Annotated in this window: 54 protein-coding genes (2 of these 54 cut by a window edge); 17 read left to right on the top strand and 37 right to left on the bottom strand. The window is 52.6% G+C overall.

Features of this window, described 5'->3' with window-relative positions; genetic code table 11:
- The 3 genes from ribH to nrdR all read right to left on the bottom strand — a co-directional run.
- Positions 1-262, bottom strand: the 5' portion of a protein-coding gene (gene ribH, locus EHN13_RS12685; RefSeq protein WP_003021575.1) for a 6,7-dimethyl-8-ribityllumazine synthase. 209 nt of this gene lie to the left of the window's left edge; 262 of the gene's 471 nt are visible here — the first part of the coding sequence; it begins with the start codon at positions 260-262; the stop codon falls past the left edge of the window.
- A gap of 90 nt (positions 263-352) precedes the next feature.
- On the bottom strand, positions 353-1,456 hold the full coding sequence (gene ribD / locus EHN13_RS12680) for a bifunctional diaminohydroxyphosphoribosylaminopyrimidine deaminase/5-amino-6-(5-phosphoribosylamino)uracil reductase RibD (protein ID WP_124021495.1): 1,104 nt from the start codon (positions 1,454-1,456) through the stop codon (positions 353-355).
- Between the two features lie 3 nt (positions 1,457-1,459).
- Entirely contained in the window at positions 1,460-1,909 is a 450-nt protein-coding gene (gene nrdR / locus EHN13_RS12675; RefSeq protein WP_016152032.1) for a transcriptional regulator NrdR, read from the bottom strand.
- A 154-nt stretch (positions 1,910-2,063) separates the two neighbouring features.
- On the opposite strand from nrdR, the gene EHN13_RS12670 reads away from it, so the two are divergent.
- Positions 2,064-2,603, top strand: a complete 540-nt coding sequence (locus EHN13_RS12670; RefSeq protein ID WP_048212439.1) for a SadB/YajI family lipoprotein — start codon at positions 2,064-2,066, stop codon at positions 2,601-2,603.
- Positions 2,604-3,025: 422 nt separating this feature from the next.
- Positions 3,026-3,889, top strand: a complete 864-nt coding sequence (locus tag EHN13_RS12665) for a nucleoside-specific channel-forming protein Tsx (RefSeq protein WP_003021561.1) — start codon at positions 3,026-3,028, stop codon at positions 3,887-3,889.
- A gap of 45 nt (positions 3,890-3,934) precedes the next feature.
- Here EHN13_RS12665 and EHN13_RS12660 read toward each other — a convergent pair whose 3' ends face one another.
- From EHN13_RS12660 to queA, 7 genes are all read right to left on the bottom strand, one after another.
- Positions 3,935-4,627 carry a helix-turn-helix transcriptional regulator gene (locus EHN13_RS12660; protein WP_121584290.1) on the bottom strand — a complete coding sequence of 231 codons (693 nt, stop codon included), beginning with the start codon at positions 4,625-4,627 and terminating at the stop codon, positions 3,935-3,937.
- Between the two features lie 23 nt (positions 4,628-4,650).
- Positions 4,651-5,016: a VOC family protein gene (locus tag EHN13_RS12655; protein ID WP_101741807.1), complete on the bottom strand. Its 366-nt coding sequence runs from the start codon at positions 5,014-5,016 to the stop codon at positions 4,651-4,653.
- 169 nt (positions 5,017-5,185) lie between these two features.
- Positions 5,186-6,157 carry a protein translocase subunit SecF gene (gene secF / locus EHN13_RS12650; RefSeq protein ID WP_003021550.1) on the bottom strand — a complete coding sequence of 324 codons (972 nt, stop codon included), beginning with the start codon at positions 6,155-6,157 and terminating at the stop codon, positions 5,186-5,188.
- A gap of 10 nt (positions 6,158-6,167) precedes the next feature.
- Complete coding sequence (secD, locus tag EHN13_RS12645; protein ID WP_124021494.1) at positions 6,168-8,015, bottom strand: protein translocase subunit SecD; 1,848 nt, start codon at positions 8,013-8,015, stop codon at positions 6,168-6,170.
- A gap of 27 nt (positions 8,016-8,042) precedes the next feature.
- Complete coding sequence (yajC, locus tag EHN13_RS12640; RefSeq protein WP_003021544.1) at positions 8,043-8,375, bottom strand: preprotein translocase subunit YajC; 333 nt, start codon at positions 8,373-8,375, stop codon at positions 8,043-8,045.
- Between the two features lie 22 nt (positions 8,376-8,397).
- On the bottom strand, positions 8,398-9,525 hold the full coding sequence (gene tgt, locus EHN13_RS12635) for a tRNA guanosine(34) transglycosylase Tgt (protein WP_003021535.1): 1,128 nt from the start codon (positions 9,523-9,525) through the stop codon (positions 8,398-8,400).
- A 55-nt stretch (positions 9,526-9,580) separates the two neighbouring features.
- A complete protein-coding gene (gene queA / locus EHN13_RS12630) occupies positions 9,581-10,651 on the bottom strand; it encodes a tRNA preQ1(34) S-adenosylmethionine ribosyltransferase-isomerase QueA (protein ID WP_124021493.1) in 1,071 nt (356 codons plus the stop codon).
- 216 nt (positions 10,652-10,867) lie between these two features.
- Here queA and acpH point away from each other — a divergent pair, with 216 nt between their 5' ends.
- A complete protein-coding gene (gene acpH / locus EHN13_RS12625) occupies positions 10,868-11,449 on the top strand; it encodes an ACP phosphodiesterase (protein ID WP_048212443.1) in 582 nt (193 codons plus the stop codon).
- 168 nt (positions 11,450-11,617) lie between these two features.
- A complete protein-coding gene (locus EHN13_RS12620; protein WP_048212444.1) occupies positions 11,618-12,220 on the top strand; it encodes a peroxiredoxin in 603 nt (200 codons plus the stop codon).
- Between the two features lie 60 nt (positions 12,221-12,280).
- Here EHN13_RS12620 and EHN13_RS12615 read toward each other — a convergent pair whose 3' ends face one another.
- The 3 genes from EHN13_RS12615 to EHN13_RS12605 form a co-directional block, all read right to left on the bottom strand.
- Positions 12,281-14,149, bottom strand: a complete 1,869-nt coding sequence (locus EHN13_RS12615) for an amidohydrolase (RefSeq protein ID WP_124021492.1) — start codon at positions 14,147-14,149, stop codon at positions 12,281-12,283.
- 21 nt (positions 14,150-14,170) lie between these two features.
- On the bottom strand, positions 14,171-14,716 hold the full coding sequence (locus tag EHN13_RS12610) for an antibiotic biosynthesis monooxygenase (RefSeq protein WP_121584286.1): 546 nt from the start codon (positions 14,714-14,716) through the stop codon (positions 14,171-14,173).
- 172 nt (positions 14,717-14,888) lie between these two features.
- Positions 14,889-15,530 (bottom strand): hydrolase, encoded by a 642-nt coding sequence (locus EHN13_RS12605; RefSeq protein WP_048212446.1) that lies wholly within the window; start codon positions 15,528-15,530, stop codon positions 14,889-14,891.
- Positions 15,531-15,803: 273 nt separating this feature from the next.
- Between EHN13_RS12605 and EHN13_RS12600 the strand changes: the two genes are divergently transcribed.
- Positions 15,804-16,706, top strand: a complete 903-nt coding sequence (locus EHN13_RS12600; protein WP_101741810.1) for a LysR family transcriptional regulator — start codon at positions 15,804-15,806, stop codon at positions 16,704-16,706.
- Here EHN13_RS12600 and malZ read toward each other — a convergent pair.
- From malZ to phoB, 5 genes are all read right to left on the bottom strand, one after another.
- On the bottom strand, positions 16,700-18,517 hold the full coding sequence (malZ, locus tag EHN13_RS12595; RefSeq protein ID WP_124021491.1) for a maltodextrin glucosidase: 1,818 nt from the start codon (positions 18,515-18,517) through the stop codon (positions 16,700-16,702). The two genes, EHN13_RS12600 and malZ, sit on opposite strands and share 7 nt — an antisense overlap.
- Before the next feature lie 138 nt (positions 18,518-18,655).
- Positions 18,656-20,029, bottom strand: coding sequence for a proline-specific permease ProY (gene proY, locus EHN13_RS12590; protein WP_003021504.1), 1,374 nt, complete (start codon positions 20,027-20,029; stop codon positions 18,656-18,658).
- Between the two features lie 81 nt (positions 20,030-20,110).
- The gene (gene brnQ, locus EHN13_RS12585; protein WP_040232748.1) at positions 20,111-21,430 is read right to left on the bottom strand and encodes a branched-chain amino acid transporter carrier protein BrnQ; all 1,320 of its coding nucleotides are present in this window, start codon (positions 21,428-21,430) and stop codon (positions 20,111-20,113) included.
- Between the two features lie 407 nt (positions 21,431-21,837).
- Positions 21,838-23,133, bottom strand: coding sequence for a phosphate regulon sensor histidine kinase PhoR (phoR, locus tag EHN13_RS12580; protein WP_121584283.1), 1,296 nt, complete (start codon positions 23,131-23,133; stop codon positions 21,838-21,840).
- A gap of 50 nt (positions 23,134-23,183) precedes the next feature.
- Entirely contained in the window at positions 23,184-23,873 is a 690-nt protein-coding gene (phoB, locus tag EHN13_RS12575; RefSeq protein ID WP_003021496.1) for a phosphate response regulator transcription factor PhoB, read from the bottom strand.
- A 190-nt stretch (positions 23,874-24,063) separates the two neighbouring features.
- Here phoB and sbcD point away from each other — a divergent pair, with 190 nt between their 5' ends.
- The 3 genes from sbcD (at position 24,064) to araJ (ending at position 29,773) form a co-directional block, all read left to right on the top strand.
- On the top strand, positions 24,064-25,266 hold the full coding sequence (gene sbcD / locus EHN13_RS12570; protein ID WP_124021490.1) for an exonuclease subunit SbcD: 1,203 nt from the start codon (positions 24,064-24,066) through the stop codon (positions 25,264-25,266).
- Entirely contained in the window at positions 25,263-28,406 is a 3,144-nt protein-coding gene (gene sbcC / locus EHN13_RS12565; RefSeq protein ID WP_124021489.1) for an exonuclease subunit SbcC, read from the top strand. The genes sbcD and sbcC overlap by 4 nt, the downstream gene beginning before the upstream one ends.
- Before the next feature lie 194 nt (positions 28,407-28,600).
- Positions 28,601-29,773: an MFS transporter AraJ gene (araJ, locus tag EHN13_RS12560; protein ID WP_048212620.1), complete on the top strand. Its 1,173-nt coding sequence runs from the start codon at positions 28,601-28,603 to the stop codon at positions 29,771-29,773.
- 4 nt (positions 29,774-29,777) lie between these two features.
- Here araJ and mak read toward each other — a convergent pair whose 3' ends face one another.
- Entirely contained in the window at positions 29,778-30,686 is a 909-nt protein-coding gene (gene mak, locus EHN13_RS12555; RefSeq protein WP_124021488.1) for a fructokinase, read from the bottom strand.
- 91 nt (positions 30,687-30,777) lie between these two features.
- On the opposite strand from mak, the gene rdgC reads away from it, so the two are divergent.
- Positions 30,778-31,689 carry a recombination-associated protein RdgC gene (gene rdgC, locus EHN13_RS12550; protein ID WP_101741818.1) on the top strand — a complete coding sequence of 304 codons (912 nt, stop codon included), beginning with the start codon at positions 30,778-30,780 and terminating at the stop codon, positions 31,687-31,689.
- A 50-nt stretch (positions 31,690-31,739) separates the two neighbouring features.
- Here rdgC and ppnP read toward each other — a convergent pair whose 3' ends face one another.
- The 4 genes from ppnP to EHN13_RS12530 all read right to left on the bottom strand — a co-directional run bounded on the left by ppnP (position 31,740) and on the right by EHN13_RS12530 (position 34,237).
- Complete coding sequence (gene ppnP / locus EHN13_RS12545; RefSeq protein ID WP_003021477.1) at positions 31,740-32,024, bottom strand: pyrimidine/purine nucleoside phosphorylase; 285 nt, start codon at positions 32,022-32,024, stop codon at positions 31,740-31,742.
- A gap of 71 nt (positions 32,025-32,095) precedes the next feature.
- On the bottom strand, positions 32,096-32,773 hold the full coding sequence (locus tag EHN13_RS12540; protein WP_061067404.1) for an AroM family protein: 678 nt from the start codon (positions 32,771-32,773) through the stop codon (positions 32,096-32,098).
- A 278-nt stretch (positions 32,774-33,051) separates the two neighbouring features.
- The gene (gene aroL / locus EHN13_RS12535) at positions 33,052-33,597 is read right to left on the bottom strand and encodes a shikimate kinase AroL (protein WP_048212458.1); all 546 of its coding nucleotides are present in this window, start codon (positions 33,595-33,597) and stop codon (positions 33,052-33,054) included.
- Positions 33,598-33,781: 184 nt separating this feature from the next.
- Positions 33,782-34,237, bottom strand: a complete 456-nt coding sequence (locus tag EHN13_RS12530) for a YaiI/YqxD family protein (RefSeq protein WP_124021487.1) — start codon at positions 34,235-34,237, stop codon at positions 33,782-33,784.
- A gap of 188 nt (positions 34,238-34,425) precedes the next feature.
- Here EHN13_RS12530 and proC point away from each other — a divergent pair, with 188 nt between their 5' ends.
- Positions 34,426-35,235 (top strand): pyrroline-5-carboxylate reductase, encoded by an 810-nt coding sequence (gene proC / locus EHN13_RS12525; RefSeq protein ID WP_124021486.1) that lies wholly within the window; start codon positions 34,426-34,428, stop codon positions 35,233-35,235.
- Positions 35,236-35,249: 14 nt separating this feature from the next.
- Here the strand turns inward: proC and adrA are convergent, their stop codons facing one another.
- The 5 genes from adrA to EHN13_RS12500 form a co-directional block, all read right to left on the bottom strand.
- Positions 35,250-36,365 carry a diguanylate cyclase AdrA gene (gene adrA / locus EHN13_RS12520; protein WP_101741821.1) on the bottom strand — a complete coding sequence of 372 codons (1,116 nt, stop codon included), beginning with the start codon at positions 36,363-36,365 and terminating at the stop codon, positions 35,250-35,252.
- 91 nt (positions 36,366-36,456) lie between these two features.
- Entirely contained in the window at positions 36,457-36,777 is a 321-nt protein-coding gene (psiF, locus tag EHN13_RS12515; protein WP_048212462.1) for a phosphate starvation-inducible protein PsiF, read from the bottom strand.
- A gap of 147 nt (positions 36,778-36,924) precedes the next feature.
- On the bottom strand, positions 36,925-38,340 hold the full coding sequence (phoA, locus tag EHN13_RS12510; RefSeq protein WP_124021485.1) for an alkaline phosphatase: 1,416 nt from the start codon (positions 38,338-38,340) through the stop codon (positions 36,925-36,927).
- Between the two features lie 104 nt (positions 38,341-38,444).
- Positions 38,445-38,687, bottom strand: a complete 243-nt coding sequence (locus tag EHN13_RS12505; protein WP_124021484.1) for a sigma-S stabilization anti-adapter protein IraP — start codon at positions 38,685-38,687, stop codon at positions 38,445-38,447.
- A 248-nt stretch (positions 38,688-38,935) separates the two neighbouring features.
- On the bottom strand, positions 38,936-40,132 hold the full coding sequence (locus tag EHN13_RS12500; protein WP_048212465.1) for a multidrug efflux MFS transporter: 1,197 nt from the start codon (positions 40,130-40,132) through the stop codon (positions 38,936-38,938).
- Between the two features lie 301 nt (positions 40,133-40,433).
- Between EHN13_RS12500 and ddlA the strand changes: the two genes are divergently transcribed.
- Positions 40,434-41,528: a D-alanine--D-alanine ligase gene (ddlA, locus tag EHN13_RS12495; protein WP_048212466.1), complete on the top strand. Its 1,095-nt coding sequence runs from the start codon at positions 40,434-40,436 to the stop codon at positions 41,526-41,528.
- Positions 41,529-41,550: 22 nt separating this feature from the next.
- Here the strand turns inward: ddlA and EHN13_RS12490 are convergent, their stop codons facing one another.
- Entirely contained in the window at positions 41,551-41,772 is a 222-nt protein-coding gene (locus EHN13_RS12490; protein ID WP_005120949.1) for a DUF2754 domain-containing protein, read from the bottom strand.
- A 263-nt stretch (positions 41,773-42,035) separates the two neighbouring features.
- On the opposite strand from EHN13_RS12490, the gene EHN13_RS12485 reads away from it, so the two are divergent.
- Entirely contained in the window at positions 42,036-42,359 is a 324-nt protein-coding gene (locus EHN13_RS12485; protein WP_124021483.1) for a YaiY family protein, read from the top strand.
- Here the strand turns inward: EHN13_RS12485 and EHN13_RS12480 are convergent.
- Entirely contained in the window at positions 42,344-43,447 is a 1,104-nt protein-coding gene (locus EHN13_RS12480) for a DUF1615 domain-containing protein (RefSeq protein WP_048212468.1), read from the bottom strand. The genes EHN13_RS12485 and EHN13_RS12480 overlap by 16 nt on opposite strands.
- A 14-nt stretch (positions 43,448-43,461) precedes the next feature.
- Positions 43,462-44,682, bottom strand: coding sequence for a peptide antibiotic transporter SbmA (sbmA, locus tag EHN13_RS12475; protein WP_040232769.1), 1,221 nt, complete (start codon positions 44,680-44,682; stop codon positions 43,462-43,464).
- Between the two features lie 381 nt (positions 44,683-45,063).
- Between sbmA and ampH the strand changes: the two genes are divergently transcribed.
- Positions 45,064-46,221 carry a D-alanyl-D-alanine-carboxypeptidase/endopeptidase AmpH gene (gene ampH / locus EHN13_RS12470; RefSeq protein ID WP_101741824.1) on the top strand — a complete coding sequence of 386 codons (1,158 nt, stop codon included), beginning with the start codon at positions 45,064-45,066 and terminating at the stop codon, positions 46,219-46,221.
- A gap of 1 nt (position 46,222) precedes the next feature.
- Here the strand turns inward: ampH and iprA are convergent, their stop codons facing one another.
- A complete protein-coding gene (gene iprA, locus EHN13_RS12465) occupies positions 46,223-46,846 on the bottom strand; it encodes a hydrogen peroxide resistance inhibitor IprA (protein WP_048212470.1) in 624 nt (207 codons plus the stop codon).
- Positions 46,847-46,933: 87 nt separating this feature from the next.
- On the bottom strand, positions 46,934-49,816 hold the full coding sequence (locus EHN13_RS12460; protein WP_101742659.1) for an autotransporter outer membrane beta-barrel domain-containing protein: 2,883 nt from the start codon (positions 49,814-49,816) through the stop codon (positions 46,934-46,936).
- A gap of 489 nt (positions 49,817-50,305) precedes the next feature.
- Between EHN13_RS12460 and hemB the strand changes: the two genes are divergently transcribed.
- A complete protein-coding gene (gene hemB, locus EHN13_RS12455; protein ID WP_101742660.1) occupies positions 50,306-51,280 on the top strand; it encodes a porphobilinogen synthase in 975 nt (324 codons plus the stop codon).
- 112 nt (positions 51,281-51,392) lie between these two features.
- On the top strand, positions 51,393-53,099 hold the full coding sequence (gene olsF / locus EHN13_RS12450; RefSeq protein ID WP_101742661.1) for a bifunctional ornithine lipid synthase OlsF: 1,707 nt from the start codon (positions 51,393-51,395) through the stop codon (positions 53,097-53,099).
- Positions 53,100-53,185: 86 nt separating this feature from the next.
- Here olsF and tauD read toward each other — a convergent pair whose 3' ends face one another.
- From tauD to tauA, 4 genes are read right to left on the bottom strand one after another with little or no spacing between them, the layout of a single operon-like run.
- Positions 53,186-54,037 (bottom strand): taurine dioxygenase, encoded by an 852-nt coding sequence (gene tauD, locus EHN13_RS12445; RefSeq protein ID WP_124021482.1) that lies wholly within the window; start codon positions 54,035-54,037, stop codon positions 53,186-53,188.
- Positions 54,034-54,864, bottom strand: a complete 831-nt coding sequence (tauC, locus tag EHN13_RS12440; RefSeq protein ID WP_101742663.1) for a taurine ABC transporter permease TauC — start codon at positions 54,862-54,864, stop codon at positions 54,034-54,036. Before tauC ends, tauD begins: the two co-directional genes overlap by 4 nt.
- A complete protein-coding gene (tauB, locus tag EHN13_RS12435; protein ID WP_101742672.1) occupies positions 54,861-55,628 on the bottom strand; it encodes a taurine ABC transporter ATP-binding subunit in 768 nt (255 codons plus the stop codon). The genes tauC and tauB overlap by 4 nt, the downstream gene beginning before the upstream one ends.
- Before the next feature lie 12 nt (positions 55,629-55,640).
- On the bottom strand, positions 55,641-56,603 hold the full coding sequence (gene tauA / locus EHN13_RS12430; protein ID WP_101742679.1) for a taurine ABC transporter substrate-binding protein: 963 nt from the start codon (positions 56,601-56,603) through the stop codon (positions 55,641-55,643).
- Positions 56,604-56,932: 329 nt separating this feature from the next.
- On the opposite strand from tauA, the gene EHN13_RS12425 reads away from it, so the two are divergent.
- Together EHN13_RS12425 and EHN13_RS12420 are read left to right on the top strand one after the other, a co-directional pair.
- Complete coding sequence (locus EHN13_RS12425) at positions 56,933-57,562, top strand: response regulator transcription factor (protein ID WP_005125019.1); 630 nt, start codon at positions 56,933-56,935, stop codon at positions 57,560-57,562.
- A protein-coding gene (locus EHN13_RS12420) for an MASE1 domain-containing sensor histidine kinase (protein WP_124021481.1) crosses the window boundary here: on the top strand, positions 57,562-57,671 show its start. It continues 1,432 nt past the right edge of the window; only the first 110 of its 1,542 coding nucleotides appear in the window; its start codon is at positions 57,562-57,564; its stop codon lies beyond the right edge, outside the window. Before EHN13_RS12425 ends, EHN13_RS12420 begins: the two co-directional genes overlap by 1 nt.

Here is a 57,671-nt window from a genome sequence, read left to right as displayed (position 1 = left end):
CGGTACCGCCACGGATCACCGTACCGAGCGCAATCACCGCGTCGTATTTACCGGTTTTCGCCAGAGCGTCAGCCGCCAGCGGCAGCTCATAGGCACCTGGAACCCAAACGACGGTAATGTTTTCATCTTTAACCTGACCAATACGTTTCAGGGCGTCGATCGCACCTTCCAGCAGGCTGTCATTGATAAAGTTGTTGAAACGCGCAATGGTGATGGCGACGCGAGCGTCCGGGGTAGCAACGTTAGCTTCAATAATGTTCATATTCTTCCTTCGGGTTCGATTTATAGCCCCGTAAGGGGGGCGGATTTTATCATAATATTCTGTGCGCTGCTTCCTCTAAATCAGAAAGCCTCACGCAGTCGTTAAATGCAGGCAAACGTCCGGGCCCACCTGGCGTATCTCATTGAATTTGAAATGGGGGGCGTCAACCAGTTTCTCAAGGCCTGGAAGCACACATAATCCTCGCGCATCGCTGCCTAACAGTTTAGGCGCAACATACACGATTAGCTCATCGACCAAACCGGCCTGTAATAATGCCCCCGCGAGCGTTGGGCCTGCTTCTACCCAAATGCTGTTAATTTGCTGTTTGCCCAGTTGCATCATCAGCACCACCAGATCCAGATGCCCGTTATGTTCCGGCACCTTCAGGCTACGAACCGTCTCCGGCCAGCTACGAGGGTCGTCTTTAGTCCGGGCAATCCAGGTTTCTCCTGGCTGTTGCACAATACGATGCTCCGGAGTGACCTGATTCTGGCTATCAAGAACAATGCGGATTGGCTGGCGCAGCTCTTCCTGCGGGTAACTCGCCTGAGTTGATTCCCCAAGCTCCGACCAACGCACGGTAAGCTGAGGGTCGTCGGCTAACACCGTAGCGCTACTGGTTAAAATGGCATGGCTTTGCGCGCGTAAACGTTGCACATCGCGGCGCGCCTGTGGTGAGGTAATCCACTGGCTTTCACCGCTGGCCATCGCCGTACGGCCATCAAGCGAGGCGCCAAGCTTAAGCTGCAGATACGGGAATCCCGTACGCATGCGCTTGAGAAAGCCTTTATTCAGTTGCTCAACTTCGCTCATCATCAGCCCGTGGCTGACGTCGATGCCCGCCTGCTGCAAACGGTAGAGCCCACGTCCTGCGACCTGCGGATTGGGATCCTGCATCGCCGCAACCACACGCGATACACCCGCCGCAATCAACGCATCGCAGCACGGCGGCGTGCGACCATGATGACTACAGGGTTCAAGCGTCACATAGGCCGTTGCCCCTTGCGCTTTTTCTCCAGCCATCCGCAGAGCATGAACTTCGGCATGCGGTTCGCCCGCACGGTGATGATATCCTTCACCGACGATCTCCCCATCTTTCACAATCACGCAGCCCACGTTGGGGTTGGGGTGAGTGGTAAAACGTCCGCGCGCAGCAAGCTTCAGCGCGCGCGCCATGTATAATTCATCCTGCATGGCTTAGTCCTGTAGGCGAGCAATCTCCTCGCCAAATTCTTTGATATCTTCGAAACTCCGGTAAACCGAAGCAAAGCGGATGTAGGCGACTTTATCGAGTTTTTTCAACTGCTCCATCACCAGGTTGCCAATCATCTTGCTCGGCACCTCACGCTCGCCAGTCGCACGCAGTTGTGATTTGATATGGTTCAACGCCATTTCGACGTCATCAGAGCTGACCGGACGTTTCTCAAGCGCTCTGAGCATGCCGCTGCGCAGCTTATCTTCATTAAAGGGTTCACGCACATCGTTGCTTTTCACAACGCGCGGCATAACTAGTTCAGCCACTTCAAAAGTGGTGAAACGTTCGTTACAGACCAGACACTGCCGACGGCGGCGTACTGAGGAGCCCTCGCCGACAAGACGAGAGTCAATTACCTTAGTGTCTACGGCGAAACAGAATGGGCAATGCATACGGCGTCCTGTACCTCAGTGGTTGACCGGAATCTATTTTACCCTGAACTGGCGTGACAACAAAGGCGCAACGCTTTTGAGACAAAGGATCGATGCCTTCGCGCTCAGTGCGCACTACCATTATGCTATCGCGACAATAAAGGAAGTGATCACAATGACAAGACGTTACCTAAGAATTCTCCTGGTGGGAAGTCTCTTTAGCCTAAGCGCCTGCGCACAGCAAAGCGAAGTACGCCAGATGCATCAAAGTGTTAGCACGTTGAATAAAGAGATGACGCAGCTAAATCAGGAAACGGTAAAAATTACTCAACAAAATATGTTGAACGCAAAATCAACCAGCGGCGTCTATCTGCTGCCAGGTTCCAAAACCCCTGCCCGACTGGACAGCCAGATAGGCACGTTACGTATGTCGCTGATAAATATTGCGCCGAACGCCGACGGTACGCGCCTGACGCTGCGGATTCAGGGTGAATCCAACACGCCTTTACCCGCCTTTAGCGCCACCGTCGAATACGGGCAAATTCAGGGCACCACGGACAACTATCAGGAAGTGAACGTTCACAACCAGTTGGTCAACGCCCCGGCAAGTATTCTTGCCCCCAGTGATGTAGACATTCCGTTGCAGTTAAACGGACTGTCTCCAGATCAGTTAGGTTTTGTTCGCATCCACGACATCCAACCTGTTAGTCAATAAACTTTTTGCGGAACGTTTTTGTGCGTTCCGCAACATCACTCCCGCCCATTTTGTTACTCCTCTGACATAAGCGATATTTCCGGTAAAACTTGGCAACATTCACCGGAGCCAGTACAATTCGCCGCCTAAAGTACGCAAACGTGAACGCAATCGATTACGCAAATGATAGAACTGTGAAACAAAACATATTTTTGTGAACAATGATTTTTATAATAGGCACCGAAGAAACACGAAATATTTCTACACAAAATCATGCAAGACGTATCAAGGCGGCAACTGCGTGAATCCCTGGAGCTTACATCAGTAAGTGACAGGGGTGAGCAAAGGCAGCCAACAAAGAGGCGGCTTGAAGGATGAAGTGTATAGAAACGCAAATTGCGCATTTTTCTATCCCGAAAGGGATTTCAAACAGTGGCATACATATGAAAAAAACATTACTTGCAGCCGGTGCAGTGCTGGCGCTCTCCTCGTCTTTTACTGCCAACGCGGCAGAAAATGACAAACCGCAATATCTGTCCGACTGGTGGCACCAGAGCGTCAACGTGGTGGGTAGCTACCACACCCGTTTCTCCCCGAAACTGAACAACGACGTGTATCTGGAATATGAAGCGTTTGCCAAAAAAGACTGGTTTGACTTCTATGGCTACATCGATATTCCTAAAACCTTCGACTGGGGTAACGGCAACGATAAAGGTATCTGGTCTGACGGTTCCCCGCTGTTTATGGAAATCGAACCGCGTTTCTCCATCGACAAGCTGACCGGCGCTGACCTGAGCTTCGGTCCGTTCAAAGAATGGTATTTCGCCAACAACTACATCTACGATATGGGTGATAACAAAGCCAGCCGCCAGAGCACCTGGTATATGGGTCTGGGTACCGATATCGATACCGGTCTGCCGATGGGTCTGTCTCTGAACGTGTATGCTAAATACCAGTGGCAGAACTATGGCGCATCCAACGAAAACGAGTGGGATGGCTACCGTTTCAAAGTGAAATACTTTGTGCCGATCACCCAGGTATGGGGAGGCCAGTTGACCTACATCGGCTTCACCAACTTCGACTGGGGCTCAGATTTGGGTGACGATCCGAACCGCACCAGCAACTCTATCGCTTCCAGCCACGTTCTGGCGCTGAACTACGATCACTGGCACTACTCCGTAGTGGCGCGTTACTTCCACAACGGCGGCCAGTGGAAAGGTGGCGACACTCTGAACTGGGGCGAAGGCGATTTCAGCGCGAAATCTACCGGTTGGGGTGGTTACCTGGTTGTTGGTTACAACTTCTAATCCAGCCAATCTATCGCAGACAAGCCAGCTTAACCGCTGGCTTTTTTATGGCCGGTCTTCACAGCGTACTTTACGTAAAAAGTCACTTAGCGATCGATCCGCTGATTCGCGAAAATACCTGTTAAGCGGCGTGATCTTCAGACAACGATCAACGCGAAAACAGCGATAATCGTCACGTTTTTCACACCAGGCAACGAGCAGCCAGTGCTCGCCCCAGAAAAATAATCCCAGCGGCTGAACGTCGCGCCAGGAGAGATTCCCGGACTCATCGCGATAATGCAGCGCCAGCGCCTGCTGCGCCGAAACCGCGCGATGTATGAGATCGAACGCACTGCGTGAATGCGGCTGATTACCAAAATCTGGCGCGAAAATCCGCGTTTGCTCGGCTCTGCGCCGACTCTCTGGCGGTAATATCGCCAACACTTTTTCCTGTGCTGATTCCAGCGCCTGTGAGAGTGAATCCCCGCCCCATGTTTTCAGCAACCGAATCGCTACCATCAACGCTTCTGATTCGTGCTGGGTTAGCATCAACGGCGGCAGATCAAACCCCGCCATTAAGCGGTATCCACTACCCACTTCGCCTTCAATGGGCACGCCGGATAAAGAGAGATCGCGGATATCGCGATAAATCGTCCGTTCAGACACCTCCAGACGTTCTGCCAGCAGCGCCGCCGTTGTCACTCGCCTGCCACGCAGGATTTGTACAATCTGAAACAAGCGGTCGGCGCGTCTGGTCATATTAATCGTCAGTCCTGAAAAAATTACGCGGGTTGATGTAAACCAACGCGATTGCCTTCGCTGTCAGTAAACAGCGCAATCGTGCCAATGTCTTGCCCCAGTTCAAGCGGGCCAAACACGCACTGGCCGCCAGCGGTGGCGACGCGTTCAAGCGTTGCAGCCAAATCGTCCGTATGCAGGTAAATAATAGCGCCCTGCGCTGAAGGCGTAATACCGTCAAATTTAGCCAGTGCACCGCCAGGAGCGGGATCCTGATGCGGAAATACGGCGAGCTCAGCGCAGTCCATATTCTCCCGACGCAAAGAAACCTGCATCACCGGCTCATAAAATGCAATGGCGCGATCCATTTGTGCCACGGGGATTTCAAACCAGTTAATGACGTTGTTCATACTTCCTCCTGCCTGTGTGGGTGGTGTCAGAAGGACTATAAGACAGTGCTACTGGCAGCATACTGTCAGTAGTGTGGCGACAGGAAAAGATAATTGCCTGTCGCTAATTCACAGGCAAAAAAAATCCCGACCTTGCGATCGGGATTCCAGTATTTCCACTCTTGATGGGTTAAGGCAAAATTGACGGCTGATCCGCCCCTTCTTTCTCGACCTTCTGCTGCAGCATGTGCTCACGCTTCATACCCAGCTTCAGCGCCAGCGCCGATGCCACGTAGATAGAGGATGCGGTACCGATGGACACACCGATCAGCATCGTCAGCGAGAAGCCTTCCAGTACCGGACCACCGAACAGGAACAGCATCAGAATAACCATCAACGTCGTACCGGACGTAATCAACGTACGGTGCAGCGTTTGAGTCAGGGACACGTTAAAGATTTCGTAAGGCGTACCGCGACGAATCTTGCGGAAGTTTTCACGAATACGGTCAGATACAACGATACTGTCGTTCAGCGAGTAACCGATTACCGACATCAGTGATGCGACGATAGTCAGGTCAATCTCAATATGGAACAACGACAGGATCCCAAGTGTGATAATCACGTCGTGCGCCAGAGCGATAACCACCCCCGCCGCCAGTCGCCACTCAAAGCGGAAACCGACGTACACCAGGATGGAGATCAGTGCCGCCATCAGCGCCATCGCACCGGTTTGCGCCAGATCAGCACCCACGCTCGGACCCACGAATTCAATTCGCTTCACCGCGGCGTTTTGGTTGGTGGATTCGTTAATCACACTCAACACTTTGCTGCCCAGCACCTGACCGCCGTCTGCACCTTCAGTTGGCGGCATACGTACCATAATGTCGTGGCTGCTGCCGAAGTTCTGCAGAAGCGGATCAACAAAGCCCGCTTTCTCCAGCGCATCGCGCATCACGTCCATATCGGCCGGTTTTTCCAGCGTGATTTCAATAACCGTACCACCGGTGAAATCGAGACCCCAGTTAAACCCGCGTACGCCCATCACCACGATGGCCGCAATCAGCAGGAAACCTGAAATGCCGAAAGCCCAGTAGTCCCAGCGCATAAAGTCCCAGACTTTACGGCCGTGGTTTAATTGTTCAACAGTATATTCCTGTGCCACTTCGCACTCCTCAGATTGACAGCTTTTTGACGCGCTTGCCGCCATACAACAGGTTTACGATGGCACGTGTACCGACAATCGCGGTAAACATCGACGTCGCCACACCAATACCGGTAGTAATCGCGAACCCTTTAATTGCCCCGGTGCCAACTGCGTACAGGATGATGACCTTGATCAGCGTCGTAATGTTCGCATCAAAGATGGAGCTAAATGCGCCCGCATAACCTTCGTTGATGGCCTGCTGCACCGAACGCCCGTTACTCAACTCTTCTTTGATACGTTCGTTGATCAGTACGTTCGCATCGACCGCGACGGCAAGGGTTAAGACGATCCCCGCAATCCCCGGCATACTCAGCGTAGCGCCCGGCAGCAGCGACATAATACCGACAATCAGCACCAGGTTAGCAATCAGCGCACTGGTCGCAATCAGACCGAACTTCTTATAGAAGAAGATCATGAACAGGATAGACACCACCAGACCGGCCAGACACGCTTCCAGACCCTGTTTAATGTTCTGCATACCCAGGGTTGGGCCGATGGTACGTTCTTCCACAATCTGAATCGGCGCAATCAACGCACCGGCACGTAACAGCAGAGAAAGCTGACGCGCTTCGTTCGGGTTGTTGATACCTGTGATACGGAAGCTGTTACCCAGGCGAGACTGGATGTTGGCAATGTTAATCACCTCTTCCTGTTTCACCAATACTGCACGACCGTTAGCATCTTTCTTACCGCTGTCTTTGTACTCCACGAACAGGGTCGCCATCGGCTTACCGATGTTGTCCTTGGTGAAGTTGGACATAATGTTACCACCCGCGCTATCCAGCGAGATGTTAACCTGCGGCTGATTGTATTCGTCCTGGCTGGAAGTAGAATCGGTGATATGGTCACCGGTCAGGATCACGCGCTTGTACAGCACAACAGGCTGGCCTTCACGAGACTGTTTCACTTCCGAATCACCCGGTACACGCCCGGATGCCGCAGCGGACTGGTCAACGTTGGTGTTTACCAGACGGAACTCCAGCGTCGCGGTTGCGCCCAGAATTTCTTTCGCCCGCGCGGTATCCTGAATACCCGGCAGTTCGACCACGATGCGGTCAGCACCCTGACGTTGTACCACCGGCTCAGCAACACCCAGTTGGTTAACACGGTTACGCAGAATGTTGATGTTCTGCTGTACCGCGTATTCACGGGCTTCGCTCAGACGCGCATCGGTCATTACCGCACGCAGTGCATTGCTGCCCAGGCTGGAAATAACCAGATCCTGGTGACGCTTGCTCAGGTAAGAGATAGCTTCATCACGGGCGCTGCTATCACGGAAGGTGATGCTCAGACCGTAGTTATCTTCTTTGCGAACGGTAGTATAAGGAATGCCTTTTTCACGCAGATCGCTGCGCAGGCTATCAATATTTTGTTCCTGCAACTTACTCAACGCGGTGTCCATATCCACTTCCATCAGGAAGTGAACGCCACCACGCAGGTCAAGACCGAGTTTCATCGGTTCTGCGTGAATGGCTGCCAGCCAACGCGGGGTTGCCGGAGCAAGGTTAAGCGCCACGACGTACTGATCGCCCAGTACGCCCATTAATACTTCACGTGCGCGCAGTTGGGTATCAGTGGAGTCGAAGCGCGCGAGAATAGCACCCTCTTCCAGAGCCACAGACTTAGGTGTGATTTTATCTTCTTGTAACGTTTTCTGGACCTGGATCAGCGTTTGCTCACTGGCGGCGGCACCGCGCACGCCAGTGATTTGAACAGCCGGATCCTCACCATACAGGTTGGGAAGCGCATAGAGCAGACCGACGACAATAACGACGATCAGCATGACATACTTCCACAAAGGATAACGGTTTAACACGGCAGTTCCCTTTGGGAAAACAATAAATTACAGCGCCTTCATGGTGCCTTTCGGCAGAACGGCAGCTACGAAATCACGTTTAATAACCACTTCAGTGGTGTCGTTCAGCGCGATAGCGATGTAGCCAGATTCTGCTACTTTGGTCACGCGACCCACCAGACCACCGTTGGTCAGCACTTCATCGCCTTTCGCAATGGAGTTCATCAGGTTTTTGTGTTCTTTGGTACGCTTTTGCTGTGGGCGCAGGATCATGAAGTAGAAAATCAGACCAAACACCACCAGCATCAGAATCAGAGACATCGGGCTGCCCTGCGCCGGAGCACCTGTTGCCGCTACCGCATCAGAAATAAAAAAACTCATTCAAATTCCCTCATTATTAAAATTAATCAACGTTCACAGGTGGAACTGGTCTACCCTGACGTTGGTAAAAATCGGTCACGAAGCTCTCTAATTTACCCTCTTCAATAGCCTTGCGTAAACCCGCCATCAAACGCTGGTAGTAGCGAAGGTTATGAATCGTGTTGAGTCGCGCGCCCAATATTTCGTTGCAACGGTCAAGATGATGCAAGTATGCGCGCGAATAATTGCGACAGGTGTAGCAATCACACTCAGCATCGAGCGGACTGGTGTCGCTTTTATGTTTCGCGTTACGAATTTTTACCACGCCGTCAGTCACAAACAAATGACCATTACGGGCATTTCGCGTTGGCATCACACAGTCAAACATATCGATACCGCGACGCACACCTTCAACCAGATCTTCTGGTTTACCGACGCCCATCAGGTAACGCGGTTTATCAGCCGGAATCTGCGGGCAAACATGCTCCAGAATGCGGTGCATATCTTCCTTCGGTTCACCAACAGCCAAACCGCCGACAGCGTAGCCATCAAAGCCGATATCTACCAGACCTTTGACGGAGATATCACGTAAATCTTCGTAAACACTGCCCTGAATGATGCCAAAAAGCGCATTTTTGTTGCCGAGGCTATCAAAACGGTCGCGACTACGCTTCGCCCAACGCAAAGACATCTCCATCGAGCGTTTAGCATAGTCCCAGTCGGCAGGATACGGCGTACATTCGTCGAAGATCATCACGATATCGGAACCGAGATCGTATTGAATCTCCATCGACTTCTCAGGATCGAGGAAAATTGGATCGCCGTTGATCGGGTTACGGAAATGCACGCCTTGCTCAGTTATCTTACGGATGTCGCCCAGACTGAATACCTGGAAGCCACCAGAATCGGTGAGGATTGGGCCTTTCCACTGCATAAAATCGTGCAGATCGCCGTGCAGCTTCATGATTTCCTGACCCGGGCGCAGCCACAGGTGGAAAGTGTTGCCGAGGATGATCTGTGCGCCGGTCGCTTCAACTTCTTCCGGCGTCATACCTTTTACTGTGCCGTAAGTACCGACCGGCATAAAAGCAGGCGTTTCCACTACGCCACGATCAAAAACCAGGCGGCCGCGGCGAGCGCGACCGTCTGTGGTGTCCAGTTCAAATTTCATCTTCACTCCTGCGTCAGAAAAACAGTCCGACGTTTTAAACACTCATGCCGGAAACTTATTCCCCGACACGCTCAGAAATAGCCTGCGGATTGTACGTGATAAACATTGCATCACCGTAACTAAAAAAGCGATATTCCGCTTTTACCGCTTCATGATAGGCGTGCATGGTGTTTTTATAACCAGCAAATGCGGAAACCAGCATAATCAGTGTCGATTCCGGCAGGTGGAAGTTGGTGACCAGAGCATCAATCACCTGATATTTATAGCCTGGATAAATAAAGATTTGTGTATCGCCGAAGAACGGCTCGATTAGATCGTTTTTGGCCGCCTGCGCCGCACTTTCCAGTGAACGTACGGAGGTGGTGCCCACCGCAATCACGCGGTTACCGCGCGCTTTCGCCGTCAGCACCGCGTCCACCACATCCTGCGGCACTTCCGCATATTCGGAGTGCATAATGTGATCTTCGATGGTGTCTACGCGCACCGGCTGGAAAGTACCCGCTCCAACGTGCAGGGTAACGAACGCCATCTCAATGCCTTTATCACGCAGTTTTGCCAACAGTGGTTCGTCAAAGTGCAGACCGGCGGTCGGCGCGGCGACCGCGCCCGGTTTTTCGCTGTACACGGTCTGGTACAGCTCGCGGTCGGCGTCTTCATCCGGACGATCGATATATGGCGGCAGCGGCATGTGGCCGATGGCGTTCAGAATATCCAGCACACTGCGTTCGTCGTTAAACTCAACTTCAAACAGCGCGTCATGGCGCGCCACCATCGTTGCTTTAATGCTTTCGTCATCGCCCAGCAGCAGCTCTGCGCCCGGCTTCGGCGCTTTTGAAGCACGAATATGCGCCAGAATACGTTTGTCATCCAGCATACGCTCGGCCAGCACTTCAATCTTGCCGCCACTGGCTTTACGGCCAAACAGACGAGCCGGGATCACGCGGGTATTATTAAAGACCAGCAGATCTCCAGGGTTGAGCTTATCGAGCAAATCAGTGAAAGTACCGTGCGTCAGCGCGCCCGTCGGCCCATCCAGTGACAGCAAGCGGCAACTGCTGCGCTCAGCTTGCGGATAGTGGGCAATCAGGGATTCGGGTAATTCAAAGGTGAAATCGGTAACGCGCATGACACTGACTCAGACTAAAATAAGAGGCGGGTAGTCTAGTGCCGGGGCGTTCTCCCTGCAACCTTTACCCCTCAAGTTAAGAGACATAATCTATACACAAAATCATTCAAGATGCATCGAGGCGGCAACTGAATGAGTCCCCGGAGCTTACTCAAGTAAGTGACTGGGGTGAGTGAAGGCAGCTAACAAAGAGGCAGTTTGAAGGATGAAGTGGATATGAATTTTCTTGCACATTTGCATCTGGCCCACCTTGCCGATAGCTCGCTTTCCGGCAATCTGCTGGCCGATTTTGTCCGGGGTAATCCCCAAACGCACTATTCGCCCGACGTGGTGGAAGGCATCTTCATGCACCGTCGCATCGACGTAATGACCGATAACCTGCCACAGGTGCGTGAAGCCAAGGAGTGGTTTCGTAGCGAAACGCGTCGCGTCGCACCGATTACACTGGACGTCATGTGGGATCATTTTCTGTCGCGCCACTGGTCGGAAATTTCTCCTGACTTCCCGCTGACGGATTTTGTGCGCTACGCGCACACCCAGGTTGCCACTATTCTGCCAGAATCACCGCCGCGCTTTATTAATCTGAACAATTATATGTGGTCAGAGAAATGGCTTGAGCGCTATCGCGACATGGATTTTATCCAGAACGTACTCAACGGCATGGCCAGTCGCCGTCCACGTCTCGATGCCCTGCGCGACTCATGGTATGACCTCAATACGCATTACGATGCGTTAGAAGAACGATTCTGGCAGTTTTATCCGCAAATGATGGACCAGGCGCGGCGTAAAACCCTTTGATTGTAGCCCGCATGACGCGCCGGATAAGCAGTAGCCGTCATCCGGCAAAAGATTGATAGACAAAACCTGTCTCATTGATTGCCAGCGCCTCTTTGTCTTATTACCGAACACTCTCTATACTGGCCCGCGTTGCGTTCCAAAAACCCCTTAACTTTGCAGGAGAATTATATGGTACTGGTAACTCGTCAGGCTCCGGATTTCACAGCAGCTGCGGTACTGGGTAGCGGTGAGATTGTTGATAACTTCAACTTCAAACAGCATACCAACGGTAAAACCACCGTTCTGTTCTTCTGGCCGATGGACTTCACCTTCGTTTGCCCGTCTGAACTGATCGCATTCGACAAGCGTTACGAAGAATTCCAGAAACGTGGCGTTGAAGTGGTTGGCGTTTCTTTTGACTCTGAATTTGTCCACAACGCATGGCGTAACACCCCTGTCGACAAAGGCGGCATCGGTGCAGTGAAATACGCAATGGTTGCTGACATCAAACGCGAAATCCAGAAAGCCTACGGCATCGAGCACCCGGAAGCGGGCGTTGCTCTGCGTGGTTCTTTCCTGATCGACGCTAACGGCGTTGTTCGTCACCAGGTGGTTAACGACCTGCCGCTGGGTCGTAACATCGACGAAATGCTGCGTATGGTTGACGCGCTGCAGTTCCACGAAGAACACGGCGACGTTTGCCCGGCACAGTGGGAAAAAGGTAAAGAAGGTATGAACGCCTCTCCGGACGGCGTAGCAAAATACCTGACTGAAAACGTTTCCAGCCTGTAATTGGCATGAATCGAAAAAAGGCCGCAAAAGCGGCCTTTTTTATTGGCACTGACCCGTCCGTTAAAACGAGAAGCAGGAACAGCCAAGCGCACCCCAGAAGGCCCGATCATCTGATACCGCTATCCCTGATTTACGCGCAATATCATGCTGATGGCCATGTACACCACAGCTTCCGCAGCACTGATGCATCTGCACCATTGCCCCAACCTTCGCGGCAACCGGCGGCGCTGAGCGATAGTGCCCCGGCACCTTCACTACCGGCGACCAGTCAGGTACAACCGGGATGGCCGGCGGTGCCAGCGGGGTGAAATGCCCTGCCGCATACACGACTTTGCCATCGACAATGGTCATCACCGACTCAATGCCTTTGATCTCTTCTTCCGCCACGTTGAAGTAATCTTTAGACAGCACCACCAGGTCGGCCAGTTGATCTTTCTCAATGCGCCCTTTCTTACCCTGCTCGCTGGAGAACCAGGCGCTGCCAGCGGTCCACAGTTCCAGCGCCACGTCGCGCGGCAAGCGGTTGTTATCATCGTACATCGCCATACCGCCAACGGTGCGGCCCGAAACCAGCCAGTAGAGCGCGGTCCACGGGTTGTAGCTAGCCACACGGGTGGCGTCAGTCCCCAGCCCTACCGGAACTTCAGCCGCCAGCATTTTCGCCACCGGCGGCGTGTGTTTGACCGCATCTTTGCCATAACGATCGACAAAATATTCGCCCTGGAACGCCATACGGTGCTGAACTGCAATGCCACCGCCCAGCGCTTTTACCCGCTCGATGTTGCGTTCAGTAATCGTTTCGGCGTGATCGAAGAACCAGTGCAGGCCATTGAACGGGATGTCACGGTTCACCTTCTCAAACACGTCGAGCATGCGGCTGATGGATTCATCGTAGGTGGCATGCAGGCGGAACGGCCAACGATGTTCCACCAGGTGGCGCACCACGCGCTCCAGTTCCTCTTCCATCCCTTCCGGTAAATCCGGGCGTGGCTGCAGGAAATCTTCGAAGTCAGCCGCCGAGAAGACCAACATTTCCCCTGCCCCGTTAGCACGATAGAAATCGGTTCCCTGCCCGGGTTTGAGCATATCCGTCCAGCGCTCAAAGTCTTCCACTTCCTGTTTCGGACGCTGGGTAAACAGGTTGTAGGCAATACGCACCGTCATCTGCTGGTTCGCGTGCAGTTGCTCGATGATCTCGTAATCTTCCGGGTAGTTCTGGAAGCCGCCGCCGGCATCGATGGCGCTGGTCAGCCCCAGTCGGTTCAGCTCACGCATAAACTGGCGGGTCGAGTTAACCTGCATCTCTAACGGCAGTTTTGGCCCTTTCGCCAGCGTCGAATAGAGGATCATGGCGTTCGGTTTGGCTATCAACATTCCGGTTGGATTGCCGTTGCTGTCACGCACAATCTCACCGCCCGCCGGATCCGGCGTCGCTTTGGTGTAGCCGACGGCTTTTAACGCAGCGCGGTTCAGCAAAGCCCGGTCGTAGAGATGCAGAACAAAAACTGGGGTATCCGGAGCAGCTTCATTCAGTTCTTCCAGGGTTGGCATGCGCCGTTCGGCAAACTGAAACTCGCTCCAGCCGCCGACCACCCGCACCCATTGCGGAGACGGCGTCCGATCGGCTTGCTCTTTGAGCATGCGCAGCGCATCTGCGAGCGATGGGACACCTTCCCAGCGCAGCTCCAGGTTGTAGTTCAACCCACCGCGAATGAGGTGCAGGTGCGAATCATTTAAACCCGGGATCACGGTGTGTCCCTGCAGATCGACAATCTGCGTACCGTCGGTCGCAAAGCTCATTACCCGATCGTGACTACCCGTCGCGAGGATCTTCCCGTTAGCGATCGCCACCGCCTCTACCTGCGGGCTTTGCTTTTCGAGAGTATGAATTTTTCCGTGAGTCAGAATCAGTGTGGCAGTTTGAGACATAACAATCTCCTGAGAAACCGGTCAGGCTTTTTTCAGCCATCCGGCAAACAGACGGGTTACGATGGGCATCCACAACCAGACCACCAGCGCAACCACACAGGCATCATTAATCAGATGCAGGAGTAACGAGCCTTTCATTGAAGGCAGCAGAATACCGGTCAGCCACGGCACCAGGTTGGTACTGGGGAAAATCACCAGCAGCGTTATCAAAAACTGCTTCCAACGTTTGGGCTGACGTATATGGGGGGCTGGTGGCGTAAACCAGAAGGCCGCTTCGGTGCGCACTTCTGTTTTATCGCCTTCGGCCAGCAGCGGCGCAATTTCTTCAACCAGCTCCCGGCGCGTATCAGATTGAGTCCAGTTATACAGATGCTCAAGGGTGTCGAAGCGAATGATGATGTTCCACAGGTTTTGTCCATCTGTGGGTCGAATGACATTCGCCCCAAGATGTCCGGGAAACTCGGCGGCCAGCGGCATGATTTTCCCCAACCACTGCTCATAACGCTGCGCCTGGTCAGGCCGCAGGGTGTGAGTAATTACCAACGTCACATGTTTGTTCTGCGCCATGAAAGGTTCCTTGCTAAAGGGAAATTGACCTGCTTAAGCCATGAAAGCAATACACAATTATTCGTGAAACATCGAGGCGGCAAGATTGTGTAGCCCTGGTCACTTACATAAGTCAGTGACCAGGGTACGCAAACTAAGCCAACAAAGAGGCAACATGAAAGATGGCGTGTATTCAGGCTTTACGTTCCGGCGCGCCATGCACCATGGTATACGCGTAATCCACACCCATACCGTAGGCGCCGCTGTGTTCACGCACCAAATCCATAACGGCGTCGTAGGTTTCTTTGCGGGACCAGTCGCGCTGGTACTCAAGAAGAACCTGTTGCCAGGTCACAGGTACAGCACCCGCCTGCACCATGCGATCGATGGAACGTTCATGGGCATCCACCGACGTGCCGCCTGAAGTGTCTGTTACCACATACACTTCGTAGCCCGCTTCCAGCGCCATCAGCGCCGGGAAGGTCAGGCACACTTCGGTCCACAACGCGGAAATAATCAGTTTTTTACGCCCGGTCGCTTCTACCGCCTTAACAAAGGCTGCATCTTCCCAGGAGTTCATCGAGGTGCGTTCAATCGGTTTCACATCAGGATGAACAGCTAACAATTCCGGCCAGATATATCCGCTAAAACTTTTCGTTTCTACTGAAGTATAAATTACTGGAACATTGAATATTTTCCCGGTTTTGGCTAATGCAACGGTATTATTTTTCAATGTCTGGCGATCAATATTCGCCACACCAAATGACATTTGCGGCTGATGGTCAATAAAAATTAGCGTAGAGTTTTGAGGGTCAATCAGTTCCCGAATAGACATAGCACACCTTCTTAATCAATAAGTTAAAAGGTAACGGTCTGTATCTGCCGTCAGCAGCAGGATCCTGAATCAGAAAGCTTGTTGAGTATAGCGGGAAATTTCTAACGAGTTATTAAAGAAAACTTACCGTCCTGTGAAACTATTCGTTCTGTGTTGCGATATATCCTAAACAACATCAAAAAAATGCGCATGACTCATCTAATTTATTCACTGGCATTGTTTTTCTCCATTCGGTAAAACAGAGAGGTTTAATTTTCAGGATATTTTCTGCTTATGCGCCTCAATCTGGATGTTCTGCTGATCCTCGACGCACTCGACAAACAGGGGTCATTTGCTGCGGCGGCCGAATCGCTGTTTAAAACCCCTGCGGCACTCAGCTATATGATTCAAAAGCTGGAAAGCGATCTGAACATCGAATTGCTTGACCGTTCCGGACACCGGGCAAAATTCACCGACACCGGACGGATGATGCTGGAAAAAGGGCGTCTACTGCTGAGTGCGGCAAAAGATCTCGAAAAGCAGGCAATACAGCTAAGTTCCGGCTGGGAAAAGGAGCTGGCAATAGCGCTCGATGATTCTTTTCCCTTTGCCGCGCTGCTACCTATTATTGATGAATTTCATGCACTTAATAAACAGACCCGTCTCAACTTCACCCACCACACGCTGGCGGGTTCATGGGAGGAGCTGACCCATAATGGAGCAGATATCATTCTGGGGGCGATTAATGAACCACCAACGTCAGCGGCCTGGTCCTACAAAATGCTCGGCACGCTGGACAATGTCTTTGTCGTCGCCCCAGGACACCCGCTGGCGAGCGCGCCTGATGACCTGACGAATGAGCAATTGTGTCTGCACCGGGCGATTGTTATCAGCGACAGCGCTCGCTTTTGCCACCCATTACAGACCAACCTGATGGATGAACAGGCGCAAATTCGCGTCGATGATTTCCACAGTAAGGTGATGCTGCTGCGGGCGGGAATGGGCTGCGGATTTCTCCCCCGCCACATTGCCAGCCCATGGATTGCCAGCGGTGAACTGGTGGAAAAGAAGGTTATCTCATTTCGTCAAAAAGACGTCGCCTATATGGCATGGCGCAATAGTAGCGAAGGACTGGCGCAGCGCTGGTGGCGAGACGCGCTGCTGGCCAGTGAGGAAATTGCGCGCTTGTATCAATGACTCATCCAGACTGAAGCCGATATTGCGGGCAGCGTCAGGATATCATCGACGAGTTGGCCTTTGCCCTCTTTGTGCTGCCATTGACTGACATTGAGCAACGGTGAGGCTGGCAGCACGACTTCACAAGCGTGGCCGCGGTTTATCGCCACCAACACGCGCTGGCGGTTTAGCACGCGTGCAAACACCACCACGTTATCCTCGGCGTAAATCACCTGGCACCCGCCGTGGCGTAGCGCCTGGATCTGGTGACGTAATTTGGCCAGACGTTGATACAACGCCAGCAGGTCAGCGTCCTGTTTTTCAGGCTGCCACGGGAACGGTTTGCGACAAAAAGGATCGTTATTTCCATCCAGCCCCACTTCGTCGCCGTAGTAAATACAGGGCACGCCAGGCCAGGTAAACAGCCACACCACCGCCAGCGGTAACCGTGCAACGTCTTTACCAAGCAGAGATTTAAAACGGGCGGTATCGTGGCTGTCGAGCTGATTAAACATCCGCAACTGCTGCTGATGCGACAACCCCGCGCGGTAGTTATCCATCCACGCCATACAGGTCTGAGCGTCAATAGATTGTGGGTCGTATGAAATATCGGTATTGGCGAGGAATCCCCAGAGAGGGAAAGTAAAGCCGCGATAGTTCATGGCGGCATCTTCCGCGTCGGCCTGCAACCACTGGCGCGCATCGCCAAAATGTTCACCCACCACATACGCCTCTGGCTGGGTTTCTTTCGCCGCCTGCGTAATGCCGGCCACGTGTTGTAGGTTGTTACGTGCGCCTCCTGCCTCTCCCAGCATGTGCACCACATCAAGACGCCAGCCGTCCATACTCCACGGCGCTTTCAGCCAGTGACGGACGATACTGTCTTCGCCGCGATAAATTTCATTTACCAGGCTTTCCGAAGAAAAGTCCAGCTTGGGCAGGCTGGAATATCCCAGCCAGTCGAGCGCAACGCCGTCGGCTGAGAAATGATACCAGTCGCGCCAGGGGGATTCTGGGTTATGGCACGCCCCGTCCGTTCCCCTACTATGCCGGTCAAACCAGGCGTGCGAATCGCCACTATGGTTAAAAACACCGTCCAGAATCAAGCGCATGCCCTGCTGTTGGGTGTTGTGCCGCAGGCGCAGCAGCGCCGTGTCGCCGCCAAATTGCGGATCAACATGACGGTAATCTTCGGTATCGTATTTATGCACACTCGGCGCGGTAAACACAGGATTCAGGTACAGCGCCGTGACCCCTAACGTTTTCAGGTATGGTAGCTTTTCGCTGATGCCGTCCAAATCACCGCCATAGAACGTGGAGCCACCGGCCTGAGCCGTAAGCGGTTCGTCCCATTCGCGCCGCACGATGTCGTGCCCGGCCGCGTGGTGGTAATAGACGTTATCCTGGCCCGCCTCACGCGACTGGCTGCGGGCAAAACGGTCCGGGAAAATTTGGTAAAAGACCTGGTCAGCGACCCACTGCGGACCGTTATCCGGCACATCGACGGCAAACTGCTCCAGACGCGCAGGCGGAAAACGGCTGAATCCCTGTGGGGTGAACCACAACTGACGATCGAGCCAAAGTAATTTAAAGCTATAGCGTCGACGAGGCTGCCCGCTGGAGAGATCGATCGCCGCTCGCCACGCGGTCACACCCGGCTGCGGCTGGCTGCGCTGCTTGTGCATAGCCAGCGAAATCTCTTCGTTATCGTTTTCTGCGCGTAGCGTCACCCGCTGGGGTGGATTTTCCCCCGCCAGCCATAATGTAATCGTCAGTTGATCTTTGTTTTGCTTAACAAATGGGGCAACCGGAAGGTGCCAGGCGTTCAACATCACGTATCCCCTTTGATGATAATGACGTCACCTTGCCATAGCGAAGTGCAGGATCACTCATCATCTTAACGTTTATTGGGGGAGGAGTTCAGGGGAGGAGAAAATTGCCGGGTAACGCAAAGCTACCCGGCAAAAATATTACTGTGCTTCAGCCAGTTGGCGCTCGCGACGGCGCTTGAATCCCCAGCCGACCAGCAGCAGGACAATCCACGCAAAGCCGACGTACAGCGAAATGCGGGTATCCGGATGATAGCCGATAAGCGCGATGATAAAGACCAGGAAAATCAGGCCAACAACGGTCGTCGTTACCCCACCCGGTACTTTAAATTTCAGCGCTTTGACCTCTTCTGGCGGCAGACGACGACGGAAAGCAATCTGCGACAGCAGGATCATAATCCACACCCAAACCGTGGCGAACGTTGCCAAAGAGGCGATCACCAGGAAGACGTTTTCCGGCATGATGTAGTTAAGATAAACCGCAAACAGCAGCGCGATGGTCATCACCATCACCGTAACCCACGGCACGCCACGACGCGACGTCTTGGCGAACATTTTTGGGGCACTGCCCTGCTCCGCCATGCCGTGTAGCATACGTCCCACACCGAAGACGTCAGAGTTAATTGCCGACAGCGACGCAGTCAGCACCACAAAGTTGAGGATCCCGGCAGCAAAGGTAATGCCCATATGCTGGAACGTCATAACGAACGGGCTACCGTCGGTACCCACCTGGTTCCACGGGTAGATAGACATAATGACGAACAACGTCCCCACATAAAACACCAGGATACGCATTGGTACGGAATTGATAGCGCGCGGAATAGATTTTTCCGGGTCTTTGGCTTCGCCTGCGGTAATCCCGATAATCTCAATCCCGCCGTAAGCGAACATCACCATTTGCAGCGACATCACCATGCCGAGCCAGCCGTTGCTGAAGAAACCGCCGTTGCTCCACAGGTTATGGATACCGGTCGGTTGCCCGCCGTTGCCAATCCCCCAAATGATGATACCGAAACCGGCGACAATCATGATGATAATGGTGGCGACTTTGAAAAACGAGAACCAGAACTCCAGCTCGCCAAACACCTTCACGCTCATCAGGTTGATGGCGCAGATAATCAGCACTACGCTGAGTACCCAAATCCAGTGCGGTACGGCCGGGAACCAGACGCCCATGTATATGCCGAAGGCAGTCACGTCGGCAATGGCGACAATCAGGATTTCAAAACAGTAGGTCCAGCCGGTGATATAGCCTGCCAGCGGTCCGAGGTTTTCCTGCGCATAGCGCGAGAAGGAGCTGGCTGCCGGGTTATGAACAGACATTTCGCCCAGCGCGCGCATAATAATATACGCCGCTACGCCGCCGATAATATAGGCCAGCAACACGCTTGGCCCCGCCATTTTGATGGCGTCGGCCGAGCCGTAAAACAGCCCGGTCCCAATTGCTGAACCTAATGCCATAAAGCGGATGTGCCGGGTGCTCAGCCCACGCTTTAGCTTGTTATTACTTTCCATCGATTCCTAACCTGTTAACACAATAAAAAAACCACGGGGCCATGTTAATAGCCCCGTGGTTAAAACTTATTGTCAGTGATATTAGTGCGCGCTGGAGGTCACTTGTCGACCCGCGGCGCGATCCCAGATAACTGCCAGGACCACCATCACGACTGTTGGCATCAACCACGCCAGCCCCTGCTCCGCCAGCGGTAAACGCTGGGTCCAGGCTGGTAAGACATCGCCAATTGCAGAAGCTTTAATGCCATCAAGGATACCAAAAATCAGGCTGATAAACATCGCAGGTGCAATGACGCGGGAAGAATTATGCCACCATGAGCGGGTAAAGCTTAATACAACCAGTGCGATACATGGCGGATAGATAGCCGTCAGCACCGGAATAGAGATCTGAATCAGATGGCTCAGGCCCAGGTTAGAGACCACCATCGAGAAGCCGCCAAGGATAAACACTAGCGTACGATAAGACAGCGGAACATACTGCGCGAAGAATTCAGCGCACGCACAGGTCAGGCCAACCGCGGTGACCAGGCAAGCGATGAAAATCAACGCCGCCAGCAGGAAGCTGCCTGCACCACCGAAGGTGTGCTGAACATACGCATGCAGAATTGCCGCACCGTTAGCAGATTGATCGACCAACGTCGCACTGTCTGAACCCAGACGGAACAACGCGAGGTACAGCAGCGTTAAACCCACGCCCGCCATCAGGCCAGCCCAGACGGTGTAACGGGTCAACAAACGCGCTTCGGTAACGCCACGCGAGCGGGCGGCGTTAACAATAACAATACCAAATACCATCGCGCCCAGCGTATCCATCGTCAGATAGCCGTTCACAAAGCCATTCGAGAATGCCGCGTTTTGATAGGCTTCCATCGCATTGCTGATCGGGCCCGCTGGCCAGACAATCGCCGCCACGGAAAGCACAACCAGTGCCAGAATTTTCAATGGAGCAAGGAAGTTGCCCACGGTATCCAGCAGTTTGCCGGGATACAGTGACACCAGAATCACAATCGCGAAGTACACCACGCTGTAGATGAACAGCGGCAGCGCAGAATCACCGGTCAGCGGTGCAATCCCAACTTCGAACGAAACCGTTGCGGTACGCGGCGTGGCGAATAATGGCCCCACGGCCAGATAGCAGACGGTAGCCAGCAGCAGACCGGCAACTTTACCGATAGGCGTGCTCAGGCTGTCCACACCGCCGCCCACTTTCGCCAATGCGACCACAGTAAGTACCGGAAGGCCTACGGCGGTAATCAGGAAGCCAAAGGCCGCGGTCCAGACGTGCTCGCCTGCCTGCAAACCAACCATTGGGGGGAAAATAATGTTACCTGCACCTACGAACAGTGCAAATGTCATAAATCCCAGTGCGATAATATCGCGCGATTTTAACTGATGGGTCATAAAGTCTTACTGCCTGTGGATGTGGTGTTGAAAACGTTTAATTTTCTGCCTTTCCCTGCGGGATGATACAGCGGCATTTTTAAGCAATTCCAGCGGGAAATTCTCCCGGCCTGGCGCGGCGAAGAATAGTTTTTCGATTTACCGCGTAAATGCAGTCGGTATGACAGCATTTGATGCGCAATTTAAACGCTTATAACGTTTTAAAGCAAGGTGGGATCTAAAAACCAGAACAATATAGCGATATGAAATATTGAACCAGCACAAAACACCATTCCCTGGAAAAAGACATGGGTAATCATGCGAACAAAAAACAATCAAACGTCGTAAAATTCAGGAGCTACTTATTGACTACAACAAAAAAAGCCAGCTCGCGCTGGCTTTTGGAAAGATAAACTTACGAATACGTTTTAACCGCTATTTTTGGCAATTAAACGTTCCGGGATCACGAAACTAAATCGCGTTCCCTGGCCTGGTTCGCTGTCGATATTCAAACGGCTGTCGTGATGATGCAGGGCATGCTTAACGATGGCCAGCCCGAGTCCGCTACCGCCCGTTTGCCGCGATCGCGCTTTATCTACGCGATAAAAACGCTCGGTCAGGCGTGGAATATGCTCGGCGGCAATACCTGGACCGTTGTCTTCCACACAAAATTCCGCCCCCGAGGCCACATGCTGCCAGCGTACGGTAATGTGCGTTCCCGCAGGGGTGTGGTTCACCGCGTTATAGACGAGATTCGAGATAGCGCTACGCAACTGCTCCTCGTTACCCCGCACGTTCAGGCTGTTATCAACATCAAAAGTAAACGTATGTTTATGCTGGCTCAGCGTTTGCGCTTCGTGCTCAACCACGCGCAGCATCATGGGCACGTCGACCTTCTCATTCAGTTGCAGCGTCGGCGCAGCCTCAATTTTTGACAGCGTTAGCAGTTGCTTCACTAACCCTTCCATACGGTACGTTTGTTCACGCATGGTATGCAGCGCTTTTTCGCGCGTCGTCCCTTCCAGCGGATGTTCCTGCATCATTTCCAGGTAGCCCTGCAACACCGTCAGCGGGGTACGTAGCTCATGGCTGGCGTTGGCGAAAAAGTTACGTCGTGAACCTTCCAGTTGGTGCATCTGGGTAACGTCGCGCGCCACCATTAGCAGTTGCTTATCCGTGTAGGGCATCACGCGAATTTCCAGATGCCGTCCGGTATTGAGCACCAGATTGATAGGCCGGCTAAAGTCGCGCGTTTTCAGATATTGTGTGAATTCCGGGTAGCGCAGCAGATTAAGGATATTTTGCCCGCTATCGTCCGGCCAGCGCAGTCCCAGAACCTGCTGAGCCAGTCCGTTACACCAGAAGATACCGCCTTCTTCGGTGGTCAACACCACCGCGTCGGGCAGTGATTCCGCCCCGCTGCGAAAACGTTTGATCAGGTTACCCAGTTCTCGACGGCGCTTTTTGTTGCGCAGCTGCATTTGATGCAGCCCATATAACAACGGCTCCCAACTGCCGCGCCCCGGCGGGGGCGTCATACTTCTGTCGACCCATAGCCACCAGGACAAACGTAATAAATTCCAGAAATGCCAGATAAGCAGACCCGTTACCGACGCCAGTAAAAACCAGGGCAGGTAACCGAAAAAAGCGCTAAGGATAAATGCCGGTATGCAGCACAGGATCAGCTCCAGCACCAGCCTTTTCCATGACAATCGTTCAAGCAAACGTCTTACTCCATTTACAGCCTAATCCCTCAGGCTCTTATTACTTGCAGTCAGAAGCGGGTCGAAAAGCGATATCCCGTCCCGCGTACCGTCTGCACCATACGATCGTGTCCGCTATGCTCCAGCGCTTTACGCAACCGGCGAATATGCACATCGACCGTCCGGTCCTCTACATATACGTTGGTCCCCCACACATGATTGAGTAATTGCTCGCGGCTGTAGACACGCTCAGGATGGGTCATAAAGAAATGGAGCAATTTGAATTCGGTGGGTCCCATATCCAGTGGATCCTCGCCGGTCATCACACGGTGCGAGGTAGGGTCAAGACTCAGCCCTTGCATCTCGATAACTTCTTCCACCGCCATGGGGGAAATACGTCGTAAAACGGCTTTAATACGCGCCACCAGCTCCTTCGGAGAGAACGGCTTAGTAATATAGTCATCCGCACCGGTTTCCAGACCCCGCACACGGTCTTCTTCTTCACCGCGCGCCGTCAGCATCATCACGGGGATATCCCGCGTCATCGCTTCCCGCTTGAGGTGTTTAATAAACTGTAGACCCGAGCCGCCGGGAAGCATCCAGTCAAGCAGGACGAGATCCGGCCAGGGTTCATTAAGTTGGTTCACAGCACTGTCATAGTCTTCGGCTTCTACGGGTTGAAAACCGTTTTGCTCGAGCACGAAGCAGACCATTTCACGAATTGGAGCTTCATCTTCTACGACCAGAATACGTCTCGCCATGATTTGCCCTGTTTATAATTAAATCGTTTGCCATCAATACCGTGGCATTATGCGTCACTTTTATGACAGATTTATGAAAAGATAGTCCAGGTTTAACGCAGCCAGGCGAATTATGACAGCCCGGAAACAAGATATTACCGTCCTTGCAAGGTTATAATCTCCGCCATCGTTTTTTTGTCATGGAACTCTTATGCGCATCCTCCACACGTCTGACTGGCATCTGGGCCAAAATTTCTACAGCAAGAGCCGCGCCGCTGAACACCAGGCCTTTCTCGACTGGCTGCTGGAAACGGCACAATCCCATCAGGTGGATGCCATTATTGTGGCAGGTGATATTTTTGATACCGGTTCACCGCCAAGCTACGCCCGCGAGTTGTATAACCGTTTTGTTGTCAATCTACAGCAAACAGGCTGTCATTTGGTCGTGCTGGCAGGAAACCATGACTCCGTTGCCACACTCAATGAATCCCGCGATATTCTGGCGTTCCTCAACACCACGGTCGTTGCCAGCGCCGGCCACGCGCCGCAAGTGCTACCTCAACGCGACGGCACGCCGGGTGCGATCCTCTGTCCGGTTCCTTTCTTACGTCCGCGTGACATCATTACCAGTCAGGCGGGGCTAACCGGTCACGAAAAACAGCAGCATTTATTAGGTGCAATCACCGACTATTACCAACAGCAATATCAGGACGCCTGCGCGCTGCGTGGCGACCAGAATCTGCCAATTATTGCGACAGGGCATCTGACCACCGTCGGCGCCAGTAAAAGTGACGCCGTACGCGATATTTATATTGGGACGCTGGATGCTTTTCCGGCACAAAATTTCCCACCGGCGGATTACATCGCGCTGGGACATATTCACCGGGCACAGGTCATCGGCGGTACGGAACATATTCGCTATTGCGGCTCCCCGATTGCACTGAGTTTTGACGAGTGCGGCAAAAGCAAATGCGTCCACCTGGTGAGCTTTGAAAACGGTAAGCTGAGCGCCGTTGAAAACCTCATCGTACCCGTAACCCAACAACTTGCCGTATTGAAAGGCGATTTAGCGACGATTAGCGCACAGCTGGAACAATGGCGTGGCACGCAACAGGAACCGCCGGTGTGGTTAGATATAGAAATCGCGACCGATGACTATCTGCATGATATGCAGCGCAAAATCCAGACTCTGACCGAAGATTTACCGGTAGAGGTTTTATTGGTGCGTCGTAGTCGTGAACAACGCGAGCGCATCATGGCCAATGAACGACGTGAAACGTTGAGTGAATTAAGCGTGACGGAGGTGTTTGACCGCCGTCTGGCACTGGAAGAACTCGACGATCCACAGCGTGAGCGCCTGAATCAGCTGTTTAGCACAACCTTACACACGCTCGCCGGGGAGACCGAAGCATGAAAATTCTCAGCCTGCGTCTGAAAAACCTCAACTCTCTGAAAGGGGAATGGAAAGTTGATTTCACGGCAGAGCCTTTTGCCAGCAACGGGCTGTTCGCCATCACCGGTCCAACCGGTGCCGGGAAGACCACCCTGCTGGACGCCATTTGCCTCGCGCTGTACCACGAAACACCACGACTCAATACCGTATCGCAGTCGCAAAACGACCTGATGACTCGCGATACGGCGGAATGTCTGGCCGAAGTTGAATTCGAAGTCAGAGGCGAAGCCTATCGCGCATTCTGGAGCCAGAACCGCGCGCGCAATCAACCAGAAGGTAACCTGCAGGTTCCGCGTGTCGAACTGGCTCGTTGCGCCGATGGCAAAATTCTCGCCGATAAAGTTAAAGACAAGCTGGAAATGACCGCCGAGCTTACCGGGCTGGATTACGGCCGTTTTACCCGCTCGATGCTGCTGTCTCAGGGCCAGTTTGCCGCATTTCTCAATGCCAAACCGAAAGAGCGCGCCGAACTGCTGGAAGAGCTGACCGGCACAGAGATTTACGGCCAAATCTCCGCCATGGTGTTTGAAAAGCACAAAGCAGCGCGTACGGAGCTGGAAAAACTGCAGGCCCAGGCCAGCGGCGTGGCGCTGTTAGCACCAGAGCAGGTACAGTCTCTGACAGAAAGTTTGCAGGTACTTACTGACGAAGAAAAACAGCATCTTACCCGTCAGCAAATCCAGCAACAGCATCTTAATTGGCTCATCCGACAAAATGAGCTGCAGGCAGAAGTAAGCCGCCACCAGCAAGCATTACAGACCGCAAAAGAGGCGCAAGATAAAGTACAACCGCAGTTGGCGACACTCAGCCTGGCACATCCCGCCAGAGCATTGCGTCCGTACTGGGAGCGAATTCAGGAACAATCCGCCACGCTCCGCCGAACGCGACAGAATATTCAGGAAGTGAATGCTCGCTTACAAAGCAGCTTAGCGCTGCGCGGGCGCATCCGTCAGCAGGCACAAAAACAGTCGGCGACCCTGCTCACCGAACAGCAGGCGCTAACCGACTGGCTGAACGAACATGACCGTTTCCGCTTATGGAGCAGCGAACTGGCAGGATGGAAAGCGCTATTGGCACAGCAATCTGACGCTAACGAGCAGCTACGTCAGTGGCAAAAACTACGCGACAGCGACGTGCGCAAGCTGGATGCACTGCCGCTTCCCTCGTTGGCCCTTAGCGCGCAAGAGGTCACGGTAGCGCTGGCGCAGCACTCACAGTTGCGTCCATTACGCCAGCAACTGAGCAATCTGCATGGACAAATTGCGCCGAAACAAAAACAACTGGTACAGCTACGCACCACAATTCAGCAGCGCCAGCAGGAGCAAGCACAACGCAACGCGGCCCTGGCAGAAAAACGTCAGCGCTATAAAGATAAAAATCAGCATCTGACCGATGTGAAAACGCTCTGCGAACAGGAAGCACGGATTAAAGATCTGGAAAGCCAGCGTGCTTTACTGCAGTCCGGACAGCCTTGTCCGCTTTGTGGCTCCACGACACATCCGGCCATTGAGCACTATCAGACCCTCGAACTCAGCGTCAATCAGGCGCGGCGTGAGGCATTAGAAAAAGAGGTCAAAACGCTGGCCGATGAGGGGTCAACGCTACGCGGGCAGCTCGACGCGATAACCCAACAGCTACAGCGCGATGAACGCGAGGTACAGACGCTTTCTCAGGAGGAGCAAGCACTTACTAAAGAGTGGCAGACGCTGACTACCAGTCTGAACATAACGTTGCAACCGCAGGATGATATCGCCCCCTGGCTTGCAGCCCAGGAAGAACACGAACAACAGCTTCACCAGTTGAGCCTGCGTCATGCCCTGCAGGCACAAATTACTGCACATTCCGAACAGATAACCCAGCTTCAACTGCATATTGAACAGCGGCAGACTACGCTTCTCGCTGAATTAGCCCGCTACGGTCTGTCGCTTCCTGCCGATGACGATATCACCGCCTGGCTTAACGCACGTGTGGGCGAAGCGCAGATGTGGCAGCGTCGCCAAAATGAACTGACCGAGCTCCAGGCGAAAATGGCACAGCTTGCGCCATTGCTGGAAACATTGCCCGAAACCGGCGCGAAGGAAGAAACGACAGAAAGCCTGGCGCTGGAAAACTGGCGGCAGGTGCACGATGACTGCCTCTCATTACAGGGCCAGTGGCAATCGTTGCAACAGCAGGAAGCCCAGGAGGCACAACGCGCAGCAGAGATTCAGGCACAGTTTGATAGCGCATTGCAGGCCAGTGTTTTTGACGATCGCGACACCTTCCTTGCCGCCCTGCTTGATGAAGAGGCGTTTAACCATCTTGAGCAGCTTAAGCAATCGCTGGAAGGCCAGCTACAACAGGCGCAAACGCTGCTTAACCAGGCTCAGCAGGCGCTGGCAACGCATCAGCAGCAACCGCCTGCCGGCGCGGATCTCACACTCACCGTGGACTATCTTCGCGATGCACTGGCGCAGCTCACGCAACAACTGCGGGATAACACCACGCGCCAGGGCGAAATTCGCCAGCAGCTCAGGCAGGATGCCGAAAACCGCCAGCAGCAGCAGACCCTGATGCAAGAGATTGAAAAGGCCTCACTGCTGGTCGAAGACTGGGGTTACCTGAATGCGCTGATCGGCTCGAAAGAAGGTGATAAATTCCGCAAATTTGCCCAGGGACTGACGCTGGATAACCTGGTCTGGTTGGCCAACAACCAGTTAACCCGTCTGCACGGTCGCTATCTGCTGCAGCGCAAGGCCAGCGAAGCGCTGGAGCTGGAAGTGGTAGATACCTGGCAAGCCGATGCCGTGCGTGATACCCGCACGCTCTCCGGCGGCGAGAGCTTCCTCGTGAGCCTGGCGCTGGCGCTGGCGTTGTCCGACCTGGTCAGTCACAAAACACGTATTGACTCCCTGTTCCTCGACGAAGGTTTCGGCACGCTGGACAGTGAAACGCTGGATACCGCCCTCGACGCGCTTGATGCGCTCAACGCTACCGGTAAAACCATTGGCGTGATCAGCCACGTTGAAGCGATGAAAGAACGTATTCCCGTGCAAATCAAGGTTAAAAAAATCAATGGATTAGGTTACAGCAAACTCGACAAGATGTTTGCGGTAGAGTAATCACCCTGTGGGTGTGGTTTCACAGGCCGGATAAGCGTAAGCACCATCCGGCATAATACATAGCACGATCGTGAATACACAAAGACGGATATGAAATGGCAATCTCTTTTTCTTATCCGCAAGCTATCCCTTTATTGGCGGCGAGCATTCAGCGCTGTGGCGCACATCCTGCGTCTTTATTGTTGGCAGGTAGTATGAAAAAAGTCATTTTCTCTTTGGCCCTCGGGACGTTTGGGCTGGGCATGGCCGAGTTTGGCATTATGGGCGTCTTAACCGAACTGGCGCGTGACGTGGGCATATCCATCCCCGATGCTGGCCATATGATTTCGTTTTACGCCTTTGGCGTTGTCATCGGCGCACCCATTATTGCCGTGTTTTCCAATCGTTTTTCGCTTAAGCATATTCTGCTGTTTCTGGTCACACTCTGTGTCGTCGGTAATGCCATCTTCACCCTCTCTTCCAGCTATTTTATGCTGGCGGTAGGCCGGCTGGTCTCCGGGTTTCCACACGGGGCATTTTTTGGCGTCGGCGCGATTATCCTGTCAAAGCTGGCGCGCCCTGGTAAAGTTACCGCCGCCGTTGCGGGTATGATTTCCGGCATGACCGTCGCCAATCTGATTGGCATTCCCATTGGCACCTGGCTGAGTCAGACGTTTAGCTGGCGCTACACGTTTCTGCTGATTGCCGTGTTTAACATCGCCGTTATTCTGTCGGTTATGTTTTGGGTACCCAACCTCCGCGACGAAGCAAAAGGCAGGCTACGCGAGCAATTTCACTTTCTGAAAAGTCCCGCACCGTGGCTCATTTTCTCCGCCACCATGTTTGGCAACGCCGGTGTTTTTGCCTGGTTCAGCTACGTAAAACCCTACATGATGTACATCTCTGGTTTCTCCGAAACGCTGATGACTTTCATCATGATGCTGGTTGGGCTGGGGATGGTGTTGGGCAACCTGCTGAGCGGTCGACTGTCTGGTCGCTACACGCCGCTACGCATTGCGGTAGTAACTGATTTTGTGATTGTACTGGCCCTGCTGCTGCTGTTTGCATTCGGCGGCATCAAAACCGCCTCGCTGACGTTCGCCTTTATTTGCTGCGCGGGTCTGTTTGCGCTATCAGCACCGCTACAAATATTACTGCTACAAAACGCGAAGGGCGGTGAACTGCTGGGGGCGGCCGGTGGGCAAATGGCCTTTAATCTGGGTAGCGCAATTGGCGCTTACTTCGGCGGCTTAATGTTGACGTTGGGTTTTGCCTACAACTACGTCACGATCCCTGCGGCTCTACTGTCTTTTACCGCGATGTCATCACTGCTGATCTATGGTCGCCTGAAGCGCGGCGTGCAACAACAGGTTGCACCCGCGACATAAACGTTTATGCCTGCGGCCACAGCCAGGCCGCGCCGCGCACGCCACTGGAGTCACCGTGAAACGCCTTGCGCAGAGGCGTTTCACACTCACCGCCAAAAACAAACTGCTTCATCAACGTCGGGACGTGTTGATACAGCCTGTCGACATTGCTCATTCCCCCGCCCAGTACAATGACATCCGGATCGAGAATATTCACCACATGCGCTAATGATTTCGCCAGGCGTAATTCATATCGGCTCAGCGCCTGTTCCGCCAGCGCATCCTGTTCGTTAACCAGACGGATAATTTCACTGCCTTTTAGCGGATTTCCGCTCAGGCGATGATAATCAGTGGCAAAACCGGTCCCTGAGATAAAGGTTTCAATGCAGCCTTGCTTGCCGCAATAACAGGGTACTTCCTGCCGATAGCGCAGCTCATCTTCGTCCATCCACGGCAGCGGATTATGCCCCCACTCGCCCGCCGTGCCATTCCCACCGGTATGCACCCGGCCATTTAGCGCCACGCCGGAACCACAGCCGGTACCAATTATCACCGCAAACACGGTTTGCGCCCCCGCCGCCGCGCCATCCACCGCTTCAGACACCGCCAGGCAGTTAGCATCGTTTGCCAGGCGGACTTCGCGGTTCAGTCGGGTACTCAGGTCTTTGTCAAAGGGTTGTCCATTGAGCCAGGTCGAGTTGGCATTTTTCACCACCCCGGTATAGGGCGATATTGAACCTGGAATGCCCATCCCCACGGTTCCCGTCTGCCCGGTGGCGTTTTCCGCCATCTCCACCAGCGCGGCAATGGTTTCTATCGTTTGCCGATAATCATCACGCGGCGTAGGCAGGCGATGGCGAAAAAGCTGTTCGCCTGCATCGCCAAGCGCGATAACTTCCGTTTTTGTACCGCCCAAATCGATACCTATACGCACTGTTTGCTCCTCTTCCCGATTAACAATGCAAGCATAGCGACAATTCGCTATCATGCCCGCTGGATTTAACGACAAGGCCGTGGAAATTATCATGCTGTGGTTCAAAAATTTAATGGTTTACCGTCTTAGCCGCGATGTTTCTTTGCGTGCCGAAGAGATGGAAAAACAGCTGGCATCAATGACGTTCACCCCTTGCGGTAGCCAGGATATGGCAAAAATGGGCTGGGTTCCGCCGATGGGATCGCACAGCGATGCATTAACGCATACCGCCAATGGCCAAATTATTATCTGCGCCCGCAAAGAAGAAAAAATTCTGCCGTCGCCGGTTATCAAACAGGCGCTGGAAGCCAAAATATTCAAACTGGAAGCTGAGCAAGGTCGTAAACTCAAGAAGACCGAAAAAGACTCGCTGAAAGATGAAGTTCTGCACTCATTGCTGCCGCGCGCCTTTAGCCGCTTCAGCCAGACAATGATGTGGATCGACACCGTCAACGATCTGATCATTGTCGACTGTGCAAGCGCGAAGAAAGCGGAAGATACGCTGGCGCTGCTGCGTAAAAGCCTCGGTTCACTGCCGGTTGTCCCGTTGACGATGGAAAACCCTATTGAGCTAACGCTGACCGAATGGGTTCGCTCCGGCACAACGGCACAGGGATTCCAGTTGCTGGACGAAGCCGAACTGAAAGCGATGCTGGAAGACGGCGGCGTGATCCGCGCGAAGAAACAGGATCTGGTTTGCGATGAAATTGCCGTACACATCGAAGCAGGCAAACTGGTCACCAAACTGGCCCTCGACTGGCAGCAGCGCATTCAGTTCGTTATGTGTGACGACGGCTCCATTAAACGTCTGAAGTTTAGCGACGAGCTGCGCGATCAGAACGAAGATATCGACCGCGAAGATTATGCTCAACGTTTTGATGCCGATTTTATCCTGATGACAGGTGAACTGGCGGCGCTGATTAAAAGCCTGGTGGAAGGACTAGGCGGCGAAGCGCAGCGCTAAGCCGTGTTTACCGAATGGCGGCTCAGTGTCGCCATTCGCTATTTTTACGCTTACAGATAGCGGCAAAGATAGGATGTTGGCTCTGCCACCTGCAGATGAAACTCACTGTTGCCCGGTACGTTAAACACGTCCCCTGCGGCATACACTTTCCACTCTGTTTCCCCCGGCAGCAGCACGTTCAGTGCGCCGCTGACGACCGTCATCTCTTCAGGCGCCGCAGTACCAAAGGTATATTCACCTTCAGCCATAACGCCTACACTGGCGCGGCCAGTACTGCTGCTGGTAAAACCGATCGATTTTACTTTGCCGGAAAAGTATTCATTACTTTGAAGCATACAACTGGCCCTATCTCGTGATTAAGTTGATAACCAATATAGGAGCCTGGCGTTGTACCTGTCACGCAAAATTAAGCGAGCAACTCGGATGCCAGTCGGGCAATCAGTACGTTAGACAGAAGAACCGGGACATCCAGAGACTTTTGCAGTAAATCACGATGGCGTTGGTTAAAACCCAAACAATCCAGCATGATCACATCCGCGCCCTGCTCAAGCAGATCTTTTCCGGCATCAATCAGCTGTTGTTCAGAACCGTGAATCGGGTTTGCCACGGCATAGACGGGGGACGTCTGTAGCACCTGCCATTTTTGTTCCTGGGCCTGGAGCAACTCGGCGACCGGCACAATCACCCCAACCTGGTGCCCTTCCACAATTGAGGCCACCAGGGGAGGAATAATTCGTAAAGGCTCCAGCAGGATACTATTGCGGGCCGTCAGGCGGGTAATTAAGGCCGTGCTCATCAGCAAAATAACGTCAAAACCCTGGTTATCCAGCACTTCAACAATACTTTGCAAATCGCGCTCGACTTTCTGGCGCGAGACATGAGCCAGTTGATGGTCGCTCAGCAGCGTCAATAACGACTCGTCGCCGGGCGAGACCGCATACTCGGCCATCACATCTTCTCGCCGCATCTGTCCCAGCAGGCTGTGGTGAGTAATGTGTTGTTCATCGATATATTCCGTCAGGAGCGGTAACACCTCACACATCGGCACAACACCAATCGTGAGGATAGCCAACGACGTACTCATTTGTTGCTCCACCGTCTTCTTACTTTGCCGTGAATTCCCGGACAAATGCCGGGTACTGACCTGCGCTACAAATGCTCAAAAGCGTAGCAGCAGATCGGCGATGCATAGTGTAAAGATTCCTAATCATTCCAGTACTATATTGTTATCGCTTAATTTTCACTTTCCGCGGTATAGCAGGAGGTTCGAAAATTGTGATACAGGCACGCTCCGGCAGAGGACAGATAATATGTCTGCACGCCCGGGATGGAGTGGAAAGGTCGGTCTATATCGGGAAGCCCTTAACAATAAGCTCCGCCCTGTAGCCGTGACCGGGCTTGCGACAGTATCACAAGAATATCAGCCACAACCTGCGAAGGTTCATTCGTCGCATCAACAATATAATGCGCCGCTTCACGATACAGCGCATCGCGCTGCTCAAGCACTTCCTGCACTTCTTCGGTTAATGGCTTGCCAGTTAACGTCGGGCGCAATCCTTCCTCAGGCGCCTCTTCCAGGCGGTTTACCAGTACCGATACTGGTGCGTTTAAATAGATGACCATGCCGTGACTACGCATGTAGTGACGATTATATTCAGTAAGAATAATACCGCCGCCGGTCGCTACGACTGTTGAGGGGGCCGTAACGGCCTGCAGGGCGGTCGTTTCCTGGGCGCGAAAACCTTCCCATCCTTCTCTTTCAACAATTTCAGCCACCGTCATCTGCAGATGTGATTGCAACCAGCGATCGGTATCAACAAACTGAAAGTCGATGGCTTTCGCCAGCGCCATACCGGTTGTCGTCTTACCACACCCCCGGGGGCCAACAAGATAAAGCGGTTGTGTCATCACAGAAGTTCCCCAGAGAACCGCAGGTAAGCGGGATCTGATGCTGTTAAAGTTATAATCATACCATCAAACTAGTACGTCGCCAAAGTGTAAAGAATATATTCCAATAAGACGATAAAATTGATTAAACCCTACTATAACAAGAATTCACAACGAAGAAAGTGTAAAAAATAAATTACAATTATTATTTTCTACGCTGAACTTCCAGCCACCACTTGTCCAGCTCAGCCGCAAAATGTTGCCTGTCACGCGGCGAAAGGCTGTCAGGTCCCCCGGTCTGGATCCCGCTGGCACGCAGCGTATCCATAAAATCACGCATCGTCAGACGTTCACGGATCGTTGCCTCGGTATAGAGCTCACCGCGCGGGTTGAGCGCCGCAGCGCCTTTTTCAATGACTTCAGAGGCCAGCGGGATATCCGCCGTGACAACCAGGTCTCCAGCGCTGCACTGGCGCACAATTTCGTTATCGGCGACATCAAACCCGGCCGGAACACGTAAGGTGCGGATAAAACGCGAAGGCGGAACGCGCAAACTCTGATTGGCGACCAAAATGAGCGGCATCTGCATCCGCTCGGAGGCCCGATATAAAATGTCTTTAATCACATTCGGACACGCATCCGCATCCACCCAAATCGTCATAACACCTCCAGACACATGTGCAATTGCACATTGTCTCGTGCTTTTACTTTCAGGCAAAGCGCTGTTTCTTCTTCTGAACGCCTTCATTCCGCGCTAAGCTTAGCTTTCCCAGATTTACCCTAAATAATTCAAGTTACTTGAAGGATTATGGGTATAAACAATGAATATCACGCATAGGGAGTGACAAGATGGACAAGAAAATTGGTTTTATCGGCTGCGGAAATATGGGTAAAGCGATTCTTGGCGGCCTGATCGCCAGCGGCCAGGTACTCCCCGGACAAATCTGGGTCTATACCCCCTCTCCCGATAAAGTCGCAGCACTGCACGATCAGTACGGCATAAATGCGGCGCAATCTGCGCAAGAAGTCGCGCAGATTGCAGATATTGTCTTTGGTGCCGTGAAGCCAGGCATCATGATTAAGGTGCTGAGTGAAATCACCTCCAGCCTGAACAAAGATTCCCTGGTGGTATCCATTGCGGCGGGCGTCACCCTCGATCAACTCGCCCGCGCACTGGGTCATGACCGTAAAATTATCCGCGCAATGCCTAACACGCCGTCATTGGTCAATGCAGGAATGACGTCCGTCACCCCAAATGCGCTGGTAACTCCGGAAGATACTGCTGACGTGTTGAATATTTTCCGCTGCTTTGGCGAAGCCGAAGTCATCGCAGAATCGATGATTCACCCGGTCGTTGGCGTCAGTGGTTCAGCCCCGGCCTATGTGTTTATGTTTATCGAAGCCATGGCGGATGCCGCCGTTCAGGGCGGCATGCCACGCGCGCAAGCATATAAATTCGCGGCACAGGCGGTCATGGGATCGGCGAAGATGGTACTGGAAACGGGTAAACATCCTGGAGAACTAAAAGATATGGTGTGCTCGCCTGGCGGAACCACCATTGAGGCAGTGCGCGTCCTCGAAGAACGCGGCTTCCGTTCATCAGTCATCGAAGCGATGGTTAAGTGCATGGAACAATCAGAGAAACTCAGCAAATACTGAGTGCAAGTCGGACGTCAGGCCGCCGCTTCAGTACGGTTACGTCCGGCATTCTTTGCTTTGTAAAGCGCCATATCCGCTGACTTCAACCACTCCCGGTAGTGCTCTGTTTCAGAAGTCAGCGGAGCAACACCGACGCTAATCCGCAGGGCTACTTGCGGAGCACAGGACAAGCGTAACTGGCTAAGTCGTTCATGGACGCGCGACATCGCTGCGATGGCGCTGGCTGCAGGTGTTCCGCACATAATTACCGCAAACTCATCACCACCAAAACGCCCAATCACATCACTGCCGCGCAGCGTCATTTGCAACTGACGCGTCAGCGCAACAATCGCCTGATCCCCAACATCATGACCCCAGGTATCATTGATGCTCTTAAAATGGTCGATATCGATAATAAGCAGCGTGGCATCACGTTGCTGACGACGGCAATTATCAAATTCATTGCGCAGCAGTAGCTCCCAATGGCGCCGATTATAAACGCCGGTCATTCCATCCCGCGTACTCATTACCTGCAGACGGCGTTTATGCTCCGCCAATTTGATCACCGTCTGGTAGCTAACCCAGGCAAACAGCAGCGGGTAAATCACCAGTACCGGCAGCGACAACAGCACGCTCAGTTGCGTACTGCTAAACACGACCGGAATATCCGTTAACTGTAGCGTCACCAGACATGAAACCACCATCAACACGACGCCAGCGATGAATAATCGCACCCCACCTGCGCCCATCAGGTTAATGCAGATAATCATCAGTAGCGCCGTGGATGGCAGCAGGTTTGCCCCCATGATCCCCACCCACATGCCAGCGAGGATCGCATCGGTTTTAATATTCGTAAATTCACTGTACAGCGGATCTTCCGCTTTGCTCGCCAACTGCCACGCCAGGTGCGGCCAGACAAACGCCCATCCCACCAGTAACAGCCACCAACCTCCGGTTATGGGTTGCGAGACTAATACCGACGCAATGGGGAAAAACATTCCCCCCAGCCCGACTGCGCGAGGCAGTCTTATCCGTCGGGCAAATCGCAGACCGGAACGTTGGTGGTCGTTTTGATGAAGCGATATAAATGCTTCATTCGGTACGGCCTTCTTTTGATAAAAGTTTTCATCATTCATCGTATTTGGGAATATTCTGAAACAAATTTCCCAAATTATAGAAAGGGGTCTGGCGGCGGAAGTATGATATTTCGGGTGAGCGATTTTATCCGCTCACCCGTATGTATTACGCAGCTTTTTTCAGGCAAGCGCTCATAAATTTTTTACGATCGTCGCCTTTCAGCGACTGCTCTGTTGCCTGAACGTTGCATTCACGCATTTTCTGCTGCTGCGGCGTCAGACTCTTTTCATCAGGCGCAGACTTACTGTTTTTCAGGCAATCACTCATATATGTCTTCCGGGCATCCCCTTTTAAGGTCTGCGCCGTCGCCTGCTGGTTGCAGGTGGTCATACGCTGTTGTTGCGGGGTTAACGTCTTCTCGGCAGCGCCGACGGTAGTTAAGAAAACCAGGCCAAATAATAGGGTAACGAGCAATGTTATTTTCATAGCACCATCCTGTTGTGAGTATTCACTCTACACGTCACCTTTCAAGCAACCTCGATGTTGACTGCCTGAAGGATGACGTGTAGTAAGTCTGGTTGCTGACGCAGAAATAGCCACCTCATTAGTAAAATTAAGTGACCAAATAGCAGGTTACTTCAGACCTAACGCCGCTTTCATGGTGTAAAACAGGTCAGTCTGATCGGTCAGGCCTACCACATTCGCCGCATGCGGGCCATAGGCAGCAATGCGCAGCTGGCTGCCGGTATGCTCCTGAGATTCCTCTTCCGAGTTGCCATAGCTGATAACCATCACCGCACCATCTTTGGTATTCAGCGCCTGAGTCAGGCCAGGGGCTTTGGTGTCTGGCGCAACAATCTGGCTGGCATGCGCGTGGTCAGCGGTCACGACAACCAGCGTGTTGCCGTCTTTCTTCGCGAAGGCCAGCGCGCGCTGTACAGCTTCATCCAGATCGACCGTTTCACCAATCTGACCGCACGGGTTTGCGGCGTGATCCTGCTTATCTATGGACGCGCCTTCTACCTGCAGGAAAAAGCCTTTTTCATTCTTACTTAATAGCTCAATCGCTTTATCCGTCATCTGGGCAAGCGTTGGCACCGTGTCGTTACGTTTTGGATTTGGCGTACAGGTCACGACTGGCTTATCAAGGTTACCGTGGTAAGACGCTTTTGGCCCTTCCCAGCGTACCGGCATGTTGCCGTCAGAGAACAAACCTAACAGCGGTTTATCCTGATTCGCTTCGGTAATGGCTGCCAGCGTCGCGGTATCACTAACCATCTGATAACCACGTGCCTGAGCCTGTTCACGCAGCGTTTTCCCCTGCCACTCGCCCGCAGCTGCGGTCTCAGCAAAGGTTTTTGCCCCACCGCCCAGCGTAACGTCAGCGCGGGCATTCAATAATTGTTCGGTGATTGACCCTTTACCGCCTTTTTCCAGCGCATTCGTCGGGCATTTCTCAGCGGTGATGCTCGGTCCGTAACATTTACGCGACGTCACATGCGCAACCAGCGCGGCGGGGGTGGCATCCTGCAATTCAGCAGTGGATACGTTGCCTGTCGCCAGACCGGCAGCTTTAGCCATTTCCAGAATAGTGGCGTGATCTTTTTCGTGAATATCAACGCCCAGCGCACCGTTATATGTTTTAACACCGGTCGTCCATGCCGTCGCAGAGGCTGCGGAATCGGTCACATAGTCAGGTTTACCCGTTTTTTTATCCAACGCGTAGTGCGTGTATTGTCCGGTCAGGGGTAACGCATCAATACCTTTAAAAAAACCACCCGCGCCTTCTGCATAATTTCGCGCAGCGGTAATTTCCGAGTCCCCCATACCATCACCGATCAATAAAATAATATTTTTGGCCGGTTTATCGTTCAAAGAATCTCGTAGTGCTGCCGTTTGATCAGTCGTTAATCGACGCGCGCCACCCGGTGTGGTGATATCTCCCTGTGCGGCACGATTATCCATAGCCGCTACGGTAGATGTTTCTGCATGAATAACCGGGGTAAACAGCAAGGGTAACAGGGCAATAGCGAGTGCGCTTTGTTTCACTTTATTTTCTCCATGTACAAATACGGTAAAATTAAAACAAAGCGACTATAAGTATTTGATGTGACACTTTTATGATAATTCGTGGATAAGTATCTGCAGATATCTCAACACGTTTTAGGTACGTTCTCGCCAGCACTGTGCATGGTCGTCAGAAATGCAGGCATTTGACTTACCCCTGCCAGCGCGTCTTCTATTTGACGAATCAGTGTTTGCTGCTCATTTGTTGCCATGTTGCGCAGCATTTCCATGATGACCCGCTCTAACGTTGCGACTTGCACGGCCAGGTCTTGCGACTCTTCTTCTTTTTGGGCGAGCTTAAGTAACAACTCAGTGATGAGATTTTTCATTTTCGTATTCCCTTAACTAAATAAAGGCCACGTTATCACTAAGACTCACAACTTCCTAGAGGATGAAAGTTGTATTTATTGCAGAAATAAAACATTTTGCGAAAACAATCACAACACAAAATAAGGGGGAATAACGCTTTCTGCAGAATAATTCAATATAAAAGGGTAAGGAGATTAATAGTCACCCAGATATATAATCTTCAATTATGGATTAACAACGCTGGCAACCCGCGTTGTTAATCCGCCATTCAGCGAGCGAGACGCCGGCGTCGCAACGCGATAGCCAGTTGCCAGATATTAATAAGCACAATGCTCGCGGTAGCGATAAAGACCCAGCGGAAACCCGCCATGGCCGATACGGTTGCCCCCATCAAGGGTCCAGCGACGTTGCCAAGATACATAAACGACTGGTTATACCCAAAGATGCGCCCGGTAATCTGCTCGCTGGAGTATTTCACTAATAGCGTTTGCACCGCAGGCAGCATTGCACCGTCGGCAAAGCCAAGCAGAAAACGTAGAACTCCCAACTGCAACGGCGTGGTAACCCACGACATAGCGAAAAACAGCACTACCGCGAATATTAACGTCGCCATTAAAATCCGCTCAGTACCAATACGGTCGCCTAATTTACCAAGTCGAGGCGCGGAAATCAGAGCAGAAATGCCCGGTACCGAGGCAATCAGGCCGCTGAGAAAGGCAATATTTGAGCTATCTGGCACCATCGATTTGATAAACAGCGCCAGAATGGGGCCAATTGAGCCGTTACACAGTTGAATCACCATGGTGGTAAAAAACAGGCTAATGACCAGCGCGGGATACGGTAACGAAGCAAAAACAGCTTTCCCGCTTAAACGCTCGCTTTTTTTAATCACTGGTCGGACACCCTCTTTAATTAAGAACAGTGTGACCAAAAAACTCACCACCAACAGCGCGGCGGTAATACAAAATACCGCACGTAAACCAACATGGTCGGCAATAAAACCGCCCATCAGCGGCCCGCCAATCACTCCACTAATTTGCGCCGTTGAGAGCGTGCTCAACGCCCAACCACTGCGTTCGCGCGGGACTTGCGACGCCACCAATGCCATCGCATTAGGAATGTATCCCGACGTTAACCCCATCACCCCGCGCAGCAGAAAAAGCTGCCAGACGTTAGTGGCAAATGCCTGCAGCAAAATGGCAATTGCCATACCCAGTGAGGCCCGTAACAGCATCAGCTTACGCCCTTTACGGTCAGCTAAACTGCCCCACATCGGTGAAACAATGGCAGAAATAAGAAACGTGACGCTAAACGTTAACCCGGACCACATTGAGAGCGCTTCGTGCGAGGTTACTCCCAGTTGGGAGATATAGAGCGGTAGAAAAGGCAGGATTTGGCTGATCGCCAGTCCGGTGAAAAAGCAACCGAACCACACGGAAATAAGGTTAACTCTCCAGGATTCCATAAGGACTCATAACGGTAAGTAGCTGAAAACTGCGAGCAGCTTAACAAATTACGCCTTCAAACGAGGGTCCAGAGGTGCGATGTTTCACAGTTTAGTATTTTATCTCCCCACTCATCATATTTGTGATATTCATCACATCAAATCCACATTAGATGCAGGGGATTATGCTTCTAACATGTCCTGTGGGTTTGTGCGTATTCATTCCCGGGGAATCCACCAAAACAATCTGCCAGAAGCCGAGGAATCCTGCGTTTTGTCGTGGTAATGTATGTGCTTTGCATTCAAGGAATGGGTTTTTAAGATGGCAAAGTTGCGGGTAGGAATCGTATTTGGTGGTAAATCAGCGGAACATGAAGTGTCATTGCAATCGGCAAAAAATATTGTCGATGCCATCGACAAGACTCGCTTTGACGTTGTGCTGTTAGGTATTGATAAACAAGGGCAGTGGCACGTGAGCGATGCCAGTAACTATCTGCTCAATTCAAACGATCCGGCACATATTGCACTGCGTCCCTCCGCGACCAGTCTGGCGCAGGTGCCGGGTAAACAAGAACATCAGTTGATCGATGCGCAAAATGGTCAGCCGCTGCCAACGGTCGATGTTATTTTCCCAATTGTGCACGGCACGCTGGGTGAAGATGGTTCACTGCAAGGCATGCTGCGCGTGGCGAATTTACCGTTCGTCGGTTCAGATGTGCTGGGCTCTGCAGCCTGCATGGATAAAGACGTCACCAAACGTCTGCTGCGCGATGCCGGATTAAACATCGCGCCATTTATTACGCTAACTCGCGCCAATCGCAACAGCATCAGCTTTGCCGAGGTCGAGTCCCGCCTGGGCCTGCCGCTGTTTGTGAAACCGGCCAACCAGGGGTCGTCCGTTGGCGTCAGTAAAGTGACCAGTGAAGCACAGTACAACCAGGCCATCGCGCTGGCATTTGAATTCGATCATAAAGTTGTGGTCGAGCAAGGGATCAAAGGTCGCGAAATAGAATGCGCGGTGCTGGGCAACGATCATCCGCAGGCCAGTACCTGTGGCGAGATCGTGCTGAACAGTGATTTTTACGCGTACGATACCAAATATATTGACGATAACGGGGCCAAAGTCGTGGTTCCGGCGGCGATTGCCCCAGAAATTAACGACAAGATCCGTGAGATCGCTATTCAGGCTTACCAGACGCTGGGTTGCGCCGGGATGGCGCGGGTGGATGTGTTCCTGACCGCAGAGAATGACGTGGTGATCAACGAGATCAACACGCTGCCGGGCTTTACCAACATCAGTATGTATCCCAAACTGTGGCAGGCCAGCGGCTTAAGCTATACCGATCTGATCACACGTCTGATCGAGCTGGCGCTGGAGCGCCACGCTGCCGATAGCGCGCTGAAAACCAGCATGTAAAAGCAGACAGGATGCCCGATAACTATTGGGCATCCTTGACATCTTCATCCTCATCGGCGCGGCGGCGAATAATAAGTCCCGCTAGCCAAAAGCTAATCACCCACGTAACCAGCCCCACCGCATAGGTTTGCCATCCTTTCGCTTCAAAACCCAATAATCCCACCACGCCATTCAGAATAAAGATCAGCCCAATGGCAAACGCGTAATAATGCCAGTCGCGGCGAATTTTTACAGGCAGGTTCATAACAGCTCCGGTGGAAGTTCAGCGTTGAACAGCATCCTCGCACATTTCCCTGCGGGCGTCTGTGTCCTGTGCGGAAATTCTTAAATGTGAATCAATTTAACTTAAGGTTACATATTTGTGACGTTCAACAAAAAACCAAAATCCAGGAATAATCTCTACCTGAAATTACCATCATTCTGATATTGACAATCCCGATCACCTGTCAGACTCACTGTCAGTTACTGGTATGGCATCGACAACGCAGGATATCTCTGGAGGTCCCTATGGCTGATTTTACGCTCTCAAAATCCCTGTTTAAGGGCAAGCATCGAGATACCTCCTCTCTGCCCGGAAACATTGCGTATGCCGTTTTTGTGCTGTTTTGCTTCTGGGCCGGGGCTCAGGTTTTAAATCTGTTAGCCCATGCGCCCGGTATCTATGAAGAACTGATGCAGCTACAGATGCAAGAGACCGGACGCCCACGCGTTGAAATTGGCTTAGGCGTCGGCACCCTGTTTGGACTGATTCCCTTCCTCACAGGCAGCCTTATCCTTGGCGTCATCGCGGCGGCGGTGCGCTGGCGCCATCGTCATCACAACGATGACTGACCCATACACTTCGCCCGACGATCGTCCACGCGTTTAGCAAACCATGCCGTGGTCAAATTACGCGTAATCTTCGGGCTTTCCAGTTGAATACCTGGCAGCATTTCCCGTGGTAACGTTTTTCCTGCCTTCGCTTCCGCCAGCTTATACATCTTCTCGTACAGCGCAGTCTCCTCGAAGGCCAGGCTGTCGCCTTTTTGCAACTGACGATGGATATCGCTCTCACTCATCCCCAGCTTCCCGGCAAGCTTGCGTACCGCCAACTCCGTTTTACCCGGTTCTTTGCTGTTGTAGAGAATCAAATCCCCATCCAGCGCCAGCTTCACACCACTGGCTTTGCTGACGGCATTCTGAAACGCCGCATTACGGCTGGCATACCATCCCGCATTAAAATCCGCGAAACGGAAGACAGGCGCGCTATAGTTCGCCGGGTAATTCAGCAAGTGATACGTGCCGAACCAGAGTCCGCCGCGCAGGGTAAAGACTTCCTGACGTACCGTTCCTTCCATTTTCCACGGATACCCGGAAGTATGCTGTTCGGCAAACGCAATGCTAACCTGCATCGGCCCCCCGGTATGCACCGGGTTGAGCGAACCAAACAACGTCTGTCCCATCGGCACCATATTGATGAAATCATCAAAAATGGCGCTAAGCTGCTTTTCCGTCTTCACTGAATCCAGACGCTCGCTGTAGCTTTTCCCATTTGGCGAGTTAATCTTCAGTGCGGTATGAACCAAAAACACCGGGATATGCATACGCTCGGCGCGACGGTCAATCTCTTTCCAGGCTATTTTGCTTAAATTCGGGACAACCGGATCGGCCTGATAGTTGGACTCCTGCTGTGCCACGGCCAGCACCGAACAGATATTTTCAACCGTCGGCGCCAGCTTCTGGCTTTCAAACGTTTTCGCCAGGTCCTGCGCCCACGCGTCCCGGTCTTTCACACTGGCAGGCATTTTTTGCCGCACCACGCTCGCCACATCGACAGCTTTCTCCCCTTTCTTTAATGGCTGCGCGGGTTGGCTACTACACCCCACCAGCACCAACGCCGCCAGACCAGACCAGGGGTAAAGACGGGAAACCGTCGGCATAACATCTCCTTTTGTTAGCTAAGCGTATGGGTAACAGCCTGAATTTCCTGACCATCCAGTTCACGTTCGAAGCTGCGCAGACGCTTATAGATAGACATCAGCTCAACCAGCGTTGTCCACGAATTAATCAAATACTGGAACGAGCCGCGTACCTGACCAAACACGTTGGTGATTTGCGTCATCAGACCGAGCGTAATCGTACCGGCAACAATCGATGGAAACAGCAGGAACAAGCCGAAAACGTTATCAACCTGCAGGTAAAGGATACGGGCGATATTGAAGTACATATAGTGAAAATAGAGGCGAAAGTAGTTTTGACGCACCGCGTGGAACAGCTCGCGAACCGTCGGCGGCGTCGCGCGATTACCATCATCTTCACCGTACACCAGCTCTTTACGGTACGCCGCTTCCACCCGCTGATTTTTGAACTCCAGCCCAGGCAGTTTGATCCCCACCACGGCCAGCAGCCCGGTCCCCATCAACGACCAGACAATCGCAGCAATCACCAGACCGTAAGGAATATGTCCAACAATCGGCAGATCCGGGACATGCGCAGAAAGCGTAACCAGTACCGGCAAAAAGGCAATCAGCGTCATAATCGCGTTAATAAAACTCACGCCCATGTCTTCCAGCGTGGAAGCGAAACGCATGGTGTCTTCCTGCACACGCTGCGCCGCACCTTCGATATGACGCAGATGCTGCCAGTGCGCCATATAATGTTCGTTCATCGCGGTACGCCAGCGGAAGACGTAATGACTGACGAAGAAGTTGTTCATCACGCCAATGACGACGGCTATCAGCGCAATCCCGAGAAAGATCCCCACTTCCTGATAGAACTGCTCAATTTTCACCTTATGCGGTGTGCTGAGTGCGGTTTGAATCAGGTCGTAGAACGGGGCATACCACGCATTGACGGCGACGCCGACTTCAACCAGAAACCAGGTGACGAAGATAATCAACGAGGTACCGAGTATCGACCAGTACTGCCAGCGGTGCGGACTGTAGATAAACCAGAACAGCGCAAACACGCCAACGCACAGAATGTAGTACGCATAAAAAATCAGATAATCCAGTGACCAGAATCGCGCCGCGCTAATCGGTACATCCCCCGATGCGCCGGTAATCTGTGCAACCCAGGCTCCCCCACCAGCCTGCCAAAATACAACAGCGACCAGTGCCCAAATAAATGCCGAAATAAAGAACGGCCCCGGCTTTGGGAAAAAAGACTTAAACATAGTGCTCTCCTGCTAACTTCTTATCGTTATGACGACTGCTGTGCATTTGCCACGGTGGTTTACCGCGGCAAGACGGCTTACGCCCAATAAACACAAGCTGAAACCGACAATTGTGACCAGAACCGGCGCACTTAGTTCGCTATCTGGTTTTGTAGAATTGTTTCTGCGGTTTTCACACCGACAGCGCTCCGGCATGTTCAGATTATTGCAGCGTGAGATCACAAAAGCGAACATCCACTCTCCGGGAAAAGCCCACGTTTACTCATCGTTACGTTTTTCCCACTATCATTGGCTGATAAGCGCTTTGCAATATGCCAACGAGTAGTATAAATACGCATACGCACGTCATCTTTTATTTCCTCTAACTCATGGACACCACCGTTGAAACGTAGTCTGCTTTTTTCTGCCGCGCTGTGTGCGGCGTCATTGACATCTGTCCAGGCGGCACAGCCTATAACCGATCCCGTCTTTGCCTCTGACATCGTCGACCGGTATGCCGATCATATTTTCTACGGCAGCGGCGCTACGGGGATGGCGCTTGTGGTGATTGATGGTAATCAGCGCGTGTTTCGTAGCTTTGGTGAAACGCGCCCCGGCAATAATGTTCACCCGCAGTTGGATTCCGTTATTCGCATCGCGTCGTTGACCAAATTAATGACCAGCGAAATGTTAGTAAAATTACTCGATCAGGGCACAGTAAAACTCAACGATCCATTGAGTAAATATGCACCACCAGGCGCACGCGTTCCGACATATCAGGGAACGCCTATCACGCTGGTGAATCTGGCGACGCACACCAGCGCACTGCCACGCGAGCAGCCTGGCGGCGCGGCAAAACGCCCGGTCTTTGTCTGGCCGACTCGCGAACAGCGCTGGAGCTATCTCTCTACCGCAACGCTAAAAGCCGCACCTGGCTCGCAGGCTTCCTATTCGAACCTGGCGTTTGACCTGCTGGCCGATGCGCTGGGAACCGCGTCCGGCAAACCTTATCCGCAGTTGTTTGAAGAGAAAATCACCCGACCGCTCGGGATGAAAGACACCACCTTTACCCCGTCCCCCGATCAGTGCGCACGCCTGATGGTCGCGGAAAAAGGCGCCAGCCCGTGTAACAATACGCTGGCGGCCATGGGCAGCGGCGGCGTCTATTCTACGCCCGGCGATATGATGCGCTGGATGCAACAGTATCTCTCCTCTGATTTTTATCATCGTAGCCAGCAGGCCGACCGGATGCAGACGCTGATTTATCAGCGTACGCAGTTAACCAAAGTGATAGGGATGGATGTTCCGGGCAGAGCCGATGCGCTAGGTTTGGGCTGGGTCTATATGGCGCCGAAGAATGGGCGTCCAGGAATTATTCAAAAAACCGGTGGCGGCGGTGGCTTCATTACTTATATGGCGATGATCCCACAGCAAAACATCGGGGCCTTTGTCGTGGTAACCCGCTCCCCGCTGACCCGCTTTACCAATATGAGCGACGGGATCAACAATCTGGTGAGCGAACTGAGCGGCAACAAACCGCAAGTGATCCCCGCCTCCTGATTCAATACTCAAAAGGCAAACGGTTAATACTCACCAGTTTGCCTTTATTCATTTCAATATATCCACCTTTACGCAATGCTGCGAGAACCTCAGCGACAACTGAGCGTGAAATTCGTGTACGTTGGTGAATATAGTTCATGACGCCGATACGCGAACGCAGAACCTCGTCCCATTTCGTCATGGAGATCAACGTCGCGCGAATCTGATCGTAGGAGTTGTTACCGATCAACTGCAGATCGCGCAATTCGAGCATGGCGTTTTGCCATGCCAGCCAGCAAAAAGCTTCCCGCCAAAGCTGGTATTGTTCAATGATATTAATTGTTTGTGAGGCAGGAAGATGATATCCCGTACAATTACTTTCGGTCATTAATCTGTATTGTACATCTGTTTTCATCACGCCATCAGAAAGGCCCATAATAAAAGGCGCCTGTGCAATCCCGACCAGCACGTTTTCCCCTCTACGCAGGGAAACAACACCACTTAAAATAATAAAAGTGTCATCACCATCTATATCATGGGAATATATAATTTGTTTTTTACTATCACATTCGAAATGTTCGCCATACTTAGACAAACATTTATCCAACATCCCAAATTCCACCAGCGGTTTATTTGTAGATAGCATGTGCGCACTCCTTGCAGTAAATGCCCGTCAAATCCGTGACGGGCATTATTACGAGTAAGTTACCTTATTTTCTCTGCAAAAAGGCTCTTACCAGGTATATTTAACACCTACATTTGCAGACCAGTCTTGATCGACATCACCTCCGCCGAGGTAGTTAGCATCGGTGTACGCACTGAAATTTTTGGTAAAGCTGAACTGAGTACCCAGTCCAACACGTACCGCAGAACCTTCTACGCCGTTGTCGATAGAGTCACCGTTTACGTCAGCATCGTTATTAGAATCGTCGTAAACGTAGGCCAGTTTGAAGTACGGGGTCAGCGCCTGGTCGTCGCTGTAGGCGAAGGTATAACCTGCATCTACACCCAGTTCATAACGCATGCTGTCATAAGACTGACCATCAACTTTCATGTCGTTACTCAGCTTATAGTCATCACCAGACTGGAACAGACCGGATACGCTACCGTAAGGCGTTACGTAGCCAGCATCACCCAGTTTCAGGTCATAACCCAGTTTCAAGCCAAAGCCCCAGGCATCAGCAGAGGTGCTGCCATCGACATACTGACCGTTGCTCATGTTAGCAGACAGATCGTTATTGAAGTGGGAGTAGCTTAAGTTACCGTCAACAAAGATGTTGTTGGCAAAGTGAGCAGAAGAGTAGATGTAGGCAGTCTGGCTGTCCTGATCCACCTGACCGGTACGGTCGCTCATATCACCTTTCGCGAAGCCTGCTGCTGCACCGACAATCCACTTGGCGTTGTTACCATCAATTTTTGAATCAACACCGACCATGATGCCGTTAACATCCTGATCGTAGTTGATGGTGCCGTTATCCGCATCGAAGCTACCACCGAAGTAGCTTACCCATGCGCCACCGTTATCAACCAGACCATGACGTGCGTTAGTCAGACGAGTACCAACGGTGTCTTGTTCCAGGTTCCAGATATTGGTGTTAGCAGACGGGATGCTCAGCGCCATGTTCGCGTAGTCGGTCAGCTCCATCTGCTGCAGAACAACGGTGTTACCCTGCTGCTGTGCCTGATAGGTGTAAGCACCCAAGTCAGCTTTGTTAGCTGCAGAGAAGGTTGCAGTGGTATTCACATCGTTAACGTAGATCAGCTCTTTGCCTTTGTAATCAGCAACAGAGCCAGCGCCGGTCGCGTTGTCGATACGCACTTTATAGTTACCGGTTGCAGCCGCAACGTTGTCAACAGAGCTGTTATCCGCTTCACCGCTCTGGTTAGTGGTCGTGGTATCAACGTTGTTAATATCGCCGTTACCGTTAACGGTCAGGTGACCGTCAGAGTTCATTGCGATAGTACCGTAACCATAGTTAGCCTGAGTGGTATCCCAGGTACGATCGTTCACCAGGTCGGCATTCAGGATATAGTCATTACTATTAATATCGAAGACACCAGAAACAACACGGTTGCCATTATCAACATAGTTGCCGCTGGTCAGCTCCAGAGTATCAGTAGTAAATACGCTCGCAGCATCAGTATTGCTGGTCTGCACATCCAGCACACCACCGTTAGTCACGGTAATAGTATTGGCATTCAGTGCATTATTGCTCCAATCACTGGCGACATCATCAGCTAAAGTTACGGTACTGAAGCTATTGATAGTTAAATGATCGGTACTAACTTGACCATCTTCGCCAATGTTCAGTGCAGAAGCATTGTTCAGCGCGATAGTGTCAGAGGTCAGTGCAACACCATTAGCAACATCAACCTTGGAGTTATCTGCCGTTAGGGTATCGATACGAGACTCTTTCGCAACATCCCACTCTGAACCGTTGTTCAGAACGACATCAAACACACCACTCTGGAACGATGCAGCACTGTCTACACGGCCCCAATTATCATAATGTGTTGCATCTGGATCCAAGCTATTCGCTGCTACGTCATAGAAGGAATATGGGCTAATTTGCTCGTAGTCGATCCATGCACCACCCACCCATTTGGAATTATTCAGCGTCAGCGTCAGGTGATCGACGTTCTGATCATCATCTGCCCAACCACCATGGGTATAGATATTGGAGTCAGTAGTGGTCGGATGGCCATCAGGATCAAAATCGACATTCCATGTACTGCTGAAATAAACATCACCCATCAACTGCGAGTTGTTGAAAGTAACGTTGTTTACCATACGGTAATCGGAAACACCATCATCAAACTCTAAGGCGTTGTCATTGCTGTGAGTATAAATGCCAGTTGTGCTGCCGTAATCACTTGGTTCAACGGAGTTACCGAAATGACCGCCCTGCTGTTCTTCTTCATTCCAGGAACCAGAAGTTACAGTAGAGTCATTAACGGTGATATTGTTATCCCACTGAGTCGCGCCAGTTGTATACGCAATATTCGTGGTGTCGTTCTGCTCCAGGGTAATACCCGCAACGCGAGAGTTGTTGCTGATATTAATGTTGCTTTCAACGTCCAACGTTACTGCAGTACCCAAGTTAGCAACGGAGTATTCGTAGTTGTCTGACTTGACGGTTTTGCCGTCAGCATCCAGATAGGTGTCAGTGAAATAAAAACCTTCATAGTCATCATCAATATTTGAGTGATTAATATTCAGAGTAAAGATATCACCATCAATCCAGTCGTGCGCTGTGGCAGCATCGCCGAAACCAGGAACCTGCTTTGACGTAATCATACCATGCACTGTGGAGTTATTAAGACTCACAGTATTTGCGGTACCTGCTACATAATCATCATAGTTCAGGTAATAGGTAGAAATTACGCCATTCACGGTGTCACCGGAGAAAACGGTGTCATAATAGCCGCTGTCAGTGGCAGACGTGTTATAAACATAACCGCCATATGTCAGATAATCAGAATCACTGTAAATTGATTCGGTGGTATCTACATAGCCAAAGGTATCATAAGTAGAAGCATTTGCCTGAGAAGTGATTGCCAGAGTGCAGGCTAATGCTAATTGTGAGACTACGAGTTTCTTTTTCCAAGTGTGCATTTGTCATCCCTCCTCAGGGACGTAATATAGTTGATCCATCAATTATCAATGCAAAGAAAACATTTTATGTTTCGCAGGGCCGATTATGCTGTTTCACAACGGAAAGGTTCAATTATTCTTTGCTCACTGTCCGAAATCGGACAACATCATGAATTAACCAGGTCTTAACAATAAAACAAAAACACAAATATTTTCAACAAGATATAAAACACACAACATCTAACGCATATAATTATCAAATAATCCACCCAATACTCAAACAAATAAAAAATAAATAGGCGAGAGTTATGTTACGTGATAAACAAATAAATCCATCAACATTTAAAATAATAAAAACAAAAACAAACAAAATAATGAATATAAATAAATTGCTCTAATGATTCAGCCTTTCGCCACGGGAAATCCAAATATAAAGCCAACTTTCGTAAACCACCCGCCCTCAGGTTCGGGTATACTACGGCCTTCGATTTCACAAACATCAGGCATACCATGACAGACCTAATCCAACGCCCTCGCCGCCTGCGCAAATCACCTGCGCTGCGCGCTATGTTTGAAGAGACAACACTGAGCTTAAATGACCTGGTGTTGCCGATCTTTGTTGAAGAAGAACTCGACGATTACAAAGCCATCGAGGCCATGCCTGGCGTGATGCGCATTCCAGAGAAGCATCTGGCACGCGAAATTGAACGCATTGCTAATGCAGGCATCCGCTCAGTCATGACCTTCGGTATTTCCCACCACACCGATGACACCGGCAGCGATGCATGGAAAGAAGACGGTCTGGTGGCGCGCATGTCGCGTATCTGTAAGCAGACCGTGCCGGAAATGATTGTCATGTCCGATACCTGCTTCTGTGAATACACCTCGCACGGTCACTGCGGCGTATTATGCGAGCACGGCGTGGATAACGATTTAACCCTGGCCAATCTTGGCAAGCAGGCGGTGGTTGCTGCCGCAGCGGGTGCTGACTTCATCGCGCCTTCCGCCGCGATGGACGGCCAGGTGCAGGCGATTCGCCAGGCGCTGGACGCCGCGGGCTTCACCGATACGGCGATCATGTCCTACTCCACCAAATTTGCTTCTTCTTTCTACGGCCCGTTCCGTGAAGCCGCAGGCACCGCGCTGAAAGGCGATCGTAAAACCTATCAGATGAACCCGATGAACCGTCGGGAAGCGATTCGCGAATCGCTGCTGGATGAAGCCCAGGGCGCAGACTGCCTGATGGTCAAACCGGCTGGCGCATACCTCGATATTCTGCGTGATATCCGCGAGCGCACCGATCTGCCGATTGGCGCTTATCAGGTCAGCGGTGAATACGCGATGATCAAATTCGCGGCGATGGCGGGTGCTGTAGATGAAGATAAAGTGGTGCTGGAAAGCTTAGGCTCGATCAAGCGCGCTGGCGCGGATCTGATTTTCAGCTACTTCGCACTCGATCTGGCTGAGAAAAAAATCCTGCGTTAATTCCTTTCAACGCCCCGCACTGCGGGGCGTTTTATCATAAAACGTCACAAAACCGCCATCTAACCGACACATCGCCCTTCTACTGTCACAAAAGGACAGAGGAGGAGCCGCTATGTTTAGTCTCGACAATGTCATCGACGACCTGTGGCCAGAGGCGAGGCCCGCCCCGTGGCAAAAAAAAGTGCTGAGAAAACTGTTACATGAAGAGGAATTCCAACAGTTTGCCGCTCGTCACCGCCATCTGAAAGGGTTAGATACCGTCGAACAGGTGCTGGAGCATCTCAACATTCACTGTCAAATTCCGGTCCGTAGTCTGGAACAAATTCCCGAACAAGGGCCGCTGGTTATCATCGCCAACCACCCTACCGGCACACTCGACGGCCTGGCCCTGCTGTACGCCGTTTCTCGCGTTCGCCGCGATGTTAAAGTCGTCACCAACCGCATGCTCACTCATCTCGAACCGCTCAGTTCGCTGTTTATTCCGGTGGATAATATCAATGGCCGCACCGCTAAAGCAGCGCTACAGCTGATGGATCGACAGTTGCAAAACGGCGGTGTGCTGATCTTCTTCCCGGCCGGTGAAGTTTCGCGCATAACCCGGCGCGGCATTCACGATAAAAAATGGCACTCCGGCTTTATTAAGCTCGCCGCCAAATACCGTGCACCGCTCTTACCTGCGTGGATTGAGGCACGCAACAGTACGCTGTTTTATGCCAGCGCACTGGTATCGCAAAACCTGCCGATGCTGTTGTTAATGCAGCAGATGTTTCGCCGCCGGAACAGCAACCTGCCGGTGACCTTTGGCGAGCAAATTGCGTGGACGACATGGTGCAACCCGCAAACTACGCCGCGAGAAATGACAGACAAGTGCTACCGACACGTTCAGCTACTGGGAAAAGGACGGCCGGGCGTCTTTAAAACCGAAAGCGCGATCGCTCGCCCGGAACCCCGTGCCCTGCTCAAGCGCGAGCTACACCAGGCCGAGTGCCTGGGGCGTACAGCAGACGGTAAGGTTATCTATCTATGGCAGCGTAATAGTCAGGAAGAGGTTCCGTTGCTACGTGAGCTGGGCCGTCTGCGGGAAATCGCCTTCCGCGCGGTAGGCGAAGGTAGCGGCAAACGCCGCGACATCGACAGTTACGACGATGACTACCTGCATCTGATCCTGTGGGATGAAGACGATTTGGAGATCGTCGGTGCCTACCGCTTTATGCCGACCGCCCTACAGATGGAAAAGCGCGGGCTGGACGGCATTTACAGCTATAGCCTGTTTCATTACGACGAACGGATGGACGATATCCTCCAGCACGGCATTGAGCTGGGGCGCAGCTTTATTCAGCCACGCTACTGGGGACGCCGCGGCCTGGACTATCTGTGGTCCGGTATCGGCGCGTATCTGGCGCGCCATCCACACTATCGCTACCTGTTTGGCCCGGTTTCTATTTCTGGTGGGCTACCGCCTTCGGCCCGCGATTTGCTGGTTGCCTTTTATCGCCTGTGGTTTCCGGCAACACATCCGCTGGCGGAGTCACGCCGACCGTACCCGGCCTCGTTACCCGACGCACTGGCGCAGTTTGGCGGGGAAAATTACAGTGAAGACCTGACGCGGCTGAAGTCGCTGCTCGGCAACCTTGGTTGTGGTATTCCACCACTCTACAAGCAATATTCCGAAGTGTGCGAGCCAGGTGGCGTACAGTTTATCGACTTTGGCAGCGACCCGGACTTTAACAACTGCGTGGATGGTCTGGTACTGGTGGATTTAACGTATCTGAAGGCAAATCGCTACCAGCGGTATATCGGACCGCATTTAGGTTTGTAGACCGGATAAGGTGTTTACGCCGCCATCCGGCACGGTGTCGGATGGCGCTACGCTTATCCGGCCCACAATCGGCACCGGTCAGGAACTCACGACGCACGATAGAACGGCTTATCCCCTAAAATCGTGGCCCGATGCATAATGCGCCGCTGCGGCAGATAATCCGCATTGGCGTAATGTTGCGTCACGCGGTTATCCCAAATCGCCACATCATCAGGCTGCCAGCGCCAGCGCACCTGAAACTCTGGTTTAGTGACATGCGCAAACAGGAACCCGAGTAGCGCTTCGCTCTCTTTCTCCGTGACATCCACAATCCGCGTGGTAAATCCCTCGTTCACAAACAGCGCCTGTTTACCGCTTACCGGATGCGTGCGCACCACCGGATGCAGTAACGGGGGATGTTTGGCCACCGCGTCCAGCCAGCGCTGGTGCTCTTCTTCCGTCTTACGGTATTTGTACTCCTGAAATGATTTACGGAAATCATGCTCTGCCCGCAGGCCGCTCAGCAACTGACGAAACGGCTCAGAGAGCGCTTCATAAGCGGCAATCCCGCTGGTCCACAGGGTGTCGCCCCCGGTTGATGGCAGCTCTTTCGCCGCTAAAATCGCCCCGGCAGGCGGCGTGTCGATAAAGGTGACATCGGTGTGCCAGTTGTCGTTATCCGGCGGATTATCGTTATGGGTATCCAGCACGATAATTTCTTCTACTCCTTCGGCATGCGGATAGACCGGGTGAATATGCAGATCGCCAAAACGCAGCGCCAGCGCACGCTGCTGTTGCGGCGTAATCACCTGCTCACGCAGAAACACCACCTGGTGACGCAGTACGGCGTGATAAAGCTGCTCAAACTGGTTATCGCTCAGCGGGCGCGCCAAATCCGCACCGGTGATTTGTGCGCCAATATACGGCCCCAGCGGGGTAATGCTCAGACGTTCACTCATTGTACTTCTCCATGCCAGGGCGTCAGACGACGTTGAAGCGCGCGCAGACCCAGTTCTAAAATAAAGGCGATAACGGCAATTACCGCGATCCCCGCCAGCACCACATCCGTTGCCAGAAATTCACCGGCGGACTGGACCATAAAACCCAAACCTCGCGTGGCGGCAATCAGCTCTGCGGCCACCAGCGTTGACCAGCCGACACCCAGCCCGATGCGCAGCCCGGTGAGTATTTCCGGCAATGCACCGGGTAAAATAACAAACCACAACACCTGCGCACGGCTGGCCCCTAGTGATTGTGCGGCGCGTACTCTTACCTGCTGCGCGCTGCGGACACCGGCCAGCGCCGACATCGCAACAGGCGCGAAAATCGCCAGGTAGATCAGCAAGATCTTGGAGGTTTCACCAATACCAAACCAGATCACCATCAGCGGTAAATAGGCCAGTGGCGGAACCGGACGGTATAATTCAATGATCGGATCGAGAATGCCGCGCATCGTCGGGCTCAGACCCATCGCGATCCCAACCGGGACGCCCAGCAGCACGGCGGCCAGCAGGGCGATAACAATTCGCGCCAGGCTCGCTGCCAAATGTTGCCACAGCGTGGCATCCATAAATCCCTGTGGCCCGGCAATAACGAGCAGTTTTTGCAAAACCTGCCCTGGCGGCGGCAAAAACAGCGGGCTGATTAGTTGCAACGCTGCCACCGTCCACCACACCGCCAGAATGACGGCCAGCGTACCAAGGCTTAAGGTAATCTGCCGCGAGAACGGCCAGCGCCAGTTGAGCGCGCGCTGGCGACGGGGTTTATCATTAATCACCACGCTCATGAAAATACCTCCCGTTGCGCAAAGACGCGACTTAGCACGTATTCGCGCATGGCGATAAACTTCGGATCGGACTTAATGCTGCGACTCGACTCTCCAGCCACAAAGCGCCGGGCGAAATTCAGCGGCAGACGCTCCAGTACCCGGCCCGGGCCTGGCGACAGCAATACCAGCTCTGTCGCCATAAACACCGCTTCTTCAATATCGTGCGTAATCAACAGCACCTGTTTACCCGTCTCATGCCACAACTTCAGCAGCAGAGTTTGCATCTGCTCGCGGGTAAACGCGTCGAGCGCACCAAACGGTTCATCGAGCAGCAGGAGCTGTGGATTGGCCGCCAGCGCCCGGGCAATACCAACACGCTGGCGCTGGCCGCCAGAAAGCTGCCAGATAAAACGTTTTCCTGCACCGTCCAACCCTACTTTCTGCAACATCTCCTGGGCGATACGCTGACGCTGCACTTTCTCTACCCCTGCCAGTTGCAGACCAAAGGCCACATTATCCTGCACGTTACGCCAGGGCAGCAGACCTTCGTTCTGGAATACCACCCCGCGTTCCGCGCCCGGACCTTCCACCTTCTTACCTGACAGCGTAATGCTGCCGTGCTGATACGGCACAAACCCGGCAATCAGATTTAGCAGCGTGGTTTTGCCGCAGCCGGAAGGCCCGAGTACCACCAGCAGTTCGCCGCTATCAAGCGTCAGGTTGATATCATCCAGCACCGGTTTTCCACCGTAGCTGGCTGCGAGGTGAGAGATTTGCAGCATCAGCGCCTCCTTTTATTGCACGAAGCGATCGGTAACGTACTGGCTGTAATCTGTCGCGACGGCGGGGACTTTGCCCTGCTCTTTGAGGAACTGCGCGGTGTCGATAATCGCTTTGTTCACCGGTCCGGTCAGTTCGGCAGTCTGCTGTTGCGGCGTCAGGTAAGTGTTACCTTTCACCAGTCCCGGCACATCCGCTTCCGGCACGCCGCTTAAACGCGACAATTTGCTGATATTCTCCGGCTGCTTCAGCCACTCATCGGGATTAGCGATATAAGGTTGCTGCGCATCAATCGCGCTTTTGGCAAAGGCTTTCACCACCTCAGGATGCTTCTCGGCAAAATCTTTGCGCACCACCCACACGTCCAGCGTCGGTGCGCCCCACTCGCCAACCTGCGATGAGTCGGTTAACACCTTGCCGTCTTTTTCCAGTGCATTGACCGCAGGAGCCCAGACGTACGCGCCGTCAATATCCCCGCGCTGCCATGCGGCAATAATCGCCGGCGGCTGCAGGTTCACAATCTCCACCTGACCGGGCTTGATGCCCCAGTGTTTTAGCGCCGCCAACAGGCTGTAATGGGTAGTGGAGATAAACGGCACCGCAACGCGTTTACCCACTAAATCTTGCGGTTTACTGATATTTTTCTTCACCACCAGCGCTTCAGAATTGCCAAGTTTTGATGCCAGCAGGAAAACCTCAATCGGCACCTGCTGACTGACAGCGACCGCCAGCGGGCTGGAGCCGAGATTGCCAATCTGCACATCGCCGGAAGCCAGCGCACGCACGATGCTCGCGCCGCTGTCGAATTTGCGCCAGTCAACGGTGGCCCCGCTCTCTTTAGCAAAGGTGTTATCCGCCTGCGCCACTTTGGCCGGTTCAGCGGAGGTCTGATAGGCGACGGTGACGTTCACCGCCTGGGCCTGAAATGCGATGAATGCCAGTGCACCGAGAAGTGCGTTACGCGATGAAATAGCCATGATTGTCTGCTCTCCTGTCTTGTTATGGAGGCAGTATTTCGTTGCGGCACAATTTGATAAAGGAATTAAAAATTCTGGCTAAGAACAAAGCGTTTTTAGAAAAAAAGCGGCAATGGTTAGCAATTTCGCTCATTACAGAACGTAGGCCTGATAAGCGCAGCGCCATCAGGCACTGTTGCCGGATGGCGGCGCAAGCGCCTTATCCGGCCTACAACACCCGGCAAATTATTGCAATTTTGTTACATTCGTTACATAACTGCGTCTGGATGATTGCCAGCGTGGCGCTGGCAGGCATCATAGATATTCTTGTCAGGCAAAAGAGCAATATCATGATTCATGTTGTGCTGGTGGACGACCATGTGGTGGTGCGTTCCGGTTTTGCGCAATTACTCGGTCTCGAAGAGGATCTCGCCGTTATCGGCCAGTACAGCAGCGCGGCAGAGGCCTGGCCGGCATTACTGCGCGAGGACGTCAATGTTGCAGTCATGGATATCGCCATGCCGGATGAAAATGGTCTGAGTCTGCTAAAACGTCTGCGGGCGCAAAAACCCGGCTTTCGCGCCATTATTCTCAGTATTTATGACGCGCCGACGTTTGTACAAAGCGCGCTGGATGCCGGGGCCAGTGGCTACCTGACCAAACGCTGCGGACCAGAGGAACTGGTGCAGGCAGTACGATCGGTCGGTATGGGCGGGCATTACCTGTGCGCCGATGCGCTGCGGGCGCTACGCGGCGGCGAACAGCCCGCACAGGTACTGGAAGTACTGACCCCACGCGAGCGCGAAGTGTTTGAGCTGTTGGTCAAAGGCGACAGCGTAAAAGAGATCGCCTTCAAGCTCGACCTCAGCCATAAAACGGTCCACGTCCACCGCGCGAATGTACTGGGCAAGCTGCAATGCCACAGCACCATCGATCTGGTGCATTTTGCCCTCGACCACCAGTTGCTGACGGGGCATTAATGTCGCGTAACCTTCGTCATTGGGTTATTTCTCTGTTTATTCTGCTGGCCTGGGGTTCGGGCTGGCTAATGCTGTGGACGTTAGGTTTTTACCTGACCCACAATGGTCA

Source organism: Citrobacter youngae (genome assembly GCF_003818115.1).
In the GTDB taxonomy this organism is placed as follows: domain Bacteria; phylum Pseudomonadota; class Gammaproteobacteria; order Enterobacterales; family Enterobacteriaceae; genus Citrobacter; species Citrobacter youngae.
This window is presented reverse-complemented; position numbering and strand designations above follow the sequence as displayed.

Excerpts from the sequence above, each read along its gene's own strand:
- sbcD (WP_124021490.1), top strand. The coding sequence starts at position 24,064 with ATGCGCATCCTCCACACGTCTGACTGGCATCTGGGCCAAAATTTCTAC.
- EHN13_RS12615 (WP_124021492.1), bottom strand. The coding sequence starts at position 14,149 with ATGTCTCAAACTGCCACACTGATTCTGACTCACGGAAAAATTCATACT.
- araJ (WP_048212620.1), top strand. The coding sequence starts at position 28,601 with ATGAAAAAAGTCATTTTCTCTTTGGCCCTCGGGACGTTTGGGCTGGGC.
- EHN13_RS12660 (WP_121584290.1), bottom strand. The coding sequence starts at position 4,627 with ATGACCAGACGCGCCGACCGCTTGTTTCAGATTGTACAAATCCTGCGT.
- ddlA (WP_048212466.1), top strand. The coding sequence starts at position 40,434 with ATGGCAAAGTTGCGGGTAGGAATCGTATTTGGTGGTAAATCAGCGGAA.
- rdgC (WP_101741818.1), top strand. The coding sequence starts at position 30,778 with ATGCTGTGGTTCAAAAATTTAATGGTTTACCGTCTTAGCCGCGATGTT.
- tauA (WP_101742679.1), bottom strand. The coding sequence starts at position 56,603 with ATGGCTATTTCATCGCGTAACGCACTTCTCGGTGCACTGGCATTCATC.
- sbmA (WP_040232769.1), bottom strand. The coding sequence starts at position 44,682 with ATGTTTAAGTCTTTTTTCCCAAAGCCGGGGCCGTTCTTTATTTCGGCA.
- EHN13_RS12600 (WP_101741810.1), top strand. The coding sequence starts at position 15,804 with ATGCGCCTCAATCTGGATGTTCTGCTGATCCTCGACGCACTCGACAAA.
- tauB (WP_101742672.1), bottom strand. The coding sequence starts at position 55,628 with ATGCTGCAAATCTCTCACCTCGCAGCCAGCTACGGTGGAAAACCGGTG.
- acpH (WP_048212443.1), top strand. The coding sequence starts at position 10,868 with ATGAATTTTCTTGCACATTTGCATCTGGCCCACCTTGCCGATAGCTCG.
- EHN13_RS12620 (WP_048212444.1), top strand. The coding sequence starts at position 11,618 with ATGGTACTGGTAACTCGTCAGGCTCCGGATTTCACAGCAGCTGCGGTA.
- EHN13_RS12480 (WP_048212468.1), bottom strand. The coding sequence starts at position 43,447 with ATGCCGACGGTTTCCCGTCTTTACCCCTGGTCTGGTCTGGCGGCGTTG.
- EHN13_RS12505 (WP_124021484.1), bottom strand. The coding sequence starts at position 38,687 with ATGAAAAATCTCATCACTGAGTTGTTACTTAAGCTCGCCCAAAAAGAA.
- tauD (WP_124021482.1), bottom strand. The coding sequence starts at position 54,037 with ATGAGTGAACGTCTGAGCATTACCCCGCTGGGGCCGTATATTGGCGCA.
- olsF (WP_101742661.1), top strand. The coding sequence starts at position 51,393 with ATGTTTAGTCTCGACAATGTCATCGACGACCTGTGGCCAGAGGCGAGG.
- phoB (WP_003021496.1), bottom strand. The coding sequence starts at position 23,873 with ATGGCGAGACGTATTCTGGTCGTAGAAGATGAAGCTCCAATTCGTGAA.
- EHN13_RS12670 (WP_048212439.1), top strand. The coding sequence starts at position 2,064 with ATGACAAGACGTTACCTAAGAATTCTCCTGGTGGGAAGTCTCTTTAGC.
- malZ (WP_124021491.1), bottom strand. The coding sequence starts at position 18,517 with ATGTTGAACGCCTGGCACCTTCCGGTTGCCCCATTTGTTAAGCAAAAC.
- ribD (WP_124021495.1), bottom strand. The coding sequence starts at position 1,456 with ATGCAGGATGAATTATACATGGCGCGCGCGCTGAAGCTTGCTGCGCGC.
- sbcC (WP_124021489.1), top strand. The coding sequence starts at position 25,263 with ATGAAAATTCTCAGCCTGCGTCTGAAAAACCTCAACTCTCTGAAAGGG.
- EHN13_RS12530 (WP_124021487.1), bottom strand. The coding sequence starts at position 34,237 with ATGACGATTTGGGTGGATGCGGATGCGTGTCCGAATGTGATTAAAGAC.
- EHN13_RS12605 (WP_048212446.1), bottom strand. The coding sequence starts at position 15,530 with ATGTCTATTCGGGAACTGATTGACCCTCAAAACTCTACGCTAATTTTT.
- hemB (WP_101742660.1), top strand. The coding sequence starts at position 50,306 with ATGACAGACCTAATCCAACGCCCTCGCCGCCTGCGCAAATCACCTGCG.
- tgt (WP_003021535.1), bottom strand. The coding sequence starts at position 9,525 with ATGAAATTTGAACTGGACACCACAGACGGTCGCGCTCGCCGCGGCCGC.
- psiF (WP_048212462.1), bottom strand. The coding sequence starts at position 36,777 with ATGAAAATAACATTGCTCGTTACCCTATTATTTGGCCTGGTTTTCTTA.
- proC (WP_124021486.1), top strand. The coding sequence starts at position 34,426 with ATGGACAAGAAAATTGGTTTTATCGGCTGCGGAAATATGGGTAAAGCG.
- iprA (WP_048212470.1), bottom strand. The coding sequence starts at position 46,846 with ATGCTATCTACAAATAAACCGCTGGTGGAATTTGGGATGTTGGATAAA.
- nrdR (WP_016152032.1), bottom strand. The coding sequence starts at position 1,909 with ATGCATTGCCCATTCTGTTTCGCCGTAGACACTAAGGTAATTGACTCT.
- EHN13_RS12610 (WP_121584286.1), bottom strand. The coding sequence starts at position 14,716 with ATGGCGCAGAACAAACATGTGACGTTGGTAATTACTCACACCCTGCGG.
- yajC (WP_003021544.1), bottom strand. The coding sequence starts at position 8,375 with ATGAGTTTTTTTATTTCTGATGCGGTAGCGGCAACAGGTGCTCCGGCG.
- EHN13_RS12425 (WP_005125019.1), top strand. The coding sequence starts at position 56,933 with ATGATTCATGTTGTGCTGGTGGACGACCATGTGGTGGTGCGTTCCGGT.
- brnQ (WP_040232748.1), bottom strand. The coding sequence starts at position 21,430 with ATGACCCATCAGTTAAAATCGCGCGATATTATCGCACTGGGATTTATG.
- EHN13_RS12540 (WP_061067404.1), bottom strand. The coding sequence starts at position 32,773 with ATGAGTACGTCGTTGGCTATCCTCACGATTGGTGTTGTGCCGATGTGT.
- EHN13_RS12460 (WP_101742659.1), bottom strand. The coding sequence starts at position 49,816 with ATGCACACTTGGAAAAAGAAACTCGTAGTCTCACAATTAGCATTAGCC.
- proY (WP_003021504.1), bottom strand. The coding sequence starts at position 20,029 with ATGGAAAGTAATAACAAGCTAAAGCGTGGGCTGAGCACCCGGCACATC.
- EHN13_RS12655 (WP_101741807.1), bottom strand. The coding sequence starts at position 5,016 with ATGAACAACGTCATTAACTGGTTTGAAATCCCCGTGGCACAAATGGAT.
- EHN13_RS12490 (WP_005120949.1), bottom strand. The coding sequence starts at position 41,772 with ATGAACCTGCCTGTAAAAATTCGCCGCGACTGGCATTATTACGCGTTT.
- ppnP (WP_003021477.1), bottom strand. The coding sequence starts at position 32,024 with ATGCTTCAAAGTAATGAATACTTTTCCGGCAAAGTAAAATCGATCGGT.
- tauC (WP_101742663.1), bottom strand. The coding sequence starts at position 54,864 with ATGAGCGTGGTGATTAATGATAAACCCCGTCGCCAGCGCGCGCTCAAC.
- EHN13_RS12665 (WP_003021561.1), top strand. The coding sequence starts at position 3,026 with ATGAAAAAAACATTACTTGCAGCCGGTGCAGTGCTGGCGCTCTCCTCG.
- EHN13_RS12500 (WP_048212465.1), bottom strand. The coding sequence starts at position 40,132 with ATGGAATCCTGGAGAGTTAACCTTATTTCCGTGTGGTTCGGTTGCTTT.
- queA (WP_124021493.1), bottom strand. The coding sequence starts at position 10,651 with ATGCGCGTTACCGATTTCACCTTTGAATTACCCGAATCCCTGATTGCC.
- EHN13_RS12485 (WP_124021483.1), top strand. The coding sequence starts at position 42,036 with ATGGCTGATTTTACGCTCTCAAAATCCCTGTTTAAGGGCAAGCATCGA.
- aroL (WP_048212458.1), bottom strand. The coding sequence starts at position 33,597 with ATGACACAACCGCTTTATCTTGTTGGCCCCCGGGGGTGTGGTAAGACG.